This window comes from Allobosea sp. P2_A10 (genome assembly GCF_056405115.1).
Genome location: NZ_JBFUCS010000005.1, coordinates 1 through 52,685, shown reverse-complemented (window position 1 = coordinate 52,685; position 52,685 = coordinate 1). Strand labels below are relative to the sequence as shown.

Genomic DNA, 52,685 nt, shown 5'->3' with positions numbered 1-52,685 from the left:
GCGGGGCAGGCGATGCGCTTCGTCCATGTCGCGCCTTATGACGACATCGATTCGACCTATGAGACGATCACGGCCTATCTCGAGGCCAAGAACATCGTCGTGAAGGACAATTTCCTCGAGGAGTATGTCGGCGAGCTGAAGGATCCTGGCGACCCGAACCTCGAAATCAACATTTACGTCCAGCCGCGCTGAGCAGGGCGAGAGTCAGTCCAATCACGCCGTCATTCCGGGCGCAGCGAAGCGGAGACCCGGAATCCATCGTAAGGCGCCGTCGTGCTCGATGATGGATTCCGGATCGGCGCCGCTTTCGCGGCTTGTCCGGAATGACGAAGCGCGGCGGTTCAGGCTTCCCAGCTCAGCCCCGGTCGCATCGGCCGGAAGCGCTCCTCGGGAATTCCCGCCTTCGCCAGTGCGACCTTCAACGCCTCCGGCGGGCGCTCGATGCCTTCGTCGGTGAGCTGGAAGGTGCCCCAGTGGTGGCCGATCGCGCGGTCCGCCCGCAGCGAGGTCATGACCTTGACCGCCTCTTCCGGGTTCATGTGGTTGTCCGACATGAACCAGCGCGGCTCATAGGCGCCGATCGGCAGCACGGCGAGCGTGAACGGGCCATGCTCTGCGCCCAGTTGCTCGTAGAGCGAGCCGTCGTGATAGCCGGTGTCGCCGACATGGAAGACGCGGGTCTCGCCCGATTCGAAGATGAACGAGCACCACAGCGCCATGCGCCGGTCGAAAGCGCCGCGCGCCGACCAGTGATAGGTCGGCACCAGCGTGACAGCGAGAGCGTCCGACAATGCGACGCGGTCGCGCCAGTCGAAGACCTCGGTGCGGGCGTCGGGAATGCGGGCCTTGACGATGGTGTCGTTGCCGAGCGGCATGATCATGCGCGGCTGGTGGCGCTCATGCAGGCGGGCGAGCGTCGCAAGATCGAGATGGTCGTAATGGTTGTGCGTGATCAGGACGACGTCGATTTTCGGCAGGTCGTCGAAGGCGACGCCGGGTTCGTTGACGCGCTTGGGGCCGGCAAAGGAGAACGGGCTCGCCCGCTGCGCATAGACCGGATCGACCAGCACGTTCAGGCCCGCGACCTGGTACAGGAACGAGGCGTGGCCGAGATGGACGATGCGGAAGCCGTCGACTTTCGCAGGCGGCTTGTCCTGCGGCGGTGTCGGGAAATGCTCGGGGAAGACCTCGCGGTCATGCTTCGAGGTCTGCCATTTCCAGATGTCGATCAGCCCCTTGGTGACGGGCCTGCCGTCGCTGAAGCTCAGTCCATCGAAATGATCGGTGACCGGCCCCTCGTAATAGGGATTGCGAGAGCGCGACAGCGTCGCCCATGCCACGCCGGTCGAGCCGACGAGCGCCGTGAGGCCAACGAATGAGAGCAGCTTGCGACGATTCATGGCGCAGAAGGTGGGGGCGGATCGGGTTGCGTCAAGAGCGACGGCGGCGGGGAGTTGATTGCCGGCCCTCGACACAGCCATACTCGCCTGCGGCGTTCGCGAAAGTCACAAGCTGATGAAATTTGCCATGGCCGCGCTTGCGGTCGCGATGGTCCTGCGTTCCGTTGCGGCATTTGCGGCCGAACCCTGCGGCGATGCGCAGACGCCCTGCGTCGTGCCGCTCGGCGGTTATCACGTCGCGCTGCCGTCTACGCCGCTGGCCGAGGGCGGCAAACGCCCCGCCGTGCTGTTCTTCCATGGCGCGGGCGGGCTGGGCTCGCAGGTGCTGGACGCGCAGTCCTTCCTGCGGCCCTTTGTCGATGCCGGCTATGCGGTCATCGGGCTCAATGGTTTGATGCGGCCGGGCAATGCGTTTGGCACAGGCTGGTCCTTCCGCCCCGAGAGCCCGCAGCAGCGCGACGAACTCGCCTTCGCGAAGGAGGCGCTCGACGATGCGGTCCAGCGTTTTTCGATCGACCGCAAGCGCGTGCTGGTCTCGGGGTTCTCGATCGGGTCGTCGCTGGTCTGGTATCTCGCCTGCAAGGAGCCCGCGCTCGGGGCGGCCTATGCGCCGATCGCCGGCGGGTTCTGGCGCCCGCATCCGACGAGTTGCGCCGGGCCGGTCGACCTGCTCCAGACCCATGGCTGGCGCGACCGCACCGTGCCGCTGGAGGGCCGGCCTTTGCGCGGCGGCGAGCTCTATCAGGGCGACATCTTCGAGGGGCTGCAGCTCTGGCGCAGGGTCGATGGCTGCAATGCCTTACGGCCCGACACGTTCGAGACCGGCGCGGTGTTTTGGCGGCGGACATGGAGCGCGTGCGAGAGCGGGCGCGAGCTTTCGCTGGCGCTGCATCCGTCCGACCATGACGATGTGCCGAAGGAATGGGCCGAGATGGCGCGGCACTGGTTCGAGGCGCGGCTGAAGGCGCATGGGACGAATTGAGGGTCATCTCCTGTCCATTCGCGCCGTCATCCCGGGCGCAGCGAAGCGGAGACCCGGGATCCATTCCTGAACCTTTCCGGCATAGGTTCAGGAATGGATCCCGGATCGGCGCGGCTTCGCCGCTTGTCCGGGATGACCCGCTCGGATTCGATGATTCCCGCCTCAGCCCTGACCGCCGCGTACAGCGACCGTCGCGACGCCGGCCCCGATCAGCAGCGTGCCGCCGGCCTTGTTGAACATCCGGATCGCACGGGGATTGCCGACCAGCGAGCGGGCCCGCGAGGCGACGAGCGCGTAGCCGAAGGCGTTGGCGAAGGCGAGCGTGATGAAGGTCGCCTCGAAGACCAGCATCTGCTGCCAGAAATCCGCTTTGGGGTCGAGAAACTGCGGCAGGAAGGCGACGAAGAAGGTGATGCTCTTGGGGTTCAGCGCCGTCACCAGCCAGGCGTGGCCGAGCATCCTGATGGCTGATGAGGCATCCTTGCGCGGTTCGGCGTTCAGGCTGCCGCCGGCGCGGAAGAGCTTGACGCCGAGCCAGATCAGATAGGCCGCCCCACACCATTTCAGCGCCGTGAACACTGCGGCCGACGTCGCCAGCAGCGCGCCGACGCCGAGCATCGAGAGCGTCATCGCGGTGAAATCGCCAAGTGCGACGCCGACCGCCATCGGAAACGCCGTGCGCCAGCCCTGGCCGAGCGCGTAGGAGATCACCAGCAGGATGGTCGGGCCGGGAATGACCAGCAGCACGGCGGTGGCGGCAGCGAAGGCGGCCCAGGATTCGAGCGTCATGGCGAAGGCTCCGGTGGTCGAGAGCGGAGCAATCCCCAAGCGTCGCGGGATGTAAAGGGTCAGGCGAGGCCGAGATAGTCTCTCAGTTGTCTGCCGCCCTGCTCAAAGCGTTGCATAGCCCTCGCGGTCGGCTTCGCCGTCCCATTCGTCAAAGGTCACGAAAGGGTCCTCGGCCGCAACGGTGCTGGCCTTGATGATGACGACGTGATCCTGCGCGATAAAATAGGCGATCTCGTCGCCTTCCTTCAGCCGCAGCGCGTTACGCACTAGCTGCGGGATTGTCGTCTGGGCGTTGATCGTCAGCTTGCTCGTGATCATAGTCAGCCTTTGCTGACGAGTATGGCAGGGGAAATCCGTGACGTCGGCAATCGGGCAGTCCGGCTACCGCACCGTCGGCCGGTTCGAGCCGAACCAGCCGACGACCGGTCCCGCGTCCAGTTCTTGCCGCTTTTCGGGCTCGCCCGCGATGACCAGCGCCCACCAGGTGCGATATTGCGTCTGCGGGTCCTTGGCGAGCGCGATGCCGAAGCGCGTCGCGTCGGCCAGGCGCAGATTGGCGTCATGGCCCGAGGAGGCCTTCCAGCCGGCGAAGGTCTCCCCGGTCGAGTCGTAGCCGGCGCCGAGATTCTCGGCTGCATGGGCGGCGTCGAGCCCGGCGGCGTGGACCCGGGAGACGAAGCTGCCGCCGGCATCATGCGAGAGCGCGTTGACCGCCGCCATCGCGTCGGCCTGACGCTGCGCCATCGCGGTGAGCGCGGGATCGAGCCGGACGGACCTCAGGCCGCGACTGGCGCGGTAGGCATTGAGGATACCGGCCGCGGCGGCAGGATCGAGCCTGATGGCGTCCAGTCGCGCTGTCGCCCCGGCGTCGAGCGCGGTGGTCCGGCGCGGTTCGCCGGCGCAGGCGGCGGCCAGCAGGGTCATGGCGAGCGCGGCGAGGTGCTTGAGCGGCAGATTCATCATCGTCCTTCGCAACAGAGACGGCGACGGGTCTGCGCGACGATCCCGGCCGTTCTGCGACGATCGTCCGGCGATCTCAGCCGCGTCCGCCGGCGATGACGCGGCAGAGCGCGTCGCGGACATAGCCTTCCGGCGCGACCTGGCCCTGCTGCACGACGAAGGCGGCATCGACGCGCGTGGCCGGGCCGCTCTTGCGGGCGGTGACGCGCAGATGCTGCGGCCGGCCCGAACCGCTGGTCTCCTGGATGGCCAGGACCGAACTCGTGGCGTTGTCGACGCGGATGCCGGCGAAACCTTCGGCGGCGACGGCGGCGGCGAGATTCTTCAGCACGGCGGCAGGAGCCTTGCCGGCGACGAGATCCCAGCTGCGATAGGTCAGGCCGGTCACCATCGGCACGCCATCGGTCTTGAAATTGGTCAGGCAGGGCTGCGCCCGGGCCGGCGTCGGGCCGAGGCAAAGGACGATCGAGGCCATGCAGCCAACTGAAACGCGTTTTCCAAACATCGCGAACCTCCGCTCAAAAGATAGGCATTGTTAAATCGAAGGTTGCAGTTCGCTCAAGGGGCGCGTTTCGCGATGTTCCCTCCATGGTTTCCTCAACCTTGACTTCCGCCACATTTTCCCGCTTTAACCCGCGCATTCGTTTCGCCGACATCGTCGAGACCTCATCAGCCGACCGGGCCGCTTCACGCATTTTGAGCCCGGAGGTCAACGCCCGACAGCGCGACTGCGCCCTCGGGCGCGAAACCGTTTGGCGATGAGGCTTCGCGCTGCCGGTCCCTGTAGGCAAGCAAGCAGGTCTTCATGTTCGGCACGCTGAGCGACAGGCTATCAGGCATCCTCTCCGGTCTCACCCGCAGGGGTTCGCTGACCGAGGACGACGTCAACGCCGCGCTGCGCGAGGTGCGCAAGGCGCTGCTCGAGGCCGACGTCGCGCTCGAAGTGGTGCGTTCCTTCACCGACAAGGTCCGCGAGCGGGCCGTCGGCGCGGAAGTCCTGAAGTCGGTCACGCCCGGCCAGCAGGTCATCAAGATCGTCAACGACGCGCTGATCGACATGCTCGGCGGCGAGGGCGAGGGCATCACACTCGACGCCGTGCCGCCCGTGCCGATCCTGATGGTCGGCCTGCAGGGCTCGGGCAAGACGACGTCGACCGCCAAGATCGCCAAGCGCCTGACCGACCGCGCCAAGAAGCGCGTCCTGATGGCCTCGCTCGACACGCGACGCCCGGCCGCGATGGAACAGCTCGCCATTCTCGGCAAGCAGGTCGGTGTCGAGACGCTGCCGATCGTGGCGGGCCAGTCGGCCGTGCAGATCGCGCGCCGCGCGATCGAGGCCGGCAAGCTCGGCGGCTACGACGTCGTCATGCTCGACACCGCCGGCCGCGTCACGCTCGACGACACGCTGATGGCCGAAGTGGCCGAGGTGAAGGCGGCGACCAATCCCCATGAGGTGCTGCTCGTCGCCGACGCGCTGACCGGCCAGGACGCGGTCAACACCGCGCGCGCCTTCGACGCTCGCGTCGGTCTGACCGGCATCGTGCTGACCCGCATGGACGGCGACGGTCGCGGCGGCGCGGCGCTCTCGATGCGCGCCGTCACCGGCAAGCCGATCAAGCTCATCGGCACCGGCGAGAAGGTCGATGCGCTGGAGGATTTCCATCCCTCGCGCGTCGCCAACCGCATTCTGGGCATGGGCGACATCGTCGGTCTGGTCGAGCGCGCCGCCGAGACGGTCGACGCCGACAAGGCGCAGGCGCTGGCGCTGCGTCTGGCCAAAGGCAATTTCGATCTGTCGGACATGCGCATGCAGCTCCAGCAGATGGAGAAGATGGGCGGCCTCGGCGGCGTTATGGGCATGCTGCCCGGCATGAAGCAGATGCAGGGCCAGCTCGCCAATGCCGGCATGAACGACAAGGTCATCGGCCGGCAGATCGCGATCATCAACTCGATGACGGCAGCCGAGCGGAAGAACCCCGATCTGCTCAAGAACAGCCGCAAGAAGCGCATCGCGGCGGGTTCGGGCACGACGCCCGAAGCGATCAACAAGCTGCTCAAGATGCATCGCGGCATGGCCGACATGATGAAGGCGATGAGCAAGCAGAAGGGCGGCATGCTCGGCAAGCTCGGCCAGATGTTCGGGATCGGCGGCGGGGGGGGCCTGCCGGCGGGTTTCGACCCGTCCAAGATGGATCCGGCGCAGCTTGAAGCGCTGCAGAAGCAGATGGGCGCGGGCGGCGGTATGCCGGGCCTTCCACCGGGCGGTTTTCCAGGCCTGCCCAAGGGCGTCACGCCGCCTGCCGGTATGATGCCGCGCCTGCCGGGGCTCGGCGGCGGCGGTCTTCCAGGGCTCGGGGGCTCCAATCCCTTCGGGGGAAAGAAGAAATGACCAAACCAACCGAAATGCGCGTCGCCATGTTCGACGTGTTCAAGCAGGTCAAGGCGCGTCTCGACGACGCCAACCTGTCCTACGAGACCTCATCCTACCGGGACGACGCCTTCTCCTTCTTCGTGCATGCGCCCGGAGAATATTGGGAGATCGACGTTCTCGAGGACGGCTCCATCGATCTCGAAGTCTTCACGTCGACCGGCATGAAGGACGATCCCTGGGCCATGATCGATCAACTGGTCGACGACAACAAAGCCTGACTTCACCGCAAATCGTATCAAACCAAAACCAAGGAAGAACCAAGATGTCCCTCAAGATCCGCCTGACCCGTGGCGGCGCCAAGAAGCGCCCTTACTATCGCATCGTCGTTGCCGACGCCCGCGCGCCGCGCGATGGCCGCTTCATCGAGAAGATCGGCTCCTATGATCCGATGAAGGCCAAGGATGCGCCCGATCGCGTCGTGCTCGACCTCGAAAAGGCCAAGGACTGGATCGCCAAGGGCGCCCAGCCGACCGACCGCGTGCTGCGCTTCCTCGACGCCGCCGGCGTCGCCAAGCGTCCCGCCCGCAACAACCCCAACAAGGCCGTTCCCGGCGAGAAGGCCAAGGAGCGCGCCGAGAAGAACGCCGCCAAGAGCGCAGCCCCGGCTGAAGCCGAGGCGTGAGCTTGTCGCTGAGTGCGTCATTCCCGGGCGAAGCGCAGCTTCGACCCGGGAATCTCCGGCAGGAGATGGTCGGGTCGAGCCCGACCATGACGCGCCATGGCTGCTGACCCGAACCTCATCCTGCTCGGCGTCATCGGCGCCGCGCATGGCATCAAGGGCGAGGTCCGCATCAAGGCCTTTACCGGCGATCCGCTCGCGATCGCCGGTTACGGCCCCCTGACCGACGACAAGGGCCGGCGTTTCGAGATCGCCGAGGCGCGTGTCGCCAAGGAGGTCATCGTCGCAAGGCTCAAGGGCGTGACCTCGCGCGAGGCGGCCGAGAGCCTGAACGGGGTCCAGCTTTTCGTGTCGCGCGAAAAACTTCCCGCCCCGGAGGATGAGGACGAGTTCCTGCAGGCGGACCTGATCGGATGCGCGGTCGTCGGACCCGACGGAATTGCACTCGGCACGGTCACCTCGGTCGGCAATTACGGCGCGGGCGACCTGCTCGACATCGCGACGCCGGACGGCCGCTCGGTGCTGATGCCGTTCACGAAAGCCTTCGCGCCGCGCATCGACATCGCGGCCCGGCGTATCGATGCCGTGCCGCCCGAAGGCCTGTTCGAGGCCGACGATGCCGGTTGAGACGCCGGTTCGCGCGCTGATCTTCGACATGGACGGCACCATGGTCGACAATATGCGCTTCCATGACGCCGCCTGGGAAAGCTGGCATGCCGACCATGCCTTGCCCTTCGAGCGGTCGAGCTTCTTTGCCCGCACCGCCGGCATGGCGGTCACCGAGATCGTCGGGCCGCATTTTCCCGATGCCGACGCCGACGAGATCGCGCGACTGTCCGAGGCCAAGGAAGCGCGCTACCGCGAGAGCTATCGCCCGCATGTGACGCCGCTGCCCGGCCTGCTGGCGCTGATGGCGCGGGCCGATGCGGCCGGCGTGCCGATGGCCGTCGCCTCGGCCGCGCCGCCGGCCAATATCGACGTGGTGCTGGATACGCTGGGCCTGCGCCATCGCTTCGCCACCATCATCGCGCCGAGCCAGGGTTTTCGCGGCAAGCCGCATCCCGATCTGTTTCTGGGGGCCGCCGGGCGCATGGGCGCAGCCCCGGAGAGCTGCCTCGTCTTCGAGGACGCGCCGCTCGGCGTCGAGGCGGCGCGCCGCGCCGGCATGCGCGCGGTCGCGATCCTGACCATGCTGGGGGCGCAGGGCTTTGCGGCCTATAACAACGTCATCGCCAGCGCGAAAGATTTTTCGGCGCTGGACGGGTTGCCGGCATTGAGGTTCGGATAGTTTTACTGCCTTCGCGGAGACTCCGCGTCATTCCGGACAAGCCGCGCCAGCGGCGCCGATCCGGAATCCATCAAAGAGCACGATCGCGCCTTACGATGGATTCCTGGTCTCCGCTTCGCTACGCCCGGAATGACGGGGAGGTTCCCGTTCGCGCCAGCAAGGTCGATCGATGCCCTTCCACGCTTCCGTCCTGACGCTCTACCCCGAGATGTTTCCCGGGCCGCTTGGCGTTTCGCTGGCGGGCGAGGCACTGCGCCGGGAGTTGTGGACGCTGGACACGCACCAGATCCGCGACCACGGCATCGGCCGGCATCGCAATGTCGACGACAATCCGGCCGGCGGCGGAGCGGGCATGGTGCTGCGCTGCGACGTGCTGGCGGCKGCGATCGATGCGGCCGTTCCCGTCGCGGACACGCGTCCAAAGCTGCTGATGTCGCCGCGCGGACGCAGGCTCGATCAGGGCATGGTTCGCGACTGGGTCGCGGGCGAGGGGCTCGTCATCGTCTGCGGCCGGTTCGAGGGCGTCGACGAGCGCGTCATCGAGGGGCGAAACCTGATCGAGGTCTCTGTCGGCGACTACATCCTGTCTGGTGGCGAGATGGCGGCGCTGCTGCTGCTCGACGCCTGCGTGCGGCTCATCCCCGGCGTGATGGGCAAGGAAGCCTCGGGGCAGGATGAGAGTTTCGAGAACGGCATGCTCGAATATCCGCACTATACGCGTCCGCGCGAATGGGAGGGGCGCGGCCTGCCCGAGGCGCTGCTCTCGGGCGACCATGCCCGCATCGCCAGATGGCGGCGCGAGCAGGCCGAGGCGATCACCCGCGAGCGGCGGCCGGATTTGTTGGTGGCGGCGAAAGCGAACAAGGACTGACGGCGGGGTTTTGCGATCCGGTCTGCATGCGGTCATGATCGGCAAGCGCGACCCTGCGCTGTGCGAACCGGAGAGCGTCATGGTCAAAGGCTTGGTGCTCGGCCTCGTCCTCACGCATGCCGCCATGTGGGCGKCCCCGGTCCTCGCCGAAACCGCTCTTGCGCCGACGGGCACGCTGCGCGCGACCTATATCGTGTCCAATCTCGCCCAGATGAGCCGCGACCCCGCCACCGGTGCGTTCAAGGGCGTTTCGGCCGATGTCGCGCGCGAACTGGCGCGGCGCGCCAACGTACCTGTGGTCATCACGCCCGTCGAAAGCGCCGCGGCCGTGCTCGAAGCGGTCAAGACAGGTGCTGCCGATATCGGCTTCGTCGCGCCCAATCCCGACCGCACCGGCATCGTCTCGTATTCGCAGACCTATATGCTGGTGCAGCAAAGCGCGCTGGTGCGCGACGGCGTGCCGATCCGCTCCGTCAGCGAGCTCGACCAGCCGGGCCGGACGATCGGGGTCAACACCGGCGATTCCGTCGGCGTCTGGCTGCGCACGCGCCTGCGCCACGCCAAGCTGCGCGAAAGCCCGGATTCGTCGCTGAAGGAGGCGTCCGCCTGGCTGCTCGACGGCACGATCGACGCCTTCGCCGGCAATCGCCAGCGCCTCGCCTTCGGCACGAAGCATATCCCGAACCTGCATCTCCTGCCGGACAATCTCTACGGCGTGCCGCAGACGGTCGCCGTCGCGCTGGAGCGCATGGAGGTTCTCAAGACCGTCAACATGGCGCTCGACGAGATGCGCAATACGGGATTTCTCGCGCGCTCGGTTGCAGAGAGCGGCGTCGATGGAATTTCGGTGGCGCCGCCCGCCAGATAGCGCTTGCCGTCCTTTTTCCATGAAATCACGCTGTCATTCCGGACAAGCGGCGAAGCCGCGCCGATCCGGAATCCATCACGGGGCGGTGTCGTGCCTTACGATGGATTCCGGGTCTACGCTTCGCTTCGCCCGGAATGACGGCGCGGTTTTGCGTCAAATCAAAAGGCTCCAGCGCTGTTAGCCGGGTCGCGCTTCACCGCGCCGGCCGCACCCTGAGCAGCTTGCCCTTGGCGTCGTCGACGAGCAGGTACAGAAATCCGTCGGGCCCCTGGCGGACATCGCGGATGCGCTCGCCCAGCGTCGTCAGGAGTCGCTCCTCGCCGGTCACCGTTTCGCCGCTGGTCGAGAGCCGGATCAGCATCTGGCCGGCGAGCGCACCGACGAAGAGCGAGTTCTTCCAGGCCGGCCAGATGCTGCCGGTGTAGAACGCCGCGCCCGAGGGCGCGATCGAGGGGTCCCAATAGAATAAAGGCTGCTCCATGCCGGGTTTGGTGGTGCCCTCGCCGATCTTCGCGCCGGAATAGTCGACGCCATAGGTGATCACCGGCCAGCCATAGTTCAGGCCGGCCTTGGGCGTGTTGACCTCGTCGCCGCCGCGCGCGCCATGCTCGGCGGTCCAGAGCTGGCCGGTCTCGGGGTGGAGCGCCGCGCCCTGCACGTTGCGATGGCCGATTGACCAGATTTCGGGAGCCCAGCCCGGCTTCTTGGGATTGTCGGCCGGTGCGCCGCCCTGCGGCCTGACGCGGATGACCTTGCCGATATGGTTGGCAGGGTTCTGGGCCTGGTCGCGCTGGCTGTAGCGGTCTCCGACCGTGACGAAGAGCGCGCCCGTGTTGTCGAACACCAGTCGCGAGCCGAAATGCATCGTGCTGTTGATCGCCGGCATCTGCTGGAAGATCACGGTCGTGTTCTCAAGCGCCGTGCCGCGCTCGTTCAGGCGGCCGCGCGCGACGCTGGTGCCGTTGCCGCCCGCGCGGGGCTCGGAGAACGACAGATAGACCAGCCTGTTCTCGGCAAATTTCGGATCGAGCCCGACATCGAGCAGGCCGCCCTGGCCGCGCGCGGCGACACTGGGCACGCCCGAGATCGGCTGCGACAGCGCACCGTCTGTAGCCACGATCCGCAGCCGCCCCGGCCGCTCGGTCACCAGCATGCGGCCATCGGGCAAGAAGGCGAGACCCCAAGGGTTCTCCAGCCCGCCCGCCACGGTCTCGACCTGAAGTTCGCCCGCGCTGGAGGGGAAACGCTGCTGGGCGAACACGGGGGCTGCGAAGGCGAGAACGCAGGCAAGAGCGCCCGTCGCCATGGGCTTGCTGAAACGATGCATCGCGCTCTCCCGGTCCGAGGTCTTCAACTCAGATAGGGACAACGCCTGCCGCGACCAACGGGTTGCCCGCTGGTCGCGCGCAAGTGACCGATGGCGGCAGCTACTCGGGCTTGACGCCGGCGGCCTCGATGATCGCCTTCCAGGTCGCGATCTCCTGAAGATGATAGGGCTTGAAGCTGGCGGGATCGCGGACCTTCAGGGTGAAGCCGAGCTTCAGGATCGACTCGGTGATGGCGGGCCTGGCGATCGACGCCATCACCGCCTTCGACAGCATGTCGAGGATCGGGGCGGGCGTCGCGACGGGGGCGAAGAAGGCGGCCCAGCTGTCGGCGTCGGCATTGGTGACGCCCTGCTCGCGCAGCGTCGGGATATCCTTGGCGCGCGGATTGCGCTCGGGGCTCGCCAGCGCGAGCGCGCGCAGGCTGCCGCCATTGATCTGTTCGAGCACGCTCGGCAGCGTCGAATTGGCGATGTCGATGCGCCCGCCGATGATCTCCTGCACCAGGGGAGCCGCGCCCCGGAACGGCACATGGGTCATCTTGATGCCGGTGCGCTGCATGAACAGCTCCATGGCGAGATGCGAGCCGGAGCCGACGCCGGTCGAACCGTAGTTCAGCTTGGTCGGATCGGCTTTGGCCAGCGCCACCAACTCGGCGATATTCTTCGCCGGCAGATCGTTGCGCACGACGAAGGCGTGCTCGAAGGCGCCGACGCCGCAAAGCGGAGCGAAATCCTTGACCGCGTCGTAGCCCGGCTCTTTCAGCAGGAACATGTTGTTCCCGTGGGTCTGGTTGTTGCCGAAGATGATGGTGTGGCCGTCGGGATCGGCCTTCGCAACGGCGCGCGTGCCGACTGCGCCGGACGCGCCGGCGCGGTTGTCGACGACGACATTGTGACCGATCGAGGTCGACAGGTCCTGCGCGACGAAGCGCGCGATTGCGTCGGTGGGACCACCGGCGGGGTAGGGCACCACGAGCGTGATCGTCTTCGACGGAAAGCTTTGCGCGCGCAGCACGGACGGAGCGAGAACCGCTCCGGCGACGAGGCCGAGCGTGGAACGGCGGGTCAGCGACATGAATTTCCTCCCGGGAACCCGATTTGGCGACGGGCTTTATCGCTGGAGAATTAGGGGCAAAGCCGTCATGCGTCCAGCGGCAGGTGCGCCCCGCGCCACCTGCGATAGCGTGTCGCCAAGAAAAACCCATGGGGAGACAGACGCATGACCATCCGCATCGAGCGCAACGGCAAGGTCGCGACCGTCATTCACAGCCGCATCGAGGCGCGCAATGCGATGGACCCGGAGAGCGCGGAGGCGCTGACCGAGGCGTTCATCGCGCTCGACGCGGACGCGTCGGTGGCGGCGATCGTGTTCTGGGGCGAGGGCGGGGCGTTCTGCGCCGGCTGGGACCTTAAATACGCGCAGGCTTTTACGGAGCCGCAGCGCTTCCGGGCCGAGATCGTCGAGGGGCTGGCGTTTCCCGATGGCGACGGGCCGGTGCCGCGCGGGCCGATGGGTCCGTCGCGGCTCGAGATGTCAAAGCCGCTGATCGCCGCCGTCGAGGGGCCGGCGGTTGCCGGCGGCATGGAGCTCGCGCTCTGGTGCGATGTCCGCGTGATGGCGCAGGACGCCTATTTCGGGGTCTATTGCAGGCGCTGGGGCATTCCGCTGATCGATGGCGGCACGGTCAGGCTGCCGCGCCTCGTGGGGCAGGGGCGGGCGCTCGAGATCATCATGACTGGCCGCAAGGTGCCGGCCGAGGAGGCGCTGTGGATCGGGCTCTGCGAACAGGTCGTGCCATCAGGAGAGGCGCGCGCCGCGGCGGAGGCGATGGCTCAGGAGATCGCGCGTTTTCCGCAAGGCGCGATGCTGGCCGATCGGCGCAGCGCCATCGCTGGCCACGGGCTCAGCGTGCGCGAGGCGCTGGCGCGCGAATGGGACGGCGGCGTTGAGACGATTGCGACCGAGGGTGCGGCCGGGGCGGAGCGGTTCGCATCGGGTAAGGGCAGAGGCGGGGATTTTTCGAGTATTTGAGGGGAGTATTTCACCCTCTCCGTCATTCCGGGCGCAGCGCAGCGGAGACCCGGAATCCATCGTATGGCGCACCACTTGACGATGGATTCCGGATCGGCGCCGCTTCGCGGCTTGTCCGGAATGACGGCACGCAGTTGAGTGTCCGGGAGCCTTACGCTCCAAACCCTGCCCGCTTCAGCCTCTGAATCGCCACGTCGAGCGCCTGCAGGAAGGCCGAGCGATCCCTTGCCGAGAACGGTTTTGGTCCGCCGCCGGCCGTGCCCATGGCGCGCAGATCCTCCATCATGTCGCGTGTCGCCAGCGCCATGCCGATCGAGGCTTCGGTAAAGGGTTTTCCGGTCGAACCGATGACGTCGGCGCCGGCCTTGATGCAGCGGTCGGCGAGCGGGATGTCGGAGGTCACCACGATCGCGCCGCGCGAGACGCGCTCCGCGATCCAGTTGTCGGCGGCGTCGAAACCGTCCGAGACGATCACCCGCTCGATCCAGGCCTCGCGCGGCACGTTGATGAAGCTGTTGGCGACGACGAAGACCTTCAGGCGATGCCGCTCGGCGACCTTGTAGATCTCCGGCTTCACCGGGCAGGCGTCGGCGTCGATGTAGATCGCGATTGGCTTCGGGGCTGAGATTTCGGGTGTCGTTGTCATGTGCCCGCTATAGCAGGCCTGTCAGGCTCGCGAAGGGTGATTGCGCCATGACCGTGGCGATGTCATCGCAACCTCGCCCGAATTGCTGATTCCCGGACTGCCGCTCATGTCGCCCGTGTCCATGTCGCCTGCCGCCATCGAAATGCTCGGCTTCGCGGCGGCCGTGCTCACCACGCTGTGCTGGGTGCCGCAGGCGCTGCAGACGATCCGCACCCGCGACACCAGCGGGATCTCGCTCTGGACCCAAGGCATTTTCGCCGCCGGCATCGTGCTCTGGCTGGTCTATGGCGTGCTTTTGATGTCGTGGCCGCTGATCACAGCCAATGCGATCTCGCTGTGTCTCGTGCTGGTCATCCTCGCCATGAAACTGCGCCATGGCTGACCCCGGGCTCCCTGTCGGGAACCGCCACGTCGTGCCAGAGTTACCCAGCGTCTCCAGCCACGGAACCATCTCCTTCATGCCCGCTCTTTCGTCCGCGCATCTGATGCCGATCCTCATGCTGATCGGCTCCAATATCTTCATGACCTTCGCCTGGTATGGCCATCTCAGCTACAAGAGCACTGCGATCTGGCTGGCGATCCTGGCGAGCTGGATGATCGCGCTGCCGGAATACATGCTGGCGGTGCCGGCCAACCGCATCGGCTCGGCGGTCTATTCCGCCGCCGAACTCAAGACGATGCAGGAGGTGATCACTCTCACCGTCTTTGCGCTGTTCTCGGTGTTCTGGTTGAAGGAATCGCTGACATGGCAGCATGCCGTCGGTTTCGCGCTGATTGCGGCGGGCGCGTTCTTCATTTTCCAGGCGAAGGCGTGAACGCGTGACGAACATTCCCTCGCCTGGCCACCCCGCGGTCGCTGCCTATCTTGCGGAGGGCTATGACAGCGTCGTCGGCATGTCCTCGCGCTTTGCAGCGGCGATCTGCGCAAGGCTGCTCAGGCTGCAGACGGAAGAGGCGGTGTCAGGCCCCATCGCCGAGATCGGTGCGTTCGAGGGCCGCTTCTTCATCGCGCTCGCGCATGCGCTCGAACCCGGCGAGGTCGCGCTCGGCGTCGACATCTTCTCTTGGCCCAACGAGCAGGTGAAGGATCGTTTCGAGGCGAACTGCCTGAAGCATGGCATCGGCCCCGAGCGCCGCGTCACCGTGAAGGGCGACAGCGGCGCGATGACGCCTTCAGACCTCATGGGCCATGCCGGTGGGGCGCGGTTCCGCCTGATCCATGTCGATGGCGAGCATTCGCGGCGGGCTCTGGCCAAGGACCTCGTGCTGGCGACGGCCTGCCTCGGCGACGGCGGAATGATCGTGCTCGACGACATGCTGCACCCCGGTTATCCGACGCTGATGGTGGCGGTGCAGGAATACCTCGAAGCCAATCCGGGAATCGTGCCGCTCTGCGTCATCGATCGGGAAACCATCGTCGGTGCGACCAAGTTCGTGCTCTGCCAGCGCTCGTGGTTCGAGCGCTATCAGGCGCGGCTGCTCGAGATCTTCAAGGCCCAGATCTGGCCGCTAGGGGCCGATTTCGAGCCGCACTGGTGTCTCGTGCTGTCGCAGGACACGCGGCTGGCGGAGATCGTCTGACCGGCACGCCGCAAAGAACCCCGGCGCGATGGCCGGGGTCCCCTGTCATCGCTCGCGGCCGGCAGTTCAGCACATGTTGGCCGGGAAGCAGGCCGCCTCGCCGATGCGGGTGCGCTGGCGGCGCTCATGCTGGAAGCCGTGGTCGCGATGCTTGCCGCCGCCAATCCTCGCGCCATCGAAGCGGTCGGGGCGCTGGTGGCCGCCAAAGCCATGATCGCGATAGCCGCGACCGGGGCGATAGCCGTGCCTCGGGCCGCCGTCATGCGGCATGGCCAGCAGGACGCTCGAGATGCCGGCCAGCGCACCGATGATCGCGGCGGCGTTGCGGCCGTCCTTGGCGGAGGCGGCGGTGGGGGCGGTGAAGGTGGCCCCAGTGACGATGGCGATGGTCAGGGCGGTGATGACGGTCTTGCGGAACATGGCGCTCTCCAGAAAGGTTGGCGGCGAACCGTTTCGCCGATGACCTGACCCTAGAGAGCAGCCGGCATTGGCGCTGTTCCCGGCGGAACAGGCGCTGCCGCAGGCCGCTCCGGTGCTATTTTGCGAGTGGAAGCTTCTCGGCCTGCCAGCCGCCCGGACCGAGCATGCCGCCGCGCACCACGACGAGATTGCGCCAGCCCCGGCCGGCAAGTTTCTGCTGCACTGACGTCGAAAGGCCGCCCGTCCTGTCGATCAGGGCGATGCGCCTGGCTGGATTGTCGAGGCGGATGCCAGCGAGCCTGACCTCGAAGCCGGCGCTCTCTGCGTCGAGGCGCAGCGCGCCTTGCGGCACGCCGGTATCGGCCCATTCCTCGGGCGTGCGGATGTCGATGAGGAGGAGCTTGCCGGCGCGCGCGCTATCGTAGCTTTCGCGCGCGGAAAGTTGCGACTGTGCTTGTGCGGGAGAGGCGTGGGCCGCACCCAACAGGACAACCACGCCCAGACACATCGCGGCCGCCACCCCTTCGAGGCCGCGCAAGCGGCCGCCTCGAAGGGGCTTCCCGTGGACGCTGGAGCATCCTTCGAGACGCGCTCCTGCGGAGCGCTCCTCAGGATGAGGGCTGTTCAATCCGAATCGTGCTCTCAGCGCAGTTCGGCGCAGAAACGCTGGATGCGGCGGCAGGCCTCTTCCAGCTTGTCGTCCGAGGTTGCGTAGGAGATGCGGAAGTTGGGGCCGAGCCCGAAGGCGGTGCCGTGCACGGCGGCGACCGCCTCGTTCTCCAGCAGGCCCATGACCAGATCCTCGTCGGTCTCGATCACCTTGCCGTTCGGCAGCTTCTTGCCGATCAGCCCGGAGCAGTCGGGATAGACGTAGAAGGCGCCTTCCGGCGTCGGGCATTTCAGGCCGCGCGTCTGGTTCAGCATGGAGACGACGAGGTCGCGCCGGCGCTCGAACGCCTTGCGGAACACAGGGATGTGCTCCTGCGTGCCGTCGAGCGCCTCGACGGCAGCCCATTGCGAGATCGCCGAGGTGCCCGAGGTCTGCTGGCCCTGCACCAGGTCCATCGCATTGATCAGGTGTTGCGGGCCGGCCGCATAGCCGATGCGCCAGCCGGTCATCGCATAGGACTTCGAGACGCCGTTCATGGTCAGCGTGCGCTCATAGAGGCCGGGCTCGACCTGAGCGGGGGTGACGAATTTGAAGTCGCCATAGACGAGGTGCTCGTACATGTCGTCGGTCAGGATCCAGACATGGGGATGGCGCATCAGGACGTCGGTCAGCGCCTTCATCTCGGCATGGGTGTAGGCGGCGCCCGACGGGTTGGAGGGCGAGTTCAGGATCAGCCACTTGGTCTTCGGCGTGATCGCGGCCTCCAGATCGGCCGGCTGGAGCTTGAAGTTGTGCTCGATCGTGGCCTCGCAGAAGGTCGGCGTGCCGCCGCAGAGCGCCACCATCTCGGGGTAGCTGACCCAATAGGGTGCAACGCAGATCACCTCGTCGCCGGGGTTCAGGGTGGCGAGCATCGCGTTGTAGATGACGTGCTTGCCGCCGGTGCCGACGATGGTCTGGCTCGGCTTGTAGTCGAGGCCGTTCTCGCGCTTGAGCTTGCGGGTAATGGCCTCGCGAAGCTGCGGGATGCCGGGAACCGGCGTATACTTGGTTTCGCCGCGGCGAATGGCGGCGATGGCCGCTTCCTTGATATTGTCCGGCGTATCGAAATCGGGCTCGCCGACCGAGAGCGAAATCACGTCCTTGCCCTGCGCTTTCAGGTCGCGCGCCTTCTGCGTGATGGTGATGGTCGCAGACGGCTTCACGCGCTTCAGGGCGTCGGCAAGGAAGGCCATGGGGCTGATCTCCGGGAAACGGCAGGGTGCGCTCAAAGCTGGCGCGCGCGTGGTTTAGGACTCATGTGGCGGCATCGCAAGCAAGAGTGCTTGATCATTGCCAGAAGCGAAGCGAATTTGAAGGCCTTGGTCTGGCCATGGAGTAGATTGGAGCGCGGCGGGAATGTCGGAGGCGTGGGTCCGCAAGCACTGGTTCCAGCTCTGTGTCGCGGGCGTCATCGGCCTGTGCTTCCTCTACGGGCTCGGCCGGGCCGGCTGGTATCGTTTCGTCACCGCGAAATCGGTCCAGCCGGCGCAGACCGACATCTGCGCCATGGGTTCGCTCGACGTCCCGGGATTTCGCAATCTGGTCGCGCGGATCGAGCGCGAGGGCGAGAGCGGCGGCGGCGGTTGCGGCGATGCGAGTTCGCCCGCGTCCTGCCTGCAGGCTCTGCTGAAGCGGCGCATCGACGGCTATATGGCCGTGGCAGGCCCCAACATGATCGGCCGGATGATGGCGATGCATGCGGTGATGCGCGCCAACAGGGCGGTGCTGCTCTCGCAGACCACGGTGCCGCCGCGGCCGACGCCTAGATGGCAACTGTCTGAGTCCTTCCGAAAGGCTTATCCCGATCGCGTCGAGAAACCGCTGGTGCGGCGCGCCGAGACCTTCGTCTACGCGCTCGACCAGCGCGCTGTCGGCATGCCGGGTCCGGCGCTGTTCGGCGGCGGCTCCGGGCGTGGCGGAGGATTGAGCTACGATACCGGCCGGACGAGCTTCCCGACCGGGCTCTATGGCATCGCCGAGGTCGAGATTACGCTGTCGGACCCGACGCTGCGCCCCGATGACGCCGATGCGGGTGCAGTCACCGAGGTGATCGGCTATACCGAAGCCGCCTGGAGCACGCGAAAGGCCTATGACGGCCTGGCGCCCAAGGTTCGGGCGCCGCTGCCGGCCGACAGCGTCTATGATATGACGTCGCTCTGCCCGCGCCTCCCGGCATGGTTCGAGACGCCGGCGGCTCCGTCGCGCATGCCCGATGCCGCGACCCAGGCCGAGCAGCGCCGCAAGCTCTTCCAATGGGCCGACCAGATCCGCAACCAGCCGGGTCGGCCGGTGACGCCGCCATAAGACACGCCGGGCTGGCCGGAAACGTGCATAGTGACGTTCTCGGCTGAGGGGCCACTCATCACCAGCGCATTTTGCCGCGCGGAAAGCATTTCGTGAAACTCAGGATCGGCTACGAACTCGACTACGACTTTCCGCAACCCACGCCCATCATCCTGATGCTGAACGTGCATTTCAGCCGGGTTTCGGACCTTGCCGCGCCCGATCACATGCGGATCAGCCCGTCCGTGCCGGTCAGCGCCTATCGCGACGGCTTCGGCAACTGGTGCTCGCGCCTGCTCGCACCGCAGGGCCATATGCGGATCACCGCCGACGCCGTGATTTCCGACAGTGGTTTGCCTGAAGCCTTCGACCGGAGCGCAGGTCAGGTGCCGGTCGAGAACCTGCCCGAGGAGTGCCTCGTCTTCCTGCTCGCCAGCCGCTTCTGCGACTCGGACCGCCTGCTCGATCTCGCCTGGCAATTGTTCGGGCATACCGTGCCTGGCGCGGTCCGCGTCCAGGCGATCTGCGACTTCGTCAACCAGCGCATCGCCTTCAACTATAACGACGCCAGCGTGACGCGCACGGCGTCGGACGCCTATCGCGAGGGCAGGGGCGTCTGCCGCGACTATGCGCATCTGGCGATCGCGTTCTGCCGGGCGATGAACATCCCGGCGCGCTACTGCACCTGCTATCTCGGCGATGTCGGTACGCCGCCGCCCTATCCGCCGGGCGATTTCGCGGCCTCCTTCGAGGCCTATTGCAATGGCGGCTGGCAGATGTTCGATCCGCGCAACAACGTGCCGCGCATCGGGCGGGTGCTGATCGCGCGCGGCCGCGACGCCGCCGACGTCGCCATCGCCACCACCTTCGGCCCGAACACGCTGACGGGCTTCAGGGTCTGGACCGACGAGGTGGTGGAGGGGTAGGGCTCGCAGGCCCGTGTCGTCGGGCAGGACGACGCAATCGAAATCTGGACCGAGAAGCCAATGCCGAAACTCTGCAAGTTCACGTCGCCAAGTGACGGCAAGCCGATCTACGTCAATCCCGATCAGGTCAGCGTGGTCTATTCGTTCAAGGGCGAGCCGCCCGACACGATCATCGCCTTCCGCAAGGACTTCCACCTCGTGGTGAAGGAAGGTCTCGAAGAGACCGTCATCATCCTCGACAAGGCTTCGGTGAGCGAGACGGCAGGCGGCTAGTCGCGGAAAAGACCTGAAGCAGGTTTCTTTGCCCGCAGCGGCGTCTTGCGGGTCAGGCCCTTGCCTTTTGCCGCTGCTGGCTCGTCGGCGACAGTCGCTTCAGGCGCCACGGCGACTGGCGCAGCTGGCTTTGCCGTCGGCTTTTGCGGCTCGGCCGGGTCGATCGTCTTGAAGCGGATCACTTCTTCTTCGGCCCGCTTGCCGCCGCCTTGGCGACGACGGCCGAGAAGGTCGAGGGAGCCGCCGCATTCGTCTTCGGCTTTTCCTTCTTGGGCTTCTTGGCTTCGCGATTGCTGCGCTGTTCGCCTTTTGCCATGACCGCCTCCTTCGACTGCCACGGCCGGGCCCGGCAGGACGCCGCGCCGCCTCCTGTCGAAGCAGGCCGTCAGCCTAGGACAGCGGCGCGGGCAGGGCACGCGGTTTCTTCGCGCATGAACCGGTGATTTCGGTTCAGCGCAATCCCCGGCCGAAGCTCGGTTCGACCGCGTTGGGCGAAAGCATCACCGCGTTGGCATGGCCGCCTTCCGACAAGGCAAAGCGCACGGCGTCCTTGCGCTCGCGAAAGATGCCCTCCGACTGGCCATCGAGATCGCGGGCGACCCAGAAACCGGCGGCGGAGCGCCCAACCAGAAAGAGATGGCTGGCGCTGGCGTGCATTTGCCGAGCGGACATGGAGCCAATCATCGCGCGCATCGCTCAATTCAGCGCGAACCAGGCGCGCAGGCCGAGGATGCCGGCGACACCGAGAGTCGCCAGCGCCAGAACGCAAAGCTCGGTCGCGAGCAGGCATGCGCCCGGGCGTGTGGTCCGCAGCGCGTCGTAGACGGCCCGCGCGCGGCGCTGCTGGCTGGTAAAGTTGTAGTGGGACTGCGTGTTCATCATCGACCTCCATCGACGCCGCTGATGTGGGGTCGGGGGCGGTAAAGTTGCGATGTGGAAGATGCCGGGGGGCATAAGCGACCCATAAAGACCAACACTGGCGCCCCGGTCCCGGCATGGTTAACCTCCGTTAACCGCCTTCGCCCTAGTTTCGCTGCAGCTTTGCGATTCGGTGGACCCATGCGCGCTCTGACACTGGCACTGCCACTCGTTCTCCTCGCCGCCACAGGCGCGCAGGCGGATTTCCAGTCCTGTCTCGCCGGCCTGCGCTCCGAGGCCACGGGCCGGGGCGTCTCGGCTGCCACCTTCGACCGCGCCATGGCGGGCGTTCAGCCCGACATGAAGGTGATCGAGGCGATGAACAACCAGCCGGAGTTCAAGACGCCGATCTGGGACTATCTCGGCACGCTGGTCGATGACGAGAAGGTGGCGGAAGGCCGCGCCATGCTGCGCCAGCACGCCTCGACGCTGGCCGCAGCTGAGGCCCGCTTCGGCGTCGACCGCCACACGATCCTGGCTGTGTGGGGCGTCGAGAGCGATTTCGGCAAGGCGCGGGGCAAGATGCCGCTCGTGCAGGCGCTCTCGACCGGCGCATGCCTGGCGCCGCGCCGCAACGCCTTCTTCAGGGGTGAACTGATCGCGACGCTGCAGATCATCCAGCGCGGCGACGTCTCCGCCGACCGGCTGTTCGGCTCATGGGCTGGCGCGTTCGGGCACACCCAGTTCATTCCCTCGACCTATCTCAGGCTCGCCGTCGACGGCGATGGCGACGGCCGCCGCGATCTCGTCGATTCGATTCCCGACGCGCTGCATTCGACGGCGAATTTCATGGCCAAGGCCGGCTGGATCACTGGCGCGCCCTGGGGCTACGAGGTCCGCGTGCCCGATGGCTATTCCGGCGCGACCGGGCGCAATCCCAAGCAGGCGGTGTCGAGCTGGGCTGCGCGCGGCATCGTCAAGTTCGACGGGTCTCCGCTCTCTGGTTCGGGCAATGCGGGGCTGCTGATGCCGGCGGGGCGCAACGGCCCGGCCTTCCTTGTCTTCAAGAACTATGACGCGGCCTATAGCTACAACGGCGCGGATTCCTATGCGCTGGCGATCTCGCTTTTGTCCGATCGCATTCGCGGTCGGCCGGGCGTGCAGGGCGAGTGGCCGACCGACGATCTGCCTTTGTCGCGCGAGCAGCGCCGCGAACTGCAGCGCCTGCTGACCGCGCGCGGCTACAATGTCGGCGAACCCGACGGCGCGGTCGGCGCGCTGACACGAGCAGCGATCAAGGAGATCGAGGCCAAGGTCGGCATGCCGCAGACCGGGCGGCCCGGCGAAAAGGTGCTGCGCGCGCTGAAAAGCGGGCGGGTTTAGGTTGTTGATATAGTGAGCCCTCATCCTGAGGAGCCGCGAAGCGGCGTCTCGAAGGATTGTCCAGATGCTTCTGGAGACTCCGGGATCATCCTTCGAGACGCAGCCTCCGGCTGCTCCTCAGGATGAGGGCTGTTCCTGATCTCGAGCCCGAGCATGACGGAGCCTTGATGACCCGCCGCCTGATCTCCACCGGATCGCCTTTCGAGACCGCCTTCGGCTATTCGCGCGCCGTCATCGATGGCGATCTCGTCTTCGTCTCCGGCACGACCGGCTACGACTACGTCACCATGACGCTGCCGGAGGACGCAGCCGATCAGGCGCGCAACATCTTCCGCACGCTCGATGCCGTGCTGGCCGAAGCGGGCTCCGCGATGTCGCAGGTGCTGCGGGCGCAGTATTTCGTCACCGACCGGAGCTATTGCGAGCCGGTGCTCTCCGTCTGCGGCGAGGTCTTCGGCGACATCCGCCCGGCGGCGGCCATCTATGTCGTGACGGGGCTGCTCAAGCCCGAGATGAAGGTCGAGATCGAGGTCACGGCGCGACGACTGGCGGTCTGAGACGATCGCAGCCCGTCCCGGCGGTCGTGCGGATGCGGCAATCCGCCATTGGCTGATCGGCTGGTTTACAGCCCCGTCCGTCGCGGTCATCCTGCCTCCCAAGCAAACAAGAAACAGCCTTAGGGAGGCGACCATGTGCCGTATCTTCTCGGCCCAGACGGCCGAACGCTACGCCTACCAGACCCGCTCGATCCGCCTCGGCGGTCATGCCACCTCGATCCGGCTGGAAGCCGCGTTCTGGGACATCCTCGAAGAGATCGCGCTTTTGCAGAACGTCACGCTCGGGCGTTTCCTGAGCAAGCTCCATGACGAGGTATTGGAATTCAACGGCGAGGCGATGAACTTCACCTCGCTCCTGCGCTGCGCCTGCCTCACCTATCTGTCGGATGTGCGGGGGCAGGAGGATGACGGCGAGCGTCTGCGGCGCGAGGCCGTCGTCGCCTTCCACCGCGCGGCCGAATGAGGCTGCTGCCGTGCGTGGAACGCCGATCAACTTTTAGTTTGTAGTAATCCTATACTACCCGCTCCGTCGCGAGTGCACCTAGGCTGACCCGACCTGCAAGAGCGAGGTCGAGTGCATTGCCTGTGTCTCCAGCCGTCCGCGCGACGCGCGTCGATCGTCCGATCGTCAATCTTGCGCCCTATGCGGTAGCCACCCTGATCCTGGGACTTGCGCTCGGAGCCGGAACGGCCACTGCGCAGGATGTCGACATCGCCAGGGCGAGGCAGCTCTTCGTCTCTGCCTGCGGCACCTGCCACACCGCCGAGAAGGGCGCGGCCAACCGTCAGGGCCCCAACCTCTACGACATCGTCGGCAAGCCCGTGGGCCTGCGCGAGGGCTTCAAATATTCCGAGCCGCTGAAGAGTTCCGGCTTCGTCTGGGACGAGGCCACGCTCGACCGCTGGATCGAAGACGCGCAGGCCGCACGACCAGGCACGATCATGGCCTACCGCCAGCGTGATCCCGACCGGCGCAAGCTCGTCATCGCCTATCTGAAAACCCTGTCAGAGCCGAAATAGGAGGCCGTCCGCCTTGGCCAAAGCCATCCATATGATGATCCGGGTGCTCGACGAGGCCCGCTCCGTCGCGTTCTACGAGACCGCATTCGGCCTGACTGTCGCCGACCGCTTCGACTTCACCGGCTTCACGCTGGTCTATCTGCGCAGCCCGGAGATCGATTTCGAGGTCGAGCTGACGGTCAACCACGATCGCACGGAGCCTTATCAGCTCGGCGACGGCTACGGCCATGTCGCCTTTGCGGTCGATGATATCGCTGCAGAGCATGCCCGCTTCGCGGCGGCCGGCCTCAACCCCAATCCGGTCAAGGATTTCCAGCGCGACGGCGCGCTGCTCGCCCGCTTCTTCTTCGTCCAAGATCCCGACGGCTACAAGATCGAGGTTCTTCAGAAACACGGCCGCTACCGCTGAGCGTCACGAATGCCGGCGCAGCGGAGCAACGCGCCGGAGCAAAACTGGAGGAAACCATGGCACTGCACGACACCGAAGCCGGCCGCGCGGCCGGGCCGAAACCGGCGCTCGACCGGCGGCAATTCCTGGCCGGAACCTCTGCTGCCGCCGCGATCGTGATTTCCGGCGAGGCGCTGATTCACTCCGGCGAAGCCTGGGGGCTCGAGGTCAAAGCGCTGAAGCCCGAGACGATGCTGACGCTGATCAAGATAGCGCGCGACATCTATCCGCACGACACGCTGGCCGACCGCTTCTACGCCGTCGCGATGAAGTCCTACGACGAGAAATCGGCCAAGGATGCGGCCTTCAAGGCCGACGTCGAGAAGAACGTCGCGGAAATCGATCGTCTGGCCGCAAAGCAGCACAAACTCGCCTATGCCCAGGTCGGCTGGGAGAGCCAGCGCGTGAACCTGCTGCGCGCCATCCAGAAGGGCAAGTTCTTCCAGGGCGTGCGCTCAGGGCTCGTGGTCTCGCTCTACAACCAGCCCGAGGTCTGGCCGGCGTTCGGCTACGAGGGCGAGAGCGCCTCCAAGGGCGGCTACATCGAGCGCGGCTTCGGCGACATCGCCTGGCTCTGACAATCATAAAAATCAGGAGGATACAGCGATGGCTGCCAAATTCGATCTGACCGACGACAGCGTCGTCGTGGTCGTCGGTTCTGGCGCGGGCGGGGGCACGCTCGCCACCGAACTCGCGCTCAAGGGTATCAAGGTCGTCTGTCTCGAAGCGGGCAAGCGCTACGAGACCGAGGATTTCGTCAACAACGAGTGGGAATCCTTCACCCAGCTCGCTTGGACCGACATGCGCACGACGTCGGGCTCCTGGCGCGTGTCGAAGGACTTCGCCAACCTGCCGGCCTGGATCGTCAAGGCGGTCGGCGGCTCGACGACGCACTGGGCAGGCGCATCGCTTCGCTTCCAGAAGCACGAGTTCAAGGCCCGAACCACCTATGGCGAGGTCAAGGGCGCCAATCTGCACGACTGGCCGGTCGATCTCGCCGAGATGGAGCCATGGTACGCCAAGGCCGAGGACCGCATGGGCGTGACCCGCACAAACGGCATCCCCGGACTGCCGGGCAGCAACAACTTCAAGGTCTTCGAGAAGGGCGCCAAGGCTGTCGGCTACAAGGAGGTCCATACCGGCCGGATGGCGATCAACTCGCAGCCGCGCGACGGGCGCGGCTCCTGCCAGCAGATCGGCTTCTGCTTCCAGGGCTGCAAGTCCGGCGCGAAATGGTCGACCCTCGTCGCCGAAATCCCCAAGGGCGAGGCCACCGGCAAGCTCGAGGTCAGGCCGGAATCCTTCGTCCAGCGCATCGAGCATGACGCCTCGGGCAAGGTCACCGGCGTTGTCTATCTCGATGCAAAGGGCGTGCAGCAGCGCCAGAAGGCTCGCATCGTCGCGGTCGCGGGCAATTCGATCGAGAGCCCACGCCTGCTGCTGAACTCGGAGTCCAGCCAGTTCAAGAACGGGCTCGGCAACTCCTCGGGGCAGGTCGGCCGCAACTACATGCGCCACATGACCGGCTCGGTCTATGGCGTCTTCGACAAGCCGGTGAAGATGTGGCGCGGCACCACCATGGCCGGCATCATGCAGGACGAGGCGCATCACGACCCCAAGCGCGGCTTTGTCGGCGGCTACGAACTCGAGACGCTATCGCTCGGCCTGCCCTTCATGGCCGCCTTCCTAGACCCCGGCGCCTGGGGGCGCGAGTTCACCACGGCGCTCGATTCCTACGAACGCATGGCCGGCCTGTGGATCGTCGGCGAGGACATGCCGCAGGAGACAAACCGCATCACGCTCTCCGACAAGAAGGACAAGGGCGGCATGGCGGTCGCGAACGTCAATTTCGACGACCACCCCAACGACATCGCGATGCGCGCCCATGCTTATAAGCGCGGCTCGGCGATGTATGACGCCGTAGGAGCGACGCGGACCTTCCCGACGACGCCCTATCCCTCGACGCACAACCTCGGCACCAACCGCATGTCGGAGAAGCCGCGCGACGGCGTCGTCAACAAATGGGGCCAGAGCCACGACGTGAAAAACCTGTTCGTCTCCGACGGCAGCCAGTTCACCACCGGCGCCGCCGAAAACCCGACCCTGACCATCGTGGCGCTGGCCCTGCGCCAGGCCGACTACATTGAGAAGCAGATGGCGCAGAAGACGGTCTGAGCCCTTCGGAATTCCGCAGGGACAAACCCTCCCGGTCATTGCTGCGGGATCGACCTGCCCGGCCTTCACAGGCCGGGCTTTTTCGTGCCCGCGCGCTTGCGTGAGCGCGCTGCGGCGCGGCGAATGACGCGCCGGCGTTGATCGCCACAAAGATGGCGAAGTGACATCCGGCGAATCCGGCGGCGACTTTGCAAGCCGCCTCGACGTGGTATATCTCTTGCTTGATCAGGCCAGGTTCACGCATCGTCACGACAGCAGGAGAACATGCCATGCCGATCACCCGCCGCCATGTTTTGACGGGAGCCGCCGCACTCGCCGCGTCCGGTTTCATGCAGGGAAAGCCGATGGCGCAGTCGCGCGCGGCGACTTTGCGCTTTATTCCCTCGACGCCGCTGCCTTCGCTCGACCCGATTACGGCGACGAGCTATGTCATCCGCAATCACGGCTATCTGATATATGACACGCTGTTTGCGACCGACGCGCAGTTCCAGATCAAGCCTCAGATGGTCGAGGCGTGGGAGACGAGCGCTGATGGCCTGAAGTGGAGTTTTCGCCTGCGCGACGGGCTGACCTTCCATGACGACGAGCCGGTGCGTGCGCAGGATTGCATCGCCTCGATCACGCGCTGGTCGAAGCGCGACGCCTTCGGCCAGACCTTCGCGACCTTCGTCGAGGCCTATGAGGTGATCGACCAGCGCAGCTTTGCGATCAGGCTCAAGAAGCCCTTTCCGATGATGACGGCGGCGCTCGGCAAACTGTCGTCCAACGTGCCCTTCATCATGCCCGAGCGCGTGGCGATGACCGACCATCTGAAGAACATCACCGAGGCGGTCGGCTCCGGTCCCTGGCGTTTCATGGACAAGCAGTGGGTGCCGGGTCAGAACGCGATCTATGAGCGCTTCGGCAAGTACAAGCCGCGCGAGGAGGCGCCGTCCTGGGCGGCGGGCGGCAAGGTCGCCAAGATCGATCGCATCGAATGGGTCGCGCTGACCGAGGCTTCGGCCGCCGTGGGCGCGCTGATGCAGGGCGAGGTCGACTGGTACGAGCAGCCGCCGGTCGATCTCCTGCCCGTGCTCAAGGCCAACAAGGACGTCGCCATCGAAAACGTGCCGCTGGGCCTGTTCCTGCTGCTGCGCTTCAACCAGATGCAGCCGCCGTTCAACAACCCGGCGATCCGCCGGGCGGTGATGATGGCGGTCAACCAGACCGATTACATGGAAGCCGTCGTCGGCGACAAGGCCTACTACAAGGAGGCCAAGACCTTCCTGACGCCGGGCTCGCCGATGTCGACCGGCGCGGGCGGCGCGGAGGCGATGCAGGCCAATCTCGACAAGGCCAGGGCGATGCTCAAGGAGGCCGGCTACAAGGGCGAGAAGATTGTCCTGCTGGCGCCGGCCGACCAGCCGATCGCCTATCAGCAATGCCTCGTCACCGAAGACCTGTTCAAGAAGCTCGGCATGAACGCCGAACTGGTTGCGACCGACTGGGCGAGCTTCATCGGCCGGCGCGCCAATCGCGGTTTGCCCGAAGCTGGCGGCTGGTCGGCCTTCCATACGCTCTGGTCCTGCGCCGATACGCTGAACCCGGCGCTGCATCCGCTGATGCGCGCCAATGGCGGCGCGGCCTGGTTCGGCTGGCCCGACGATGGGCAGATGGAGGGCTTGCGCGACCAGTGGATCGCCGAACCGGATGTCGCCAAGCAGAAGGAGATCGCGGCCTCGCTGGAGCGGCGCGCCTTCGATTTCGTGCCTTACGTGCCTGCCGGACTGGTGCAGCAGCCGATGGCCTTCCGCAAGAGCCTGACCGGCATGGTGCTCTCGCCGGTGCAGTTCTTCTGGAACATGGAGAAGAAGGTCTGACGCAAGCCTGCGATCGGGGTTCCGAACCGCCTCCGTCATGATCGGGCTTGTCCCGACCATCCACGCCTTGACGCCGCTCGGGCGCGCAATGCCCCTCGGCTTGTGCGCCGGTAGCGTCGCAAGACGTGGATGGTCGCCACAAGGGCGACCACGACGGCAGTGGTTGCGGCCCGGCCGCTTCGGCAAACGCTTGCGCGCTGCCCGCCATCCCCGTAATCACCCGCGCAACCACCACGAACACGACGCGCGAGGCGACGACCATGGCGACCCACAAGCTCCTGCTGCTCCCCGGCGACGGCATCGGCCCCGAGGTGATGGGCCAGGTCGAGACCATCGTCTCCTGGTTCGGCAAGCAGGGCCTCGCCTCCTTCGAGATCGAGAAGGGGCTCGTCGGCGGCTGCGCCTACGACGCGCACAAGCAGGCGATCTCGGAAGGCGATATGAAGCTGGCGCAGGACGCCGACGCCGTGCTGTTTGGCGCAGTCGGCGGGCCGAAATGGGCCGATGTGCCCTACCAGCACCGCCCCGAGGCTGGGCTGCTGCGCCTGCGCAAGGATCTCGGCCTGTTCGCAAACCTGCGCCCCGCGATCTGCTATCCGGCGCTGGCCTCGGCCTCGTCGCTCAAGCCCGAGGTCGTCGAGGGCCTCGACATCCTGATCGTGCGCGAACTCACCGGCGGCGTCTATTTCGGCGAGCCCAAGGAGATCGTCACGCTGGAGGATGGTTCCAGGCGCGGCGTCGATACGCAGGTCTATACGACGCCTGAGATCGAGCGCATCTGCGCTGTCGCCTTCGAGCTCGCGCGCACGCGCCGCAACAAGGTCTCCTCCGCCGAGAAGCACAATGTCATGAAGACCGGCGTGCTCTGGAAACAGACCGTCACGGCCCAGCACGCCAGGGACTACAGGGATGTCGAGCTGGAGCATGTGCTGGCCGACAACTGCGCCATGCAGCTGGTGCGCTGGCCCAAGCAATACGACGTCATCGTCACCGACAATCTGTTCGGCGATATCCTCTCGGACGTCGCGGCGATGCTGACCGGGTCGCTGGGCATGCTGCCCTCGGCCTCGCTTGGCGCCGAGGACAAGGCGACGGGCAAGCGCAAGGCGCTCTACGAGCCGGTCCACGGCTCGGCCCCCGACATCGCCGGCAAGGGGCTGGCGAACCCGATCGCGATGATCGGCTCGTTTGCGATGGCGCTGCGCTATTCGTTCGGTGCGATCGAAGCCGCCGACCGGCTCGAAGGCGCGATCGCCGATGTGCTGGGCTCGGGCACGCGCACCAAGGACATCGCAGCGCCTGGCGCCAACGCGGTGTCCACCAGCGAGATGGGCGCGGCGATCGTCAAGGCGCTGGAGGCGCGAGGCTGATTCTGCCGTTCTCCTGCAAGGGTAGAAGGGATTCCTCTCCCCCTCGTGATTTGCGCGTGACGCGCGGGCATGCGCTAGAGTTGATGCTTCTGAAACGGAGCATGTCCGTCCGATGCTGATCAAGAACCGTGCTGGCTGGGAGATGCCCGAAAGCCAGGCGACACCTGAATCCGTTTTCATGAACCGTCGCAGTCTGATGGCTGCCGGCGCGGGATTGATTGCGAGCGCCGCGCTGCCGAAAATCGCGGCAGCCCAGGGCGCCGACCCGACGCTCGATCTCTATCCCGCGAAAAAGAACGCCGCCTACACGCTCGACCGCCCGGTCACCGACGAGGATCTCGCGGCGAACTACAATAATTTCTACGAGTTCGGCACGTCCAAGGATGTGGTCGCCGCGTCCAAGAAGCTGGTGACGCGGCCGTGGATGGTGACGATCGACGGCATGGTCGAGAAGCCGATGGAGATCGGCTTTGACGATCTCGTCCGCAGGATGACGCTGGAGGAGAGGCTCTATCGCTTCCGCTGCGTCGAGACCTGGTCGATGGCCGTGCCCTGGACCGGTTTCACCGTGAAATCGCTCGTCGAGTTCGCCAAGCCGCTGGCCTCGGCGAAATACATCAAGTTCGAGACTTTCATGAACCCGCGCGTCGCGCCGGGCCAGTCGCAGCGCTGGTATCCCTGGCCCTATACCGAAGGCCTGACCATCGCGGAGGCGACCAACGACATGCCGCTGATCGTGACCGGCGCCTACGGCAAGCCGATCCCGACGCAGCATGGCGCACCGCTGCGGCTGATCACGCCGTGGAAATACGGCTTCAAATCGGTGAAGTCGATCAGCAAGATCTCCTTCGTTGCCGAGCGGCCAAAGACCTTCTGGGAAGGGCTGCAGGCCTCGGAATACGGCTTCTGGGCCAATGTGAACCCGGAGGTCTCGCATCCGCGCTGGAGCCAGGCGAGCGAGCAGGTGCTGGGGACGCGCGAGCGCCGCCCGACGCTGCTGTTCAACGGCTATGCCGAGCAGGTCGCGGGTCTCTACAAGGGGCTGGAAGGCGAGCGGCTCTACGTCTGAGCCGATCTGCCGGCGCGACGACGCTGCCGACAGGAATCGGGTTGTTCGTATGCGACCATCCGGGGGATAGTCCGGGGAGCAGCGTGTTTGTCGCTGCCCGGAACGAAAGCCCGAGACCGTCATGCAGTATTTCTGCCTGTTCGAGACCGCCATCGGCCTCTGCGCACTGGTCTGGCAGAGCGACATCCTGATCGGCTCGCAATTGCCTGAGCGCGACGAGGGGACCGCGCGTCGGCGCCTGGTGCGGCGCTTTCCCGAAGCGGAGGAAGCGCAGCCCGCGGGCTTCGTGGCGTCAGCCAGTGCCGAGATCGCGGCGCTGCTATCGGGCGAGCCACGCGATCTCTCGCATCTGCCGATCGATCTTTCCGCCGTGCCGGCCTTCAACCGCAAGGTCTACGACGTGGCGCTGGCGATTCCGCCGGGCGAGACGCTGACCTATGGCGAGGTCGCCGCCCGCATCGGCGAACCCGGCGCGGCGCGGGCCGTCGGCGTCGCGCTCGGGCAGAATCCGTTTGCCCCGATCGTACCCTGTCATCGCGTGCTGGCGGCCGGCGGCAAGACCGGCGGCTTCTCGGCCGATGGCGGCGTCGAGACCAAGCTGAAAATGCTGACGATCGAGAAGGCGCGTACCAGCGCCGAGCCCGGCCTGTTCGACGCACTCCCGCTGGAGGCAAGGCGGCGGTAAGGGGCCGCCACCCGTCATGCTCGCCCTTGTGGCGATCATCCACGTCTTAAGCGTAGAGCGCCGCGAGGGAACACGGGGATGATCGGGACAAGCCCGACCATGACGAGAGTGCCGCGGATGGGGCGTGCGGAGACGGCAAAAAAAAGCCGGCGTCCCGAAGGAGCCGGCTTTTGAAGTTTGAAACATCCAGCGCAAGCGCCAAACATCTCAGAGGGGAACGGCTGCAACGAACTCGACGCCGGGAGGAGATAGCGGAGCCCGTTGCGAACAACCGTGTTTGCTATATCGGGCAGCAGCTGCCTTTTTGCAATGCAGCATAACTTGGGGCTGGCATGCGCTTAGCGCATGAGGCTCGCTAAACTGTGACAAATTGAGCCTTTATCGATAGCTTGCATGCGTAAAACGCAAGAAAGCCGCCTCGCGCGGTGCGCAAGGCGGCTTTCTGTCCCGCAACGCTCTCAATAGGTCCAGCGCTGGGCTTTCTGGATCAGGAAATCGCGGAAGACCTGCACGCGGGCGACCGATTTCATCTCTTCGGGATAGACCAGATAGCTCTCGAGCTGCGGCATCTCGGTCTCGCGCATCAGCTGCACGAGCGTCGAGCCGGTCTCGATCAGGTAGTCGGGCAGCACGGCGATGCCGGCGCCCGAATCGACCGCGCGCTTCATCGCCGTGATGTTGTTCACGGTGAGATGGATCGGGCGCGGATTGCGCTGGTCGCGGCCAAGCGTGCCGAGCCAGTGCACGGCGGTCAGATAGGACGGCGAGGTGCCGCCGAAAGAGAGGATGCGGTGGTTGTCCAGTTCCTCATAGGTCTTCGGCTCGCCGAAGCGCTTCACATAGGCCGGCGATCCGTAGACGTGGAAATGCACGGTGAAGAGCTTGCGCTGGATCAGGTCGGGCTGCTGCGGCTGGCGCAGGCGGATCGCGATGTCGGCCTCGCGCATCGAAAGGTCGAGTTCCTCGTCGGTGAGGATGAGATCGACCTTGATGTCGGGGTAGAGATCGAGGAACTCGGCCAGCCGCGGCGTCAGCCAGTGGCCGCCGAGGCCGCGCGTCGCGGTTACCTTGAGCTCGCCCGAGGGGTGCTCGCGCGTCTCCGACAACTGGGCGCGGGTGCGCTCGAGCCGCTGCGTCATCTCGCGCGCAGCGCGCCAGAGCAATTCGCCCTGCTCGGTCAGAATGAGGCCGCGCGTATGTCGATGAAACAACGGCGCGCGCAATTCGCGCTCCAGCGCCCCGATCTGCCGGCTCACCGCCGATTGACTGAGGCCCAGAACGTCTCCCGCCTTGGTAAAGCTGCCAGATTCAGCGACGGTATAAAAAATCCTGATGCGGTCCCAATCCACCGCGGTCCCCCCGTTATGCGTTTGGTGCATGTTGGGGGGCAAAACCCTTGAAGGTCAATGTCTGCGTGACATTGAGCCTCGGTTTTGACACTGAATCTGGTGACTAAATCCATCAAAATTGGTGATATATCGAGCAGGCGTCCTATTCCGCCGCCTTCAATTGCCCGAGTTCGCTGGCCTGCAGCCAGCGTTCGGCATCGAGCGCCGCCATGCAGCCGAGACCGGCTGCCGTGACGGCCTGGCGATAATGCTCGTCGGTGACGTCGCCTGCGGCGAAGACGCCGGCGATATTGGTGTTGGTCGTGCCGGCCTCGACCGTGAGATAGCCCGATTCGTTCATCGTCAGCTGCCCGGCGAAGAGTTCGGTCGCCGGCTTGTGGCCGATCGCGATGAAGACGCCATCGGTCCTGAGCTCGCTCTGCGCCCCGGTCTTGAGGTCCTTCAGCTTCAGATGGGTGACGTTGGCCGGCTGCGTGCCGCCACAGATCTCGGCGATCTCGCTGTCCCAGACGACTGCGATCTTCGGGTGCTTGAAGAGCCTGTCCTGCATGACGCGCTCAGCGCGCAGCGAATCGCGCCGATGCACCAGTGTCACCTTGCTGGCGAGGTTGGCGAGATAAAGCGCCTCCTCGACGGCGGTGTTGCCGCCGCCGACGACCACGACCTCCTTGTTGCGGAAGAAGAAGCCGTCGCAGGTGGCGCAGGCCGAGACGCCAAAACCCTGGAAGGCCTGCTCGGAGGGCAGGCCAAGCCATTTCGCCTGCGCGCCGGTGGCGACGATCAGCGCATCGCAGGAATATGTTTCGGAGCCGTCGCCCCAGAGCCGGAAGGGGCGCTGCGAGAGGTCGACACGGGCGATGTGGTCGGAGACCATCTTCGTGCCCATGTGCTCGGCTTGCGCGCGCATCTGCTCCATCAGCCAGGGGCCCTGGATGACGTCGGCGAAGCCTGGATAATTCTCGACATCGGTGGTGATCATCAACTGGCCGCCGGCCTGCAGGCCGGAGATCATCACCGGCTCCAGCATGGCGCGGGCGGCATAGATCGCGGCGGTGTAGCCGGCCGGGCCTGAGCCGACGATCATGACGCGGGCATGGGTGTGGGCCATGAGGTGTCGTCCTTGTTGCGCGGCCGCAGCCGCGTCGTTCAACAGTCAGATATGATCTGGACTGCCATAGGCAAATGCACCCAGATCAACTCGTGTCGTCATTCCGGGCGCAGCGCAGCGAAGACCCGGAATCCATCATAAGGCGCTGTCGAACTCCATGATGGATTCCGGATCGGCGCCGCTTCGCGGCTTGTCCGGAATGACGGCGTAGGTGAGATTGTCACTCGAGCCCCAGTTCCGCCCGATGCCGGAGCCAGCCCTCGCGGACGGCAGCGGCGATCAGGCGAGTGGAGTCTATGGGGTCGTAAGCCGCGCCTTCAAGCCGGCCGGCGAAGTCATGCACAACCCCTTGCCGTTTCAGCGCGGCGAGGAACCTCGCAAGCTTGTCATGGCCGCCATGCGGTTCGAAGACGAGGATCGGTGCGCCCGTCGCTGTCGCCTCGCCGATCATGTTGGTCGAATCGGCCGTGGTGACGATGGCGTCGGCATTGGCCAGCAGCGCGACATAAGGGTTCTCGCCCGTGCCGTCCCACCACCAGCCGCCATGGCGCGCGAACACATCCGCCACGGCCTTGCCCAAAGCAGGCGAGGTGCGGCGCGAGGGCGAGCCGATCAACGCGACGCCCGATTGCGCGAGGCTGTCGAGCAGGCCGGCAAAGCGCGCGATGTCCTGCGTCCGGAAGCGATGATGCCGGCTGTCGCCGCCGACCAGCACGGCGGCGCGGGGCGCGGGCAGCACTGCGATCCCGGTCGGTGGCGTCGTCCGGGCGGCGGCCAGACGCTCCGGCGCGAGCCGGTGCGGCGAGGTCGTGGTGACCAGCACGTTGTCGCCGCGCAGGCGGTCGTGTTCGGAGACCCAGATCAGGTCGGCGGCCCCAGCGCCGGTGCGCGGATCTTTCAGGATCACCGTGAAGACCGCGCCGTTGGAGGCCTTCTTCACGGCGCGGACGTAAGGCACGGCGCGCCGGCCCGAGGCGATGACGATATCGGGGAAGGGCGGGCGGATCGGGCTGTCCTCGCGTTCGGGTCCGTCGCGCGGGTCGATCGGCCCGCGCGGCATCAGCCACACGAAGGGCGGGCGAGGCGCGACGCGCCTGATCTCGGGCATGACGCCGAGACGTTCGGCGACGCCGGCACACTGCAGCTCGTCGCCGGCCTTGCCGTCGCTCAGCACCCAGACGCTGGGGAGGGGCTCGGTCGACAAGGCGGTCTCCGTGGCCAAGGCTTTCTTGGTGGCATGGTCGATGCCTTGTATCGCGTAAGGCCTGCGTCTACACCAGCGCGACCTTTTCCGGGGAATTTTGTGCGCTCCAAGCTCGACGACATCGACCTGCGTATCCTGCGCGAGCTTCAGGGCGATGGCCGCATGACCAATGTCGAGCTGGCGAGCCGCGTCGGCATCTCGCCGCCGCCCTGCCTGCGCCGGGTCAGGGCGCTGGAGGAGGCCGGGCTGATCACCGGCTATCGCGCCCAACTCGACGAACGCAAGCTCGGGCTCGAGGTCGTGTGCTTCGCCTTCGTCCATCTTGCGAGCCAGGCCGAGCCGGATCTGGAGCTGTTCCAGGCCCGCATCCGCGCCTGGGACGCGGTGCGCGAATGCTGGAAGCTCTCGGGAGACATCGACTTCATCCTGAAATGCGTCGCACCCGACCTGAAAGCCTTCCAGGATTTCGTCGGCGAACTGACCTCTCTGCCCAATGTCCGCAATGTCCGGACCGCGCTGGCGCTCGATCGCGTCAAGGACGAGCCGATCGTTCCTCTGGGCTGATCAGACCTGCTCAGCCCCTGACATAGCGCCTGATCCAGCCGGCGTTGGTGCGCGCCATCGCGTCCAGCCTGAGCTGGTCGATTCCTGGCGCATACCAGGGCCCGGCGAGCGTCGGCGAGGACGACGACATGATCGGATACTGCGCGACGACGCGGCCGGCCTTGTCGATCACGGCGACCTCGCTGTCGATGCCGTCATTGCCCGAGCCCGCGCCGAACATGCCGGCATTGCCCGCATAGCTCGACATGGAGATGCCGCGCACCGTGACGACGAGCGAGGTGCCTGGTGCGGCTGCGCCTGCCAGTTCCTGCTCCAGCGCGGCCTGGATGCGGCTCGCATTGGGGCCGAGGCCCTGTGCGCGAAGGCGCGAGACGTCGACCTTGACCGAGCCCGCGGCGTGACCCGGAGCTGCGTGAGCGGCGGTCGCGAAGGCGGCGGCAGCGAAACCCGCGGCGATAAAAGCGCGACGATCGAGCATGGGAGATCTCCTGTCGGTTTCCGCGAAGAGCCGGGAAAGCACCCGCTCGCGTTACAAGCGGAGATAGGAGAGGGGGTCGTCGTCTGCCATGGCGGGAGGCCGCCGGTCGCGGCCTCGTGAAACGGCGTCAGCCGGCGACGTAGCGCTTGATCCAGGCGGCGTTGTGCTGGATCAGGCCGGTCATGCGGCGCTGGTCGATGTCGGGCAGGTACCAAGGGCCAGCCGCGCTCGAAGGTACTGTGGAGAGCACCGGGTAGGTTGCGATGACGCGGTTGCCGCGCCCGACCAGCGAGGCTTCGCTGTCGAACGAGTCGGCGCCCTGGTTGCCGCCGCCGCCAACGCGGCCGCCACCGCCGCCGCCGGCATAGCTGTTGAGGAAGACGCCGCGCACAGCGACGTTCAGCGTCGGGCCGGCGCCGCGCCGCAGATAGGGGCCAAGCGCCGCGGTGAGTTCGCGTTCGAGGCCGAGCTTGATCGCGAGCGCGTTCGAGCCCCAGCCCTGCGCGGCGAGCCTGGAGACATCGACGCGGATCGCGCCGATCGCCACAGGCTGGCTCTGCGCCGAGGCGCGGTCGAGGCCCGCCAACATCAGCGCTGGCGTCGTCAGCGAGGCGGCGAGAAAGCGGCGGCGTGTGGTCATGAATCTGTCTCCAGCGTCACGCGACGAGCATAGCGCTTGCGCGCGACATTACCATGCCCCGCCGCCGGACTTGGCGATCAGCGGAACTGGACGCTGACGACCTCGTAGGATTTGCCGCCGCCGGGCGTGTTGACCTGCACGGAATCGCCGACCTTCTTGCCGATCAGCGCGCGCGCGATCGGCGAGCCGATCGAGACCTTGCCGGATTTCACATCCGATTCGGGTTCGCCGACGATCTGGTAGATCTTCTTTTCCTCGGTGTCGTCGTCGATCAGCTGGACGGTGGCGCCGAACTTGATCGTGTCGCCGCCGGCGAGCTTGGCGACGTCGATGATGTCGGCCCTGCCGATCAGCGATTCCAGTTCCTGGACGCGGCCCTCATTGAGAGCCTGCGATTCCTTGGCGGCGTGATATTCGGCGTTCTCCGACAGATCGCCATGGGCGCGCGCCTCCGAGATCGCTGCGATGATGCGCTGGCGCTGCACCTGCTGGCGGTCTTTCAGCTCGGCCTCCAGGGCAGCAAAGCCGCCCGCGGTCATGGGAACCTTTTCCATCGTCTCATCCCGGATTGCGAAAGCCATAAGCCGCCGGCCGCACTCTTGCGGCCTGCGTCCCGTGCGTCCGATCGTTTCTTAAACTGCCGAAATCCGTTTCCCGCCCGCCGCCGTCAGGCGGCACGCTCGAAATAGGATTGCAGCGAACGTACTTCGAGATCGCCGCTGCAATAGGCTTTGATGCCTTCCGCCGCTGCGATCGCTCCAGCCAAGGTGGTATAATAGGGCACCTTGTGCAAGAGGGCCGTACGGCGAAGCGAGCGCGAATCGGCCAGTGCCTGCGGCCCGTCGGTGGTGTTGAAGACGAGCTGGATTTCGCCGTTCTTGATGGCGTCGACGACGTGCGGGCGGCCTTCCAGCACCTTGTTGATCTTGGCGGCGGAAATGCCTTCCTCTTGGAGCAGGCGCAGCGTGCCCCCGGTCGCAAGAATGCGGAAGCCGAGCTCGGCCAGCATCCGCATGCTCGGCACGATGCGCGGCTTGTCCTCGTCGCGCACGGAGACGAAGACTGTGCCCTTGACCGGCACCTTGGAGCCCGCGCCGAGCTGGCTCTTGGCGAAGGCGATGTCGAAGGAGCGGTCGAGCCCGATGACCTCGCCGGTCGAGCGCATCTCCGGCCCGAGCAGCACATCGACGCCGGGGAAGCGCGCAAATGGGAAGACCGCCTCCTTGACGCCGACATGATCGAGCGTCGGGGCCTTCAGGCCGAAGCTCGCCAGGCTTTCGCCTGCCATGATGCGGGCGGCGATCTTGGCGACGGGGATGCCGACGACCTTGGCGACGAAGGGCACGGTGCGCGACGCCCGCGGGTTGACCTCGAGCACGTAGATCACGCCATTCTGGATGGCGTATTGCACGTTCATCAGGCCGCCGACATCGAGCGCCAGCGCCATCGCTTTGGTCTGGCGCTCCAGCTCGGCGATGATCTCAGGCGAGAGCGAGCGCGGCGGCAGAGAGCAGGCCGAATCGCCGGAATGGATGCCGGCCTCCTCGATATGTTCCATGATGCCGGCGATGAAGGCGTCCTTGCCGTCGCTGAGGCAGTCGACATCGACTTCGATCGCGTCCGAAAGATAGCGGTCGAACAGCAGCGGGTTCTTGCCGAGAACGGTGTTGATCTGGCCGGTCTTGTCGTTGGGATACTTGGCCTTGACCTCGGAGGGGATCAGGCTCGGCAGCGTGCCCAGCAGATAATCCTCGAACATCACCTCGTCGCGGATGATCGCCATGGCGCGGCCGCCCAGCACATAGGACGGGCGCACGACGAAGGGCAGGCCGAGTTCGCCGGCAATGATGCGGGCCTGCTCGACCGAATAGGCGATGCCGTTCTTGGGCTGCTTGAGCTGGAGCTTGTCGAGCAGGCGCTTGAAGCGGTCGCGGTCCTCGGCGAGGTCGATCATGTCGGGCGAGGTGCCGAGAATCGGGATGCCGGCCTCCTCCAGCGCATTGGCGAGCTTGAGCGGGGTCTGGCCGCCGAACTGGACGATGACGCCATGCAGGGTGCCGTTCTGCTTTTCGGTGTCGAGGATTTCGAGCACGTCCTCGGCGGTCAGCGGCTCGAAATAGAGCCGGTCGGAGGTGTCGTAGTCGGTCGAGACGGTCTCGGGATTGCAGTTGACCATGATGGTCTCGTAGCCGGCGTCATGCAGCGCGTAGCAGGCATGGCAGCAGCAATAGTCGAACTCGATGCCCTGGCCGATGCGGTTGGGCCCGCCGCCGAGGATCACGACCTTCTTCTTGTCGGTCGGACGCGCCTCGTCGGACGCCTTGCCGGCGAAGGGCATGGCGTAGGTCGAATACATATACGCGGTCGGCGAGGCGAATTCGGCCGCGCAGGTGTCGATGCGCTTGTAGACGGGCCGTACATCGAGCGAGCGTCTGAGCGTCTTGACCTCGGCTTCCGTCTTGGCCGAGACGGCGGCGAGCCGCTTGTCGGAGAAGCCCATCGCCTTGACCTGCCGGAAGGCGCCCGGCGTCCGCGGCAGGCCGAACTTGCGGATTTTCTCCTCGGTGTCGACGATCTCGCGCATCTGGGCGAGGAACCAGGGGTCGATCCTGCAGCTCTCGTGGATCTGCTCGTCGGTGAAGCCGAAGCGCATCGCCTGGGCGACCTGCAGGATGCGGTCCGGCGTCGGGGTCGAGAGCGCGGCCTTGATCGCGTTCTTGTCGTCGCCATGGCCCATGCCGTCGACCTCGATCTCGTCGAGGCCGTCGAGCCCGGTCTCCAGCGAACGCAGCGCCTTCTGCAGGCTTTCCTGGAAGGTCCGGCCGATCGCCATCGCCTCGCCGACCGATTTCATCGCCGTCGAGAGCGTCGGCTCGGCGCCGGGGAACTTTTCGAAGGCAAACCGGGGGATCTTGGTGACGACATAGTCGATCGTCGGCTCGAAGGAGGCCGGAGTTGCGCCGCCGGTGATGTCGTTCTCGATCTCGTCGAGGGTGTAGCCGACAGCCAGACGCGCCGCGACCTTGGCGATCGGGAAACCCGTCGCTTTCGACGCCAAGGCGGACGAGCGCGAGACGCGCGGGTTCATCTCGATGACGATCATGCGCCCGGTGGCGGGGTCGACCGCGAACTGCACGTTGGAACCGCCGGTCTCGACGCCGATCTCGCGCAGCACCGCCAGTGAGGCGTCGCGCATGATCTGGTATTCCTTGTCGGTCAGCGTCAGCGCCGGTGCCACCGTGATCGAATCGCCGGTATGGACGCCCATCGGGTCGATGTTCTCGATCGAGCAGACGATGATGCAGTTGTCGTTTTTGTCGCGGACGACCTCCATCTCGTATTCTTTCCAGCCGAGCACGCTCTCCTCGATCAGGACCTCGCTGGTCGGCGAGGCGTCGATGCCGCGCTCGACGATGTCGATGAACTCGCTCTTGTTGTAGGCGATGCCGCCGCCGGTGCCGCCCATGGTGAAGGACGGCCGGATGATGGCGGGCAGGCCGATGTCCTCAAGCGCATCGAGCGCCTGACCGAGCGTCTTGATCTGGTGCGAGCGCGGCGTGTCCAGCCCGATCTTCGTCATCGCGTTGCGGAAGAGTTCGCGATCCTCGGCCTTGTCGATCGCCTCGGCGGTGGCGCCGATCATCTCGACGCCGAACTTTTCCAGCACGCTGATCTTGCTGCCGTCGGGCTGCACGATCGTCTTCTTGTTGAGCGAGAGCGCGCAGTTCAGCGCGGTCTGGCCACCCATGGTGGGCAGCAGCGCGTCGGGGCGCTCCTTTTCGATGATCTTGGCGACGATCTCGGGCGTGATCGGCTCGACATAGGTCGCGTCGGCCAGATCCGGGTCGGTCATGATCGTGGCCGGGTTGGAATTGACCAAGATGATGCGGTAGCCCTCGGCCTTCAGCGTCTTGCAGGCCTGGGTGCCGGAATAGTCGAACTCGCAGGCCTGGCCGATGATGATGGGGCCCGCGCCGATGATCAGGATGGACTTGATGTCTGTGCGCTTGGGCATGGGCTCGACCGGTTCGTGGGCGCGCGCAAGCCTTGAGGTCCGATCGGGCGAACGGAGGCCAGCGAGCGCCTGAGATGAATGCTAGGCGCTCGCTATAGAGGGGAGGAGCGACGGGGGGAAGCGGAAAGCGCTCCCCCGGGCTCTTCAACGCACAGGCGTCGGCGCGATCGCGATTTCGCTCATCGCCGTGCTGCGCTGCCCGGCAGCGCGCCTGCGACTGAGCGCCAGCCACAAGATGGCGAGCGCCACGACCTCGCAGGCCGCGCCGATGAGCCCTAGCGGCCCGGTGCCGAGATGGCGCAGCACCTGCTGGCCGATGGCGGCCCCGGCGGCGATGCCGAAATAGAGCGCGGACGCGTTGAGCGAGAGCGCGATCACGGTCGCATCGGGGGCCATCGCCGCCAGCCGCGACATCTGCGCCGGATGCCCGGCCCAGCCCGCGCCGCTCCAGATAAACAGGATCAGCGGCAGCACGAAGAGTGCCGTGGCCGGGGGCAAAGCGATTGCGACCAGAGAAGCGGCGGCGAGCGCCACGGCGAGAACGACGAGTGAGATGGTGAGCGCCCGTTCCGGCCCGAAACGGTCGGCCGCCCGGCCGCCGAGCTGGTTGCCGACCGCCGATCCCAGTCCCGCCACGACCAGCAGCGCGCCGAGCCAGGGGCCGGAGATGCCGGCATGGGTCGTCAGGAACGGCGCGATGAAGGTGTAGAGAACGAAGACGCCGGTCGTCCACATCAGGGTCGTGGCAAGCGCGAGCAGTACGTCGCCGCGCCGCGCCACGGCAAGCCGTTCGGCCATCGTGTTGGCGCCGCGCGGCAGCCCGACCGGCAGCTTGGCGACGATGCCGGCGAAAGCGAGCGCGCTGACCAGCGTCACCATCAGGAAGGCGAGGTGCCAGCCGCCGAGCGCGGCCGCCGCCGTGCCGAGCGGGACACCGAGGATCAGCGAGACCGTGACGCCGCCATTGACGAGCGCGATCGCCCGCCCGCGCCGCTCGGGGGTGACGAGCGCGACCGCGACCGCATTGGCGGCAGGCATGTAGACGCCGGCTGCGGCGGCCATGGCGATGCGCGCGAGCAGGAGATGATCGAAGTTGCCGGCAAAGGCGGCCCCGAGATTGGCCAGACCGAACACGGCGATGGCGCCGGCGAGCACGAATTTGCGCTCGCGGCTGCCAAGCAGGGTCGAGAGCACGGGCGAACTGATGGCGTAGGCGATGGCGAAAACGGAGATCAGCAGACCGGCGGTATCGACCGAAACGGCGAAGCGCTCGGCCAGATGGGGCAGGATGCCGGTGATGTTGAGGCTGCCGGTGCCGATGGCGAAAGCGCCGCCGGCGAGCCAGAGGAGACGTGCGTCCATGGGACATGTCCTTGCTGTGAAAGCATCGGGATCCGAAAGGCCGGCGCAACGCGCCGGTCAATTTCAATATTTCAATGATCGTTGAATTATGATCGCTCGCGGTGATCCGTCAAGGCTAATTTCAAGGAATGTTGAAACTTGTCAGGAGCGAGCCGATCGCCTATCTCGGCTTGGTCATGAAACCGGTGTTCCACCCCGATATCGACGATGTCGCGCCAGCCGACGTCTTCGCGGCGCTGGCCGATCCGATCCGGCTCGCCATCCTGGTCGCGCTCGCCGACGTGCCGGAGGTCGAAAAGGCGCGCTGCGGCAGCTTCACCGAGTTCGGCTCGCCCTCGCTGTTGTCCTATCACTTCGCCAAGCTGCGCGAGGCCGGGATCACGCGCTTCCGGGTCGAGGGCACCTCGCGCTATCTCTCGATCCGGCGCGAGGAACTCGACCGGCGCTTCCCCGGCCTGCTCGACAGCGTGCTTGCGACAGCCCGGCGCGACCCCAACCTGCCACGCCTGTCGACCGGGCCGTTGACGGTCGCCTGAGCGCGCAACCGTTCAGGCTTCATTGGGGTAAGGGCGTTATAAGCGCGCCATGCCGTTTCGCTGCTACCCGCGCCAGTTCCGCCAGCTCCTGGCCTATGTCGTCGCCGGCGGCATCACGGCGGTTGCGCATTACGCGGCGCTGATCGGGCTGGTCGAGCTCGGCCATGTCGATCCGGTGCCGGCGACGCTGGCGGGTTTCGTGCTCGGTGCGGTCGTCTCGTACCTGCTGAACCGCTGGCTTACGTTTGACGCCACCCGCAGCCACGCCCAGGCCGGCTGGCGCTTCGCCGTGATCGCAGCGGGGGGCTTCGTGCTGACCGGCATCCTGATGCATCTGTTCGTGGCGCGAGCCGGGCTGCCCTATCTGCCGATGCAATTCGTCACCACCGGCTTCGTGATGGTGTTCTCGTTTCTGGGGCACAAGTTCTTTTCGTTCGCGGATCGCGAAGGCGCGTGAGTGAAGCGTCGGTCGCTGCGGCGGCTCCTGGCTTTCGATCGCCCGCGACGATAAGCAGCCGCTTTTTTTGGCGAGGGCTGTCGAATTCAGGCCCGGCCGTTCGACGCTATGGTGAAGGCGAGGCAGCCGCCCGCCTGGAAACCGCCATGGAGACGTCATGACACAGTATCTGGTCGCCGTTATTCACCCCCACGACTATGATCCGTCCGTCGAGGATGAAGCGATGATGCGCGACATCGACGTGCTCAACGAGGAGATGGAAGCAGCCGGCGCCCGATTTTTCGCCGGCGGGCTGGAGCCGCCAAGGCGTGCGAAGTCGGTGCGGGCTCAGCCCGATGGCAAGGTCGTCGTCACCGATGGGCCGTATCTGGAGAGCAAGGAGCTGATCGGCGGTTTCTGGATATTGGAAGCCGCCAGCATGGACGAAGCCCTGGCTTGGGCGCGCAAGGCGACCGTCGCGTGCCGGGTGCCGATCGAGGTGCGCGCGTTCCTCTGACCCGGATGGGTTTCGCGTCGTTCGGTGGCGCCCGTCATTCGCTCCGGCAGTCTTGACAGGCGGCCGGCCGATCGCAGCAAGTCGTCGAGGCGAGCACGGATGATGCCGCGCATCGAAGGAGACGGCTCGATGTCTCTCATGTCGAAAGCGGCCATCATCGTCGTCGTGCTGGCCGGATGGACGCCGGCTGCGTCCGCCGAGCGCGCTGCGACGGTCAATCGCAATACTTTCGCCTGCAACAGCTGGGCGGCGTGGCACGAGTATGGGCTGGCCTCCCTGAGGCCGAAAGGCGCGCGGATGAGCAAGGCCTGCCCCCTGCGCATTGCCGCCAGGACGAGGGTCGTCGTCGTGGACGAAGATGCCGGGGCGGGCGCGTCCGAAATCCGCTATCGGGGCAAGAACTGGTTCGTCGACAATCAGCGGCTGGACTGAGCGCTCAGGCCGAGACCGCCTTGCGCGCCACAAACGTCATCCGGTGCGGGTTGTGGCCGAAGTTTTTCGCGGACGTCACGCCCTCGAATCCTGCTTGCGCGATCAGTCCGGCGATATCGGCCTCGGCATAGGTCGAAAGCCCATATTGCGCGCGCAGCTTTCGGTAGTCGGAGAATGCGGTGCGCACGAGGCCGGCCAGCGCGGCGCCCAGAAAACCGCCGCGCCAGGCGAAGGCGAGCAACTGCGAGGCGTCGGTCAGCGGGCTGACATCGGGCGGGATCACATCGGCGATCACGAGCTTACCGCCGGGTTTCAGCTTGGCCAGCCAGGTCTGGAGCGCGGCGATCAGTTCCTCGCGCTTCAGATACTGGATCAGCGAATTGGCGACGACGAGGTCGAGCGTGGCGTCGGGCAGGGCCTCGACCTCTTCGGGCGAGACCACGGTGACATTGTCGATCCGCCCGAACCCGGCGCGCAGCTTCTCGCGCACATTCGGCGCGGCCTCGCAGAGATAGAGCTTGCCGCAGGCTGCGGCGACGAGATCGGCGCTCAGCGCCTCGCCGCAGCCGACATCGAGCACGACTGCGTCACGCGTCGGGATATGGGCGACGATGTCCCGGGCTATGCCGCGATAATGCAGGGCCTTGTGGCGCGGCGAGACGTAGATCGAGTGCTCGCCGTTCCAGAAATCGCGCCAGGACATTGCTTCGCCGTCTCGCTTGCGCCGCCATCGTCGGGGCAGGCGCAGGAGTAAGCGCAGGCGGCCGGCTTCCGCAAGCCTGCGCGGCGGTTACTGACGTGCGACGACGCGGTCGCCATGGCGCGCGACGAAAGCCTCGGCCGCCTCGCGAAACAGCGTCCAGGCCGCCGGCGGCTCCTGAGCTGTGTCGGCGTCGACGCGGCCCGGTTCGCGTTCCGCCGCCGCGACGGGCTCGTCGGGGTCGAGCCGGGCGGCGCGGCAAAGCGCGCGGGCGATGCGGTTGATCCGATCTGTGTCCATGGCGAGGCTCCGGCATATAGACGCCGCCTAAACGAGATCAGGAGCGCGATTGTTCCAGCCGATCTGATCGCGGCATCGCGCAGCGACGCCAGATGTCGTGATTTCAGTCCCGGCGGCGTTTCTGTGCATTTCCCTGTCGCGCCGCCTCGCCCTATGCTGGGCGACACGCCGGGGACACCGCATGCTGCTATTGCCTAAACTTCTGAAGCGCTTCGTCAGGCTCGGACGCCTGACGGTGATCACGCCCGACAACCAGCGCCATGTCTTCGGCTCGGGGCCGGCCGAGATCCTGTTCGCCGGCGCGACGAAGACGGTGCCCTCGGTGACGGTGCGTTTCCACGACGACCGGATCGAGCGCGAGATCTTCCTCAATCCCGAGCTCGCCATGGCCGAGGGCTACATGGACGGCAGGATCGATTTCGAGGAGGGCTCGATCCACGATCTGCTGAGCCTGTTCTGGATGCAGCGCAAGGAACTGCGCAAGCACCCGATTCAGAAGGTCATCAGGAACATCCGCTTCCGCATCCGGCGCTTCCGGATGCACAATCCGCTCGGCGCTGCCGGCAAGAAGGTCAAGCACCACTACGACATTCCCACCCAGTTCTATAAGCTCTGGCTCGATGAGACGATGACCTATTCCTGCGCCTACTGGCACTCGCCCGAGGTTGGGCTGGAGGCCGCGCAGAAGGCGAAATTGCGCCATCTCGCCGCCAAGCTGAAGATCGAGCCCGGCATGAGCGTGCTCGACATCGGCTCGGGCTGGGGGGAACTGGCGATCTATCTGGCGAAGGCCTGCGGCGCGAAGGTGACGGGGCTGAACGTTTCGCCAGACCAGATGGCGGCGGCGCAGAAGCGGGCGGATGCGGCCGGTGTCGGCGAAGCCGTGACCTTCATCAACAAGGACTATCGCGAGCTCACGGGCACCTTCGACCGCGTCGTCTCCGTCGGGATGATGGAGCATGTCGGCGTCGCGCATTATCTTGAATATTTCGAGAAAATCCGCGACCTGCTGACGCCGAACGGGATCGCGCTAGTGCATTGCATCGGCCGCGTCGGCCCGCCCGGCTTCACCGGGCCGTTCTTCGAGAAGTACATCTTCCCGGGTGGCTATGCGCCGGCGCTTTCGGAGGTGTTTGCGGCGGTCGAGCAGACCGGGCTGTGGCATTCCGACTGCGAGTTCTGGCGCCGGCACTACCACTGGACGCTGGAGGCCTGGCGCGAACGCTTCATGGCGCATCGCACCGAGGTGGTCGCGATGATGGGCGAGCGTTTCGCGCGGATGTGGGAGTTCTACCTCTGCGCCTGCTCGATCTCCTTCGACATCGGCGGCGACATGGTCTTCCAGCTCCTGCTCGGGCCGCATAAGAGCGCCGTGCCGGTGGTGCGCGACTACATCACCGATGACGAGAAGACGCTGGAGGCGCGGGGATTCTAAGCGAATGGCGCGCCGCCTCGACCGATCCTGGCTGGTTTTCGACAGCATCGAGAACGAGGATCATGATCGTTGCGTCGATCTGTTCTCGCGGCCCGACGGCAGCTTCGGCTTCGAGGAGTTCCGGCGCGATGTCGAGGATCGGAGCTGGACGCCGGTGCAGCACTATTCCGGCCTGAGCTATCCGACAAAGAACGCGGCGCTGGCGGCTGCGGCGGGAGCCGTGGGTTGGCTCACCGAGGTGCTCGAACGCCGCTGAAGCCGGTGTCTGATCAGTCTGTCGCTGCAGGAAATTCCAGCGCAATCAGCGCCTCGTCGTGGAAGGCATCGCCGACCCGCAGCGCCTTGGCCTCGACGCCGTAGTCGCGAAAGCCGAGCCGCACATAGAGCCGGCGCGCGCTCGTGTTCGTGGTGACGACGCGCGCCTGCAGGACCAGCACATGCTGCGCGGCGTGGCCTATCACCGTTTCCACCATTTCCGCCGCAAGGCCGCGCTCGCGATCTTCCGGCGCGACATAGACGCCCCAGAGCGTGCCGCGATGTTGGGTCTTTTGTGTCGCTCCGGCTAGAAAACCCGCCATGCCGATGAGGTTTTCGCCGGCGAAGGCGCCAAAGACGAGGCTTGGCGGCGGCGGCGAAATTCGCTCGGCGAAGGCCGAGAGCGGGCGTGCCGCCTCGTCGGCATGGCTTGCGCCGAAGGCTTCCGGCGCGTCGAGGAGCGCGGCCAGACGCAAGGCGCGCCAGGCTTTGGCATCGGCGGCTGCAAGAGGGCGGATGGTGGTGCTCATGGCGCGGGCCACGCAACATCACCCGCCGCGCCGGCGCAAGGCCGCTTCAGCGTTTCAGGTTGACGACGACCACGCCCGCCAGCGCCATCACCCCGCCGATGACGCCAAACAGCGTCGGCACCTCGCCAAGCCAGAGGAAGCCCATCAGCGCCGCCATCGGCGGCACGCAGTACTGGAAATTGGCGGCGCGGCCGGCGGGCAGGCGCGACAGCGTGATCGCCCAGGTGCCGTAGGCGATCAGGCTCGGCACGATGGCGAGATAGACCACCGACCAGAGCGAGACGCTGGGCGCGACCTGCGCCTGGGCGATGGCGCCGGGCAGGAAGGGCAGCAGCACGAAGCCGCCGATCGCCATGTTCCAGGCCGCGACCGAGAGCGGCTTGTGGCGGGCAAAGAGCGGCTTTTGAACCACGGTCGTGATGGCGTTGCAGAAGGCCGCGCCGAGAATCAGCAGCACGGAAAGCCCGATCTCGACATCGAGCCCCTTGCCGAGTGCGATCACGCCGATGCCGGCGAAGGAGAGCGCGGTGCCAAGCCATGCCGTCAGGCTGAAACGCTCGCCAAGCAGCATCATCGCCAGCACCGCCGTCATGATCGGGTTGGTGTTGATGATGAAGGCGGCAGGGCCGGCCGAGACGATGCGCTGGCCGAAATTCAGCAGCACCGCATAGGCTGCGATGAAGACGACCCCGCCGACGAGGAAGCGCCAGATATCGGCGCGCCCCGGCAGCTTCGCCCGCGTCGCCACGAGGAACAGCGCGGCGGGGACGCCAGCGAGTGCAAAGCGCAGCGCCGCCATTTCCGCCGGGCCGAAGCCGGCGAGCCCGGCCCTGATCGCCGGGAAGGACGAGGCCCAGGCCGTGACCGTGAAGGTGATGGTGAAGATCAGCGTCGCATCGAGTGCGATGCCGGGTTTGGCAGCGAGTGGAGGGCAGGCGCTGGACATGGCGGCTTTCCGCGTGACGGGGAGATGTCGCCGATAGACGCCTCGCGGAGCTGATTGACAAACGAGGAATTCGAGGATGAGTTGTGATGATGGATCACAGCTTGACCCTGCCGCCGCTCGAAACCCTGCGCGCCTTCGAGGCTGCCGCCCGCACCGGCAGCTTCTCGGCGGCGGCGCAGGCGCTGAACCTGACCCATGGCGCGATCAGCCGGCAGGTGGCGCGGCTCGAGCATTGGCTGGGGTTGCGTCTCTTTCTGCGGCAGGCGCGCGGCGTCGCGCTGACGCCCGAGGGCCAGCGCCTGCTCCAGCGCACGCAGGAGGCTTTCGCGCTGATCGCCGATACCTCGGATCGTTGGCGGGAACAGCGCGGCGCCGCCGTGGTGCGCCTCAGCGCGCCGCCTTCGGTCTGTTCGCTCTGGTTGATGCCGCGTCTGAGCCAGCTTGAAGGTGGTGATCCGGCCTTGCGCGCGGTACTGCAGGTCGAGCATCGCAAGGTCGATTTCGAGGAGGAGGGCGTCGATCTCGGCATTCGCTGCGGGCGCGGCGGCGCGGCCGACCGGGTCTCGCTGCAGCTTTTCGAGGAATGGTGCTTCCCGATCGCCTCACCGGAACTCGCTGCTGCGATCGGGCCGGGCCGGCCGGAACGCCTGCTCGACCAGCCGCTGATCCACGATTCCGATGCCGCCGGCTGGAAGGCCTGGTTCTCGGCGCAGGGGCTCGACTATCGACCGCGCCCGCAGGACCGGCGCTTCGAGGACTACAACCTCGTGCTCGACGCAGCCGCCCATGGACTCGGCATCGCGCTCGCCCGCCCGCCTCTGGCGCAGGAGCAGGTCGCGGCCGGCCGTGTCGCGATGGTCGACGAGCGGATCGCGCTGAACCCGGTGTCCTACTGGCTCGACCGCCCGCTCGGCGGCATGCGCCCGGCGGCGCAGGCGCTGGCCATCAGGATCGCGGCGGAGGCGGAGGTGCCGCAGGAGCGGCTGGCGGGATTTTTGGCGAGTGCTGCGAGGACGCGGTAACGATGGGCAGATGACGTTTGCGATCAAGGCCGGGATTGCCGATCCGCAGGCGACGACTTTCATATTCGCCGCTCAGAAGACGATGTATGGCGGCAAGCACATCGCCGAAGGCGACACGGTTTTCGTGTTTGCGAGCGAGAACGAAGGCGGGCGGAGCCTTGTCGCGCGCGGCGTCGTCACATCGGCCCAAATGGTCGCAAGGCAGCGCGGCGTCGCCAGGCAAACGCCGCGCGTCGATCTTGCCGTCCGGAGGGTCGCGCTCGCGAAGCAGCCGCTGGGGCGCAGCGAGCTCAAGCACCTGACCGACTGGGCTGACGGCGAGCCCCGGACCGAGCTCAACTTCAAGTTCTATCGTCAGGCGACGAACAAGATCGTCGGAATTTCGGATGCGGCGGCGGCGTTCCTGGCGACATTCTTCTAGAGCCGCCAGTCGTTCGCATTTTGAGCGCCATGGCGTTGCCGGACGTTGGGCCTCAACAAAGGCGCACTTCGGCCAATTCGGCAAAGGTCACGCTCTTGGCAGGCGGTCGCTCTTCGCCATGGTCCTGCTCCAGCCCCGCCATGATCTCCTCCGCATAAGCGAAAAACCGCTCCCGCACCGCCCGCGCATGCGGGTTGGCGCGTTCGATCGCGTGGAAGACGCCGGTAGCGTCGTGGCGGACCATCTCGGTCGCCTGCATCAGGAGTTCGAAGCTCCGCGTCGTCATCCGGCGCGGCACGGGCTCCATGCGCACGAGAATCTTCGCGACGAGATGGGTCAGGCCCTGGACCAGCGCCATGTCGCGGTCATGCGCGTCGGGCGTGGTCAGGATGACGTCGAGTCCGAGCCTGCGGCGTAGGAAGGCTGCGATCCGGCGCACGCTGTCGCCGCGGATCGGGCAAAGCGCGATCCTGAGGCCTGCGAGGCCTTCGCGCGCGCTCTGCGGGCCAAACAGCGGATGCGTGCCGATGATCTCGACATCGTCGGGCAGGCCTGCGAGCAGCAGCCGCGCCGGTTCGATCTTCACCGAGCCGACATCGAGCACGATCGTCCCGGCGCGCAGATGCGGGCGCAGGGCGACAATGGCTTCGCCAAGTCCGTCGACTGGCACGGCGAGGATGACGATGTCGCAGGCCGCGACCTCGGCGATGCCGCCCGGCATGAGGCCGCGACCGGCCGGGTCGGGCGCGGCCGGGTTCGCAGGATCGAACACGATCAGCGGCAAATGCGGCTGGAGATGGCGCGCCATCAACCGCCCGAAGGCGCCAAAGCCCATCAGGCCGATCGAGGAGAGGGTTTTTCGCGTGGTCGGCATCGTCGTGGTCCCTTTGAGGGGCCGCGATGCCGGGTGACTGCCTGATTTCAACCGCCAGCGCGGCGGTTGAACATGGAAATTCGACCCGCCCTTATGAGGAGGGGGCGTAATAGCTCCGGGCGAGGCAGGTCGCTTGGGTCATGGTCTGCTTCAAGCGCGGCAGGGCTCTCTTGTCAATGCGAGCGCCACCAGACTTAGACCGCCTTCGCCTTCTCGCTCTCCATCATCGCGACGAAGCGGGCGAAGAGGTAGTGGCTGTCCTGTGGGCCGGGCGAGGCTTCCGGGTGGTGCTGGACGCTGAAGGCCGGGCGATCGGTCAGCGCAAAACCGCTGTTGGAGCCATCGAAGAGCGAGACATGGGTTTCGACGGCATAGGCCGACGAGACGGAACGTTTCGCCTTCTGCAGCGCGGCCGACGCCTTGATGAAAGCGATCTGCTTGCGGACGTTCTCGATTCAAATCATAGTTTTAGGTCGGCTATTTTGAGAAATTGTGAGTTTCGTGTTCCCAGTCTTTTTGGGGGATATTTAAATTTCTAATAAATGATTCCATATTTATTATTCTATCAATTTCTAGACTAACACGTTCGATTATATTTTCAACTGAAATACAAAAATCAAACTTCGTTGCATGTTTTAAAGGTTGTAGTACGCATGAATTTTTGATCATGCTCGCTCGGCTGGAAAATGATGGGTGTGTATCAAGAGTATTTTCTCCATATATCTTGCCTTTAATTCTTCGAAATATATCTATTGATCCGAGAAGCAGAATTCCTCCTGATCCCGTCCATAGATATGGATTCGACATTCTATACCCTTGCATTCTTTGATAAGTTTCGCTTTTTTCTGTGTTTTCACATAGGTCGACTGCAAACTGGTCAGCCTCAAATTCTTCTTGTTTCGCACTATTCGTATCAGTTAGTCTTCTTCCGTGAGATAGACAATGATGCCCTAACTCATGCGCCAGTGCAAAAATTTCCATCGCTGCAGCCATTTGTTCCATCAATAGAACTTCACGAGGCGATGACGGGGCAAAATTTGTTAGCGCATGCGTTCCGGTCAATGCGAAAGAAAATAAAATCCTCCACCAATACAATATTAATTTTGGATTATCGCGCAGGCAAGATACTAAAATTTCTTTATTGCACTCGGTGCCGGTATTAAATGGCTGAAGATTGCAAGTTCTTATGTAGGCCCGCGATATCAGTCCACAAAATCGCGTAAAATGCGTTCCCATTGTAATAACGACCTGGTCGGTCATGATAACGTTTACAGTCGAGACAAAAGGTCCGGCCTTTGGTTCTACAGCGAAGTGGACCTTCGATGACTGATTTCGCTGGGCTTCCGATAGGCCGCCTGCCATCATGTCCGTCAAGCGCTTCAGCATGAATTCCGATTGCCTACTGACGCCAGGGCTTGTGACTGGCGCTGACAATGCTCTCTCAGAGTCGATTTTAGAAAGGTGCTCTATGTCTTCGCGTGTCCAGCCGGAGTCCAGAAAACCTTGCTCAATTTGAGCTTTTCTTTCCTCGCTTTCTTCATGATCCGGATCGATAAATGTGGACCAGTCGTTCTGTCTGGCCCGCTCAAGCATTTGACCCCATAGGTCAACCGCAGCAAATTTCTTCATCTAGAGCATCGGACGGTTAATCATACGCATATCCTGCGTGTTTGAAGAAGTTTCGGCATTCGGCTGGCGAGAAGAGTTCGCAGATGTTTCCGACGGCCCTCCAGAGGGCGTCGAAGGTTCGTGCCTGGGCGGCTCGCAGGTGCGCCTTGAGCTTGGCGGC

General features: G+C 65.7%; 64 protein-coding genes and 1 pseudogene (1 of these 65 running past the window's edge). 36 read left to right on the top strand and 29 right to left on the bottom strand.

The features are described 5' to 3' along the window. Positions 1-192, top strand: the end of a protein-coding gene (locus AC1DZY_RS09220) for a GyrI-like domain-containing protein (protein ID WP_476819810.1). Its footprint begins 705 nt before the window's first position; 192 of the gene's 897 nt are visible here — the last part of the coding sequence; its start codon lies off the left edge, out of view; its stop codon occupies positions 190-192. Between the two features lie 149 nt (positions 193-341). On the opposite strand, the gene AC1DZY_RS09215 is transcribed toward AC1DZY_RS09220, so the two are convergent. Then, entirely contained in the window at positions 342-1,400 is a 1,059-nt protein-coding gene (locus AC1DZY_RS09215) for an MBL fold metallo-hydrolase (protein ID WP_476819809.1), read from the bottom strand. A 127-nt stretch (positions 1,401-1,527) separates the two neighbouring features. On the opposite strand from AC1DZY_RS09215, the gene AC1DZY_RS09210 reads away from it, so the two are divergent. Then, positions 1,528-2,382: a CE1 family esterase gene (locus tag AC1DZY_RS09210; RefSeq protein WP_476819808.1), complete on the top strand. Its 855-nt coding sequence runs from the start codon at positions 1,528-1,530 to the stop codon at positions 2,380-2,382. A 162-nt stretch (positions 2,383-2,544) separates the two neighbouring features. Here the strand turns inward: AC1DZY_RS09210 and AC1DZY_RS09205 are convergent, their stop codons facing one another. From AC1DZY_RS09205 to AC1DZY_RS09190, 4 genes are all read right to left on the bottom strand, one after another. Continuing rightward, on the bottom strand, positions 2,545-3,171 hold the full coding sequence (locus AC1DZY_RS09205; RefSeq protein ID WP_476819807.1) for a LysE family translocator: 627 nt from the start codon (positions 3,169-3,171) through the stop codon (positions 2,545-2,547). Between the two features lie 102 nt (positions 3,172-3,273). Beyond that, the gene (locus AC1DZY_RS09200) at positions 3,274-3,489 is read right to left on the bottom strand and encodes a type II toxin-antitoxin system PrlF family antitoxin (RefSeq protein ID WP_476819806.1); all 216 of its coding nucleotides are present in this window, start codon (positions 3,487-3,489) and stop codon (positions 3,274-3,276) included. Positions 3,490-3,552: 63 nt separating this feature from the next. Beyond that, on the bottom strand, positions 3,553-4,134 hold the full coding sequence (locus tag AC1DZY_RS09195) for a CAP domain-containing protein (RefSeq protein WP_476819805.1): 582 nt from the start codon (positions 4,132-4,134) through the stop codon (positions 3,553-3,555). Between the two features lie 73 nt (positions 4,135-4,207). Continuing rightward, positions 4,208-4,636: a hypothetical protein gene (locus AC1DZY_RS09190; protein ID WP_476819804.1), complete on the bottom strand. Its 429-nt coding sequence runs from the start codon at positions 4,634-4,636 to the stop codon at positions 4,208-4,210. A gap of 300 nt (positions 4,637-4,936) precedes the next feature. On the opposite strand from AC1DZY_RS09190, the gene ffh reads away from it, so the two are divergent. The 7 genes from ffh to AC1DZY_RS09155 all read left to right on the top strand — a co-directional run bounded on the left by ffh (position 4,937) and on the right by AC1DZY_RS09155 (position 10,208). Next, on the top strand, positions 4,937-6,520 hold the full coding sequence (gene ffh / locus AC1DZY_RS09185) for a signal recognition particle protein (protein ID WP_476819803.1): 1,584 nt from the start codon (positions 4,937-4,939) through the stop codon (positions 6,518-6,520). Continuing rightward, positions 6,517-6,780 carry a hypothetical protein gene (locus AC1DZY_RS09180; RefSeq protein WP_476819802.1) on the top strand — a complete coding sequence of 88 codons (264 nt, stop codon included), beginning with the start codon at positions 6,517-6,519 and terminating at the stop codon, positions 6,778-6,780. Before ffh ends, AC1DZY_RS09180 begins: the two co-directional genes overlap by 4 nt. Before the next feature lie 44 nt (positions 6,781-6,824). Next, positions 6,825-7,184 (top strand): 30S ribosomal protein S16, encoded by a 360-nt coding sequence (gene rpsP / locus AC1DZY_RS09175; protein WP_476819801.1) that lies wholly within the window; start codon positions 6,825-6,827, stop codon positions 7,182-7,184. A 96-nt stretch (positions 7,185-7,280) separates the two neighbouring features. Then, entirely contained in the window at positions 7,281-7,808 is a 528-nt protein-coding gene (rimM, locus tag AC1DZY_RS09170; RefSeq protein WP_476819800.1) for a ribosome maturation factor RimM, read from the top strand. Beyond that, positions 7,798-8,469 carry an HAD family hydrolase gene (locus tag AC1DZY_RS09165; RefSeq protein ID WP_476819799.1) on the top strand — a complete coding sequence of 224 codons (672 nt, stop codon included), beginning with the start codon at positions 7,798-7,800 and terminating at the stop codon, positions 8,467-8,469. The genes rimM and AC1DZY_RS09165 overlap by 11 nt, the downstream gene beginning before the upstream one ends. 169 nt (positions 8,470-8,638) lie before the next feature. Beyond that, positions 8,639-9,340 (top strand): tRNA (guanosine(37)-N1)-methyltransferase TrmD, encoded by a 702-nt coding sequence (gene trmD / locus AC1DZY_RS09160; protein ID WP_476819798.1) that lies wholly within the window; start codon positions 8,639-8,641, stop codon positions 9,338-9,340. Positions 9,341-9,419: 79 nt separating this feature from the next. Continuing rightward, positions 9,420-10,208 carry a transporter substrate-binding domain-containing protein gene (locus tag AC1DZY_RS09155; RefSeq protein WP_476819797.1) on the top strand — a complete coding sequence of 263 codons (789 nt, stop codon included), beginning with the start codon at positions 9,420-9,422 and terminating at the stop codon, positions 10,206-10,208. 193 nt (positions 10,209-10,401) lie between these two features. Here the strand turns inward: AC1DZY_RS09155 and AC1DZY_RS09150 are convergent, their stop codons facing one another. After that, positions 10,402-11,535 carry a PQQ-dependent sugar dehydrogenase gene (locus AC1DZY_RS09150; RefSeq protein ID WP_476819796.1) on the bottom strand — a complete coding sequence of 378 codons (1,134 nt, stop codon included), beginning with the start codon at positions 11,533-11,535 and terminating at the stop codon, positions 10,402-10,404. Between the two features lie 100 nt (positions 11,536-11,635). Beyond that, positions 11,636-12,610, bottom strand: coding sequence for a Bug family tripartite tricarboxylate transporter substrate binding protein (locus AC1DZY_RS09145; RefSeq protein WP_476819795.1), 975 nt, complete (start codon positions 12,608-12,610; stop codon positions 11,636-11,638). Positions 12,611-12,754: 144 nt separating this feature from the next. Here AC1DZY_RS09145 and AC1DZY_RS09140 point away from each other — a divergent pair, with 144 nt between their 5' ends. Then, entirely contained in the window at positions 12,755-13,567 is an 813-nt protein-coding gene (locus AC1DZY_RS09140; protein WP_476819794.1) for a crotonase/enoyl-CoA hydratase family protein, read from the top strand. Positions 13,568-13,718: 151 nt separating this feature from the next. On the opposite strand, the gene AC1DZY_RS09135 is transcribed toward AC1DZY_RS09140, so the two are convergent. Next, a complete protein-coding gene (locus AC1DZY_RS09135) occupies positions 13,719-14,213 on the bottom strand; it encodes a YaiI/YqxD family protein (RefSeq protein ID WP_476819793.1) in 495 nt (164 codons plus the stop codon). 106 nt (positions 14,214-14,319) lie between these two features. On the opposite strand from AC1DZY_RS09135, the gene AC1DZY_RS09130 reads away from it, so the two are divergent. The 3 genes from AC1DZY_RS09130 (at position 14,320) to AC1DZY_RS09120 (ending at position 15,794) form a co-directional block, all read left to right on the top strand. Beyond that, complete coding sequence (locus AC1DZY_RS09130; protein ID WP_476819792.1) at positions 14,320-14,595, top strand: SemiSWEET family sugar transporter; 276 nt, start codon at positions 14,320-14,322, stop codon at positions 14,593-14,595. A gap of 76 nt (positions 14,596-14,671) precedes the next feature. Further along, positions 14,672-15,028, top strand: a complete 357-nt coding sequence (locus AC1DZY_RS09125; RefSeq protein WP_476819791.1) for a DMT family protein — start codon at positions 14,672-14,674, stop codon at positions 15,026-15,028. 4 nt (positions 15,029-15,032) lie between these two features. After that, entirely contained in the window at positions 15,033-15,794 is a 762-nt protein-coding gene (locus AC1DZY_RS09120) for a class I SAM-dependent methyltransferase (RefSeq protein ID WP_476819790.1), read from the top strand. A 66-nt stretch (positions 15,795-15,860) separates the two neighbouring features. On the opposite strand, the gene AC1DZY_RS09115 is transcribed toward AC1DZY_RS09120, so the two are convergent. The 3 genes from AC1DZY_RS09115 to AC1DZY_RS09105 form a co-directional block, all read right to left on the bottom strand. Further along, a complete protein-coding gene (locus AC1DZY_RS09115) occupies positions 15,861-16,214 on the bottom strand; it encodes a hypothetical protein (protein ID WP_476819789.1) in 354 nt (117 codons plus the stop codon). Between the two features lie 115 nt (positions 16,215-16,329). Then, positions 16,330-16,752 (bottom strand): rhodanese-like domain-containing protein, encoded by a 423-nt coding sequence (locus tag AC1DZY_RS09110; protein WP_476819788.1) that lies wholly within the window; start codon positions 16,750-16,752, stop codon positions 16,330-16,332. 104 nt (positions 16,753-16,856) lie between these two features. Further along, the gene (locus AC1DZY_RS09105) at positions 16,857-18,059 is read right to left on the bottom strand and encodes a pyridoxal phosphate-dependent aminotransferase (RefSeq protein ID WP_476819787.1); all 1,203 of its coding nucleotides are present in this window, start codon (positions 18,057-18,059) and stop codon (positions 16,857-16,859) included. A gap of 163 nt (positions 18,060-18,222) precedes the next feature. Between AC1DZY_RS09105 and AC1DZY_RS09100 the strand changes: the two genes are divergently transcribed. The 3 genes from AC1DZY_RS09100 to AC1DZY_RS09090 all read left to right on the top strand — a co-directional run bounded on the left by AC1DZY_RS09100 (position 18,223) and on the right by AC1DZY_RS09090 (position 20,348). Further along, entirely contained in the window at positions 18,223-19,170 is a 948-nt protein-coding gene (locus AC1DZY_RS09100; RefSeq protein WP_476819786.1) for a hypothetical protein, read from the top strand. Positions 19,171-19,262: 92 nt separating this feature from the next. After that, the gene (locus AC1DZY_RS09095; protein WP_476819785.1) at positions 19,263-20,075 is read left to right on the top strand and encodes a transglutaminase-like domain-containing protein; all 813 of its coding nucleotides are present in this window, start codon (positions 19,263-19,265) and stop codon (positions 20,073-20,075) included. 60 nt (positions 20,076-20,135) lie between these two features. Continuing rightward, entirely contained in the window at positions 20,136-20,348 is a 213-nt protein-coding gene (locus tag AC1DZY_RS09090; RefSeq protein ID WP_476819784.1) for a hypothetical protein, read from the top strand. Positions 20,349-20,526: 178 nt separating this feature from the next. Here AC1DZY_RS09090 and AC1DZY_RS09085 read toward each other — a convergent pair whose 3' ends face one another. From AC1DZY_RS09085 to AC1DZY_RS09075, 3 genes are all read right to left on the bottom strand, one after another. Further along, the gene (locus AC1DZY_RS09085; RefSeq protein ID WP_476819783.1) at positions 20,527-20,664 is read right to left on the bottom strand and encodes a hypothetical protein; all 138 of its coding nucleotides are present in this window, start codon (positions 20,662-20,664) and stop codon (positions 20,527-20,529) included. Between the two features lie 134 nt (positions 20,665-20,798). Then, complete coding sequence (locus AC1DZY_RS09080) at positions 20,799-21,020, bottom strand: hypothetical protein (protein ID WP_476819782.1); 222 nt, start codon at positions 21,018-21,020, stop codon at positions 20,799-20,801. 24 nt (positions 21,021-21,044) lie between these two features. After that, positions 21,045-21,227, bottom strand: coding sequence for a hypothetical protein (locus AC1DZY_RS09075; protein ID WP_476819781.1), 183 nt, complete (start codon positions 21,225-21,227; stop codon positions 21,045-21,047). A gap of 180 nt (positions 21,228-21,407) precedes the next feature. On the opposite strand from AC1DZY_RS09075, the gene AC1DZY_RS09070 reads away from it, so the two are divergent. From AC1DZY_RS09070 to AC1DZY_RS09020, 11 genes are all read left to right on the top strand, one after another. Then, positions 21,408-22,589: a lytic murein transglycosylase gene (locus tag AC1DZY_RS09070; RefSeq protein WP_476819780.1), complete on the top strand. Its 1,182-nt coding sequence runs from the start codon at positions 21,408-21,410 to the stop codon at positions 22,587-22,589. A 167-nt stretch (positions 22,590-22,756) separates the two neighbouring features. Beyond that, positions 22,757-23,146, top strand: a complete 390-nt coding sequence (locus tag AC1DZY_RS09065) for a RidA family protein (protein WP_476819779.1) — start codon at positions 22,757-22,759, stop codon at positions 23,144-23,146. 133 nt (positions 23,147-23,279) lie between these two features. Continuing rightward, on the top strand, positions 23,280-23,609 hold the full coding sequence (locus AC1DZY_RS09060) for a ribbon-helix-helix domain-containing protein (protein ID WP_476819778.1): 330 nt from the start codon (positions 23,280-23,282) through the stop codon (positions 23,607-23,609). Positions 23,610-23,731: 122 nt separating this feature from the next. Continuing rightward, entirely contained in the window at positions 23,732-24,166 is a 435-nt protein-coding gene (locus tag AC1DZY_RS09055; protein WP_476819777.1) for a c-type cytochrome, read from the top strand. Positions 24,167-24,179: 13 nt separating this feature from the next. After that, positions 24,180-24,575, top strand: a complete 396-nt coding sequence (locus AC1DZY_RS09050) for a VOC family protein (protein ID WP_476819776.1) — start codon at positions 24,180-24,182, stop codon at positions 24,573-24,575. A gap of 56 nt (positions 24,576-24,631) precedes the next feature. Then, positions 24,632-25,192 carry a Twin-arginine translocation pathway signal gene (locus tag AC1DZY_RS09045; protein ID WP_476819775.1) on the top strand — a complete coding sequence of 187 codons (561 nt, stop codon included), beginning with the start codon at positions 24,632-24,634 and terminating at the stop codon, positions 25,190-25,192. A 28-nt stretch (positions 25,193-25,220) separates the two neighbouring features. Beyond that, the gene (locus AC1DZY_RS09040) at positions 25,221-26,789 is read left to right on the top strand and encodes a GMC family oxidoreductase (RefSeq protein ID WP_476819774.1); all 1,569 of its coding nucleotides are present in this window, start codon (positions 25,221-25,223) and stop codon (positions 26,787-26,789) included. Between the two features lie 269 nt (positions 26,790-27,058). Further along, entirely contained in the window at positions 27,059-28,648 is a 1,590-nt protein-coding gene (locus AC1DZY_RS09035; RefSeq protein WP_476819773.1) for an ABC transporter substrate-binding protein, read from the top strand. Positions 28,649-28,908: 260 nt separating this feature from the next. Continuing rightward, entirely contained in the window at positions 28,909-30,018 is a 1,110-nt protein-coding gene (gene leuB, locus AC1DZY_RS09030; protein ID WP_476819772.1) for a 3-isopropylmalate dehydrogenase, read from the top strand. A 112-nt stretch (positions 30,019-30,130) separates the two neighbouring features. Continuing rightward, on the top strand, positions 30,131-31,087 hold the full coding sequence (msrP, locus tag AC1DZY_RS09025; RefSeq protein ID WP_476819771.1) for a protein-methionine-sulfoxide reductase catalytic subunit MsrP: 957 nt from the start codon (positions 30,131-30,133) through the stop codon (positions 31,085-31,087). 121 nt (positions 31,088-31,208) lie between these two features. Then, the gene (locus tag AC1DZY_RS09020) at positions 31,209-31,772 is read left to right on the top strand and encodes a methylated-DNA--[protein]-cysteine S-methyltransferase (RefSeq protein WP_476819770.1); all 564 of its coding nucleotides are present in this window, start codon (positions 31,209-31,211) and stop codon (positions 31,770-31,772) included. A 458-nt stretch (positions 31,773-32,230) separates the two neighbouring features. Here the strand turns inward: AC1DZY_RS09020 and AC1DZY_RS09015 are convergent, their stop codons facing one another. The 3 genes from AC1DZY_RS09015 to AC1DZY_RS09005 all read right to left on the bottom strand — a co-directional run bounded on the left by AC1DZY_RS09015 (position 32,231) and on the right by AC1DZY_RS09005 (position 35,433). Then, positions 32,231-33,121 carry a LysR family transcriptional regulator gene (locus AC1DZY_RS09015; protein WP_476819769.1) on the bottom strand — a complete coding sequence of 297 codons (891 nt, stop codon included), beginning with the start codon at positions 33,119-33,121 and terminating at the stop codon, positions 32,231-32,233. 142 nt (positions 33,122-33,263) lie between these two features. Continuing rightward, the gene (gene trxB, locus AC1DZY_RS09010; protein ID WP_476819768.1) at positions 33,264-34,229 is read right to left on the bottom strand and encodes a thioredoxin-disulfide reductase; all 966 of its coding nucleotides are present in this window, start codon (positions 34,227-34,229) and stop codon (positions 33,264-33,266) included. A 220-nt stretch (positions 34,230-34,449) separates the two neighbouring features. Then, positions 34,450-35,433 (bottom strand): mitochondrial fission ELM1 family protein, encoded by a 984-nt coding sequence (locus AC1DZY_RS09005; protein ID WP_476819767.1) that lies wholly within the window; start codon positions 35,431-35,433, stop codon positions 34,450-34,452. A 99-nt stretch (positions 35,434-35,532) separates the two neighbouring features. On the opposite strand from AC1DZY_RS09005, the gene AC1DZY_RS09000 reads away from it, so the two are divergent. After that, entirely contained in the window at positions 35,533-35,997 is a 465-nt protein-coding gene (locus AC1DZY_RS09000; protein WP_476819766.1) for an Lrp/AsnC family transcriptional regulator, read from the top strand. Positions 35,998-36,007: 10 nt separating this feature from the next. Here the strand turns inward: AC1DZY_RS09000 and AC1DZY_RS08995 are convergent, their stop codons facing one another. The 5 genes from AC1DZY_RS08995 to AC1DZY_RS08975 all read right to left on the bottom strand — a co-directional run bounded on the left by AC1DZY_RS08995 (position 36,008) and on the right by AC1DZY_RS08975 (position 42,492). Beyond that, on the bottom strand, positions 36,008-36,475 hold the full coding sequence (locus AC1DZY_RS08995; protein ID WP_476819765.1) for a hypothetical protein: 468 nt from the start codon (positions 36,473-36,475) through the stop codon (positions 36,008-36,010). Positions 36,476-36,602: 127 nt separating this feature from the next. Continuing rightward, the gene (locus AC1DZY_RS08990; RefSeq protein ID WP_476819764.1) at positions 36,603-37,115 is read right to left on the bottom strand and encodes a hypothetical protein; all 513 of its coding nucleotides are present in this window, start codon (positions 37,113-37,115) and stop codon (positions 36,603-36,605) included. A gap of 77 nt (positions 37,116-37,192) precedes the next feature. Beyond that, positions 37,193-37,669: a transcription elongation factor GreA gene (gene greA, locus AC1DZY_RS08985; RefSeq protein WP_476819763.1), complete on the bottom strand. Its 477-nt coding sequence runs from the start codon at positions 37,667-37,669 to the stop codon at positions 37,193-37,195. Between the two features lie 113 nt (positions 37,670-37,782). Continuing rightward, on the bottom strand, positions 37,783-41,130 hold the full coding sequence (carB, locus tag AC1DZY_RS08980; RefSeq protein ID WP_476819762.1) for a carbamoyl-phosphate synthase large subunit: 3,348 nt from the start codon (positions 41,128-41,130) through the stop codon (positions 37,783-37,785). Positions 41,131-41,274: 144 nt separating this feature from the next. After that, positions 41,275-42,492, bottom strand: coding sequence for an MFS transporter (locus tag AC1DZY_RS08975; protein ID WP_476819761.1), 1,218 nt, complete (start codon positions 42,490-42,492; stop codon positions 41,275-41,277). Between the two features lie 128 nt (positions 42,493-42,620). On the opposite strand from AC1DZY_RS08975, the gene AC1DZY_RS08970 reads away from it, so the two are divergent. The 4 genes from AC1DZY_RS08970 (at position 42,621) to AC1DZY_RS08955 (ending at position 44,413) form a co-directional block, all read left to right on the top strand. After that, complete coding sequence (locus tag AC1DZY_RS08970) at positions 42,621-43,028, top strand: ArsR/SmtB family transcription factor (protein WP_476819760.1); 408 nt, start codon at positions 42,621-42,623, stop codon at positions 43,026-43,028. 49 nt (positions 43,029-43,077) lie between these two features. Next, entirely contained in the window at positions 43,078-43,485 is a 408-nt protein-coding gene (locus AC1DZY_RS08965) for a GtrA family protein (RefSeq protein ID WP_476819759.1), read from the top strand. A 223-nt stretch (positions 43,486-43,708) separates the two neighbouring features. Continuing rightward, positions 43,709-43,981, top strand: coding sequence for a YciI family protein (locus AC1DZY_RS08960; protein WP_476819758.1), 273 nt, complete (start codon positions 43,709-43,711; stop codon positions 43,979-43,981). A gap of 99 nt (positions 43,982-44,080) precedes the next feature. Continuing rightward, positions 44,081-44,413 (top strand): hypothetical protein, encoded by a 333-nt coding sequence (locus AC1DZY_RS08955; RefSeq protein WP_476819757.1) that lies wholly within the window; start codon positions 44,081-44,083, stop codon positions 44,411-44,413. A 4-nt stretch (positions 44,414-44,417) separates the two neighbouring features. Here the strand turns inward: AC1DZY_RS08955 and AC1DZY_RS08950 are convergent, their stop codons facing one another. Together AC1DZY_RS08950 and AC1DZY_RS08945 are read right to left on the bottom strand one after the other, a co-directional pair. Next, positions 44,418-45,116 (bottom strand): class I SAM-dependent methyltransferase, encoded by a 699-nt coding sequence (locus AC1DZY_RS08950; RefSeq protein ID WP_476819756.1) that lies wholly within the window; start codon positions 45,114-45,116, stop codon positions 44,418-44,420. 87 nt (positions 45,117-45,203) lie between these two features. Then, entirely contained in the window at positions 45,204-45,413 is a 210-nt protein-coding gene (locus AC1DZY_RS08945) for a hypothetical protein (protein ID WP_476819755.1), read from the bottom strand. Between the two features lie 181 nt (positions 45,414-45,594). Between AC1DZY_RS08945 and AC1DZY_RS08940 the strand changes: the two genes are divergently transcribed. Continuing rightward, complete coding sequence (locus AC1DZY_RS08940; RefSeq protein WP_476819754.1) at positions 45,595-46,848, top strand: class I SAM-dependent methyltransferase; 1,254 nt, start codon at positions 45,595-45,597, stop codon at positions 46,846-46,848. A 4-nt stretch (positions 46,849-46,852) separates the two neighbouring features. After that, positions 46,853-47,104, top strand: a complete 252-nt coding sequence (locus tag AC1DZY_RS08935; protein ID WP_476819753.1) for a hypothetical protein — start codon at positions 46,853-46,855, stop codon at positions 47,102-47,104. Positions 47,105-47,117: 13 nt separating this feature from the next. Here the strand turns inward: AC1DZY_RS08935 and AC1DZY_RS08930 are convergent, their stop codons facing one another. Together AC1DZY_RS08930 and AC1DZY_RS08925 are read right to left on the bottom strand one after the other, a co-directional pair. Then, positions 47,118-47,633: a GNAT family N-acetyltransferase gene (locus AC1DZY_RS08930; RefSeq protein WP_476819752.1), complete on the bottom strand. Its 516-nt coding sequence runs from the start codon at positions 47,631-47,633 to the stop codon at positions 47,118-47,120. 46 nt (positions 47,634-47,679) lie between these two features. Further along, positions 47,680-48,579, bottom strand: coding sequence for a DMT family transporter (locus AC1DZY_RS08925; protein WP_476819751.1), 900 nt, complete (start codon positions 48,577-48,579; stop codon positions 47,680-47,682). 89 nt (positions 48,580-48,668) lie between these two features. Here AC1DZY_RS08925 and AC1DZY_RS08920 point away from each other — a divergent pair, with 89 nt between their 5' ends. Beyond that, on the top strand, positions 48,669-49,601 hold the full coding sequence (locus tag AC1DZY_RS08920) for a LysR family transcriptional regulator (RefSeq protein WP_476820026.1): 933 nt from the start codon (positions 48,669-48,671) through the stop codon (positions 49,599-49,601). Between the two features lie 10 nt (positions 49,602-49,611). Beyond that, complete coding sequence (locus tag AC1DZY_RS08915; protein WP_476819750.1) at positions 49,612-50,022, top strand: hypothetical protein; 411 nt, start codon at positions 49,612-49,614, stop codon at positions 50,020-50,022. Between the two features lie 52 nt (positions 50,023-50,074). On the opposite strand, the gene AC1DZY_RS08910 is transcribed toward AC1DZY_RS08915, so the two are convergent. The 3 genes and pseudogenes from AC1DZY_RS08910 to AC1DZY_RS08900 all read right to left on the bottom strand — a co-directional run bounded on the left by AC1DZY_RS08910 (position 50,075) and on the right by AC1DZY_RS08900 (position 52,525). Further along, a complete protein-coding gene (locus AC1DZY_RS08910) occupies positions 50,075-50,896 on the bottom strand; it encodes a prephenate dehydrogenase/arogenate dehydrogenase family protein (RefSeq protein WP_476819749.1) in 822 nt (273 codons plus the stop codon). Between the two features lie 194 nt (positions 50,897-51,090). Continuing rightward, a pseudogene (locus AC1DZY_RS08905) lies at positions 51,091-51,267 on the bottom strand (glutamine amidotransferase-related protein); the annotation flags it as partial. 106 nt (positions 51,268-51,373) lie between these two features. Then, positions 51,374-52,525 (bottom strand): ImmA/IrrE family metallo-endopeptidase, encoded by a 1,152-nt coding sequence (locus tag AC1DZY_RS08900; RefSeq protein ID WP_476819748.1) that lies wholly within the window; start codon positions 52,523-52,525, stop codon positions 51,374-51,376. Positions 52,526-52,685 lie beyond the last annotated feature (160 nt).

Bases quoted from the DNA above. Each gene is read 5' to 3' on its own strand.
- AC1DZY_RS09040 (WP_476819774.1), top strand. From the start codon at position 25,221: ATGGCTGCCAAATTCGATCTGACCGACGACAGCGTCGTCGTGGTCGTC.
- AC1DZY_RS08965 (WP_476819759.1), top strand. From the start codon at position 43,078: ATGCCGTTTCGCTGCTACCCGCGCCAGTTCCGCCAGCTCCTGGCCTAT.
- AC1DZY_RS08975 (WP_476819761.1), bottom strand. From the start codon at position 42,492: ATGGACGCACGTCTCCTCTGGCTCGCCGGCGGCGCTTTCGCCATCGGC.
- AC1DZY_RS09080 (WP_476819782.1), bottom strand. From the start codon at position 21,020: ATGTCCGCTCGGCAAATGCACGCCAGCGCCAGCCATCTCTTTCTGGTT.
- AC1DZY_RS08915 (WP_476819750.1), top strand. From the start codon at position 49,612: ATGACGTTTGCGATCAAGGCCGGGATTGCCGATCCGCAGGCGACGACT.
- AC1DZY_RS08955 (WP_476819757.1), top strand. From the start codon at position 44,081: ATGATGCCGCGCATCGAAGGAGACGGCTCGATGTCTCTCATGTCGAAA.
- AC1DZY_RS09215 (WP_476819809.1), bottom strand. From the start codon at position 1,400: ATGAATCGTCGCAAGCTGCTCTCATTCGTTGGCCTCACGGCGCTCGTC.
- AC1DZY_RS09125 (WP_476819791.1), top strand. From the start codon at position 14,672: ATGCCCGCTCTTTCGTCCGCGCATCTGATGCCGATCCTCATGCTGATC.
- AC1DZY_RS09105 (WP_476819787.1), bottom strand. From the start codon at position 18,059: ATGGCCTTCCTTGCCGACGCCCTGAAGCGCGTGAAGCCGTCTGCGACC.
- AC1DZY_RS09195 (WP_476819805.1), bottom strand. From the start codon at position 4,134: ATGATGAATCTGCCGCTCAAGCACCTCGCCGCGCTCGCCATGACCCTG.
- AC1DZY_RS08910 (WP_476819749.1), bottom strand. From the start codon at position 50,896: ATGCCGACCACGCGAAAAACCCTCTCCTCGATCGGCCTGATGGGCTTT.
- msrP (WP_476819771.1), top strand. From the start codon at position 30,131: ATGCTGATCAAGAACCGTGCTGGCTGGGAGATGCCCGAAAGCCAGGCG.
- AC1DZY_RS09200 (WP_476819806.1), bottom strand. From the start codon at position 3,489: ATGATCACGAGCAAGCTGACGATCAACGCCCAGACGACAATCCCGCAG.
- AC1DZY_RS09205 (WP_476819807.1), bottom strand. From the start codon at position 3,171: ATGACGCTCGAATCCTGGGCCGCCTTCGCTGCCGCCACCGCCGTGCTG.
- ffh (WP_476819803.1), top strand. From the start codon at position 4,937: ATGTTCGGCACGCTGAGCGACAGGCTATCAGGCATCCTCTCCGGTCTC.
- AC1DZY_RS08995 (WP_476819765.1), bottom strand. From the start codon at position 36,475: ATGCTCGATCGTCGCGCTTTTATCGCCGCGGGTTTCGCTGCCGCCGCC.
- AC1DZY_RS09130 (WP_476819792.1), top strand. From the start codon at position 14,320: ATGTCGCCCGTGTCCATGTCGCCTGCCGCCATCGAAATGCTCGGCTTC.
- AC1DZY_RS08990 (WP_476819764.1), bottom strand. From the start codon at position 37,115: ATGACCACACGCCGCCGCTTTCTCGCCGCCTCGCTGACGACGCCAGCG.
- AC1DZY_RS09145 (WP_476819795.1), bottom strand. From the start codon at position 12,610: ATGTCGCTGACCCGCCGTTCCACGCTCGGCCTCGTCGCCGGAGCGGTT.
- leuB (WP_476819772.1), top strand. From the start codon at position 28,909: ATGGCGACCCACAAGCTCCTGCTGCTCCCCGGCGACGGCATCGGCCCC.
- AC1DZY_RS09100 (WP_476819786.1), top strand. From the start codon at position 18,223: ATGTCGGAGGCGTGGGTCCGCAAGCACTGGTTCCAGCTCTGTGTCGCG.
- AC1DZY_RS09210 (WP_476819808.1), top strand. From the start codon at position 1,528: ATGGCCGCGCTTGCGGTCGCGATGGTCCTGCGTTCCGTTGCGGCATTT.
- AC1DZY_RS09070 (WP_476819780.1), top strand. From the start codon at position 21,408: ATGCGCGCTCTGACACTGGCACTGCCACTCGTTCTCCTCGCCGCCACA.
- carB (WP_476819762.1), bottom strand. From the start codon at position 41,130: ATGCCCAAGCGCACAGACATCAAGTCCATCCTGATCATCGGCGCGGGC.
- AC1DZY_RS09150 (WP_476819796.1), bottom strand. From the start codon at position 11,535: ATGCATCGTTTCAGCAAGCCCATGGCGACGGGCGCTCTTGCCTGCGTT.
- AC1DZY_RS09075 (WP_476819781.1), bottom strand. From the start codon at position 21,227: ATGAACACGCAGTCCCACTACAACTTTACCAGCCAGCAGCGCCGCGCG.
- rpsP (WP_476819801.1), top strand. From the start codon at position 6,825: ATGTCCCTCAAGATCCGCCTGACCCGTGGCGGCGCCAAGAAGCGCCCT.
- AC1DZY_RS09115 (WP_476819789.1), bottom strand. From the start codon at position 16,214: ATGTTCCGCAAGACCGTCATCACCGCCCTGACCATCGCCATCGTCACT.
- rimM (WP_476819800.1), top strand. From the start codon at position 7,281: ATGGCTGCTGACCCGAACCTCATCCTGCTCGGCGTCATCGGCGCCGCG.
- AC1DZY_RS09045 (WP_476819775.1), top strand. From the start codon at position 24,632: ATGGCACTGCACGACACCGAAGCCGGCCGCGCGGCCGGGCCGAAACCG.
- AC1DZY_RS09190 (WP_476819804.1), bottom strand. From the start codon at position 4,636: ATGTTTGGAAAACGCGTTTCAGTTGGCTGCATGGCCTCGATCGTCCTT.
- greA (WP_476819763.1), bottom strand. From the start codon at position 37,669: ATGGAAAAGGTTCCCATGACCGCGGGCGGCTTTGCTGCCCTGGAGGCC.
- AC1DZY_RS09090 (WP_476819784.1), top strand. From the start codon at position 20,136: ATGCCGAAACTCTGCAAGTTCACGTCGCCAAGTGACGGCAAGCCGATC.
- AC1DZY_RS08925 (WP_476819751.1), bottom strand. From the start codon at position 48,579: ATGTCCAGCGCCTGCCCTCCACTCGCTGCCAAACCCGGCATCGCACTC.
- trxB (WP_476819768.1), bottom strand. From the start codon at position 34,229: ATGGCCCACACCCATGCCCGCGTCATGATCGTCGGCTCAGGCCCGGCC.
- AC1DZY_RS09085 (WP_476819783.1), bottom strand. From the start codon at position 20,664: ATGGCAAAAGGCGAACAGCGCAGCAATCGCGAAGCCAAGAAGCCCAAG.
- AC1DZY_RS09135 (WP_476819793.1), bottom strand. From the start codon at position 14,213: ATGACAACGACACCCGAAATCTCAGCCCCGAAGCCAATCGCGATCTAC.
- AC1DZY_RS08930 (WP_476819752.1), bottom strand. From the start codon at position 47,633: ATGAGCACCACCATCCGCCCTCTTGCAGCCGCCGATGCCAAAGCCTGG.
- AC1DZY_RS09060 (WP_476819778.1), top strand. From the start codon at position 23,280: ATGTGCCGTATCTTCTCGGCCCAGACGGCCGAACGCTACGCCTACCAG.
- AC1DZY_RS09180 (WP_476819802.1), top strand. From the start codon at position 6,517: ATGACCAAACCAACCGAAATGCGCGTCGCCATGTTCGACGTGTTCAAG.
- AC1DZY_RS09035 (WP_476819773.1), top strand. From the start codon at position 27,059: ATGCCGATCACCCGCCGCCATGTTTTGACGGGAGCCGCCGCACTCGCC.
- AC1DZY_RS08940 (WP_476819754.1), top strand. From the start codon at position 45,595: ATGCTGCTATTGCCTAAACTTCTGAAGCGCTTCGTCAGGCTCGGACGC.
- AC1DZY_RS09165 (WP_476819799.1), top strand. From the start codon at position 7,798: ATGCCGGTTGAGACGCCGGTTCGCGCGCTGATCTTCGACATGGACGGC.
- AC1DZY_RS08970 (WP_476819760.1), top strand. From the start codon at position 42,621: ATGTTGAAACTTGTCAGGAGCGAGCCGATCGCCTATCTCGGCTTGGTC.
- AC1DZY_RS09065 (WP_476819779.1), top strand. From the start codon at position 22,757: ATGACCCGCCGCCTGATCTCCACCGGATCGCCTTTCGAGACCGCCTTC.
- AC1DZY_RS08900 (WP_476819748.1), bottom strand. From the start codon at position 52,525: ATGAAGAAATTTGCTGCGGTTGACCTATGGGGTCAAATGCTTGAGCGG.
- AC1DZY_RS09020 (WP_476819770.1), top strand. From the start codon at position 31,209: ATGCAGTATTTCTGCCTGTTCGAGACCGCCATCGGCCTCTGCGCACTG.
- AC1DZY_RS08920 (WP_476820026.1), top strand. From the start codon at position 48,669: ATGGATCACAGCTTGACCCTGCCGCCGCTCGAAACCCTGCGCGCCTTC.
- AC1DZY_RS09140 (WP_476819794.1), top strand. From the start codon at position 12,755: ATGACCATCCGCATCGAGCGCAACGGCAAGGTCGCGACCGTCATTCAC.
- AC1DZY_RS08950 (WP_476819756.1), bottom strand. From the start codon at position 45,116: ATGTCCTGGCGCGATTTCTGGAACGGCGAGCACTCGATCTACGTCTCG.
- AC1DZY_RS08960 (WP_476819758.1), top strand. From the start codon at position 43,709: ATGATGCGCGACATCGACGTGCTCAACGAGGAGATGGAAGCAGCCGGC.
- AC1DZY_RS08935 (WP_476819753.1), top strand. From the start codon at position 46,853: ATGGCGCGCCGCCTCGACCGATCCTGGCTGGTTTTCGACAGCATCGAG.
- AC1DZY_RS08945 (WP_476819755.1), bottom strand. From the start codon at position 45,413: ATGGACACAGATCGGATCAACCGCATCGCCCGCGCGCTTTGCCGCGCC.